The following is a 55,740-nucleotide window of genomic DNA, read 5'->3' as shown; positions in this document are numbered from 1 at the left end:
CGGCTTGAAACCAAATTGTGATGTGTCGAGAACGTAATATTCGCCGGCAGGTCTCAAGGGTATCGTCGTTGGAATATCCTTGAAGGCGGTAAAGGAGCGAAGGTCGATATAGAGCTTCTGTTCCTGTTTGATCTCATCTGCCGAGCAGGTGATCATCACCGAAACTTCATTGCAGAAACTCTTGCGAAAATCCTCTTTTGAGATCGAACTGCTGATCTGCCCGGTGCGCAGACGCCGCGCCATATTCTCCGTGGCATTGGCGACGACCTGTTCCGCCATCATGGCGAGGAAGGTCTCGATGATCGCAAAAACGACGAGGAAATAGGGAATCGCGAGGATCGCGAATTCGATGGCCGCTGTCCCGTCTCGCGAGACGCCGAATTTTTCCAGCAATGGCTTCAGTCTGGCCAGTCGCATGTGGTGGTTTCGACCTCTAGAATATGCGCCAGGCGCAACCGTTGAATTTGTTGCGGACCATAACCAGCCGGTATTTACATTCAGTTACCTCGATATTTTATACTTTAGTGATTCACAAAAGTGGCACAGTCTATAAATGCAAAAGGCCAGACATATTGCCGGGCCTTCATTGAACAGGGATAAATGACCGCTTATTCAGCGTCCGCTTTCGACAGAACCTCAAGGGTGGGTGTCGAGGTGATGTTGTAGCCGCAATCCACATAATGGCATTCGCCCGTAACGCCGCGTGACATGCCCGACAGCAGGTAAAGCGCCGATCCGCCGATATCGTCGATATCTGCCGTCCGCCGTAGCGGCGCATTTTTCTGGTTCCAGGCGTAGATCGCACGCGCATCCGAGATGCCTGCACCTGCCAGTGTGCGGACCGGGCCGGCCGAGATGGCGTTGACGCGGATGTCGCGCGGACCGTAGTCAGCGGCGAGATAGCGAACGGACGCCTCAAGTGCAGCCTTGGCGACACCCATGACGTTGTAGTTCGGAATGACCCGCTGCGAACCATTATAGGTCAGCGTCAGCATGGATCCGCCATTTGTCATCAGTTCAGCGGCGCGCTTAGCGATTTCCGTGAACGAGAAACAGGAGATGACCATGGTGCGGCTGAAATTCTCGCGGGTGGTATCGGCGTAGAAACCTTTCAACTCGTTCTTGTCGGAAAAGCCGATGGCGTGAACAACGAAATCGAGCGAGCCCCACTTTTCCCGGATCGTCGCAAACAGCGCGTCGACCGACGCGATATCCTCGACATCGCAAGGCACGATGAAGTCGGACCCGAGTTCCGCGGCGAGCGGTTTCACGCGCTTGCCAAGTGCCTCTCCCTGATAGGTGAAGGCGAGTTCCGCGCCCTGTGCTGCGAGCGCCTTGGAGATACCCCAGGCGATCGAGTGATTGTTTGCGACGCCCATGATGAGGCCGCGTTTACCCTGCATGATGCCGTTCATGGGCAATTATCCGTTATGACGCTGGAAGACGAGCGTGGCGTTGGTGCCGCCGAAGCCGAAGGAATTGGAAAGGATGGTGTCGATCTTGGCGTTGTCGATGCGGTTGCGAACGATCGGAACGCCTGCAAATTCCGGGTCAAGCTCGGAAATATGCGCGCTTTCGCCGATGAAGCGTTCCTGCATCATCAGCAGGCCGTAGATCGATTCCTGAACGCCGGCAGCACCGAGCGAATGGCCGGTGAGCGATTTGGTCGACTGGATATGCGGGATCTTGTCGCCGAAGACTTCCCGGATCGCGCCGATTTCCTTGCTGTCGCCAACCGGCGTCGAGGTGCCGTGGGTATTGATGTAGTCGATATCGCCCTTGACGGTGGAAAGGGCCTGACGCATGCAGCGGATCGCGCCCTCGCCGGAAGGGGCCACCATGTCGTAACCGTCTGAGGTTGCGCCATAACCGACGATCTCGGCGTAGATTTTCGCGCCGCGCGCCTTTGCATGTTCCAGTTCCTCGAGAACCAGAACGCCCGCACCGCCGGCGATCACGAAACCGTCGCGGTTGACGTCATAGGCGCGCGAGGCAACGCCGGGTGTTTCGTTGTATTTGGACGACATCGCGCCCATGGCGTCGAAGAGGTTGGACATAGACCAGTCCAGATCCTCATGGCCGCCTGCGAACATCACGTCCTGCTTGCCCCACTGAATCATTTCGGCGGCGTTGCCGATGCAATGCGCCGAGGTCGAGCAGGCCGACGAGATGGAATAGTTGACGCCGTGGATCTTGAACCAGGTCGCAAGCGTGGCCGAGGCGGTCGAGGACATGGCCTTTGGTACGGCGAAGGGTCCGATGCGCTTCGGGCTGTTGTTCTTCAGCGTGATATCGGCGGCTTCAACGATGGTGCGGGTGGAGGGACCACCGGAGCCCATGATGATGCCGGTGCGCTCATTGCCGCTGATGTCGCTTTCTTCCAGACCGGAATCGGCGATCGCCTGCTTCATCGCGACATGGTTCCAGGCGCCGCCCTGCGAGAGGAAGCGCATGGCGCGGCGGTCGACCAGTTCCGTCGGGTCGAGAGACGGTTTGCCCCAGACCTGGCATTTGAAACCGTGTTCGGCGAAATCCGGCGAAAATGAAATGCCGGATTTGGCATCGCGCAGCGATGCGGTGACTTCAGCGGCATCACCGCCGATGGAAGAAACAATACCGAGGCCGGTGACAACAACTCGTCTCATGAAAGGGACCTTTTCTTAAGATTTCGGCTGGACGACCGAAGCCGCCCGGCTTTTGCCAGGACTTATTCCGTCTGCTTCAGGCGGCCTTTTCCTTCGATAGCCCGACACGAAGGTCAGTCGCCTGATAAATGGTTTCTCCATCCGCCTTCAGCCATCCGTCGGCGGTTCCAAGCACGAGACGACCGCGCATCACGCGCTTGAAGTCAATGCCGTACTGGAGGAGCTTGGTATTCGGGCGGACCATGCCCTTGAATTTGACTTCGCCGGTCGACAGCGCCATGCCGCGGCCTTCTTCACCCAGCCAGCCGAGGAAGAAGCCGGTCAGCTGCCACATGCCGTCAAGGCCGAGGCAGCCCGGCATGATCGGGTTGCCCTGGAAGTGGCAGGGAAAATACCAGTCGTCGGGGCTCACATCATATTCGGCGCGGATGAAACCCTTGTCGAACGCGCCGCCGGTTTCGGAAATTTCGGTGATGCGGTGAACCATGAGCATTGGGGGCAATGGAAGCTGGGCATTTCCCGGGCCGAACAATTCGCCGCGACCGCAGGAAAGGATCTCCTCATAATTGTAACTTGATTGCCTCGTTGCCATACCGCTTTCACTTCCCCAATTACTGGTGTTGATTGACTTCACTAGAGCAAGTTAGGTTCAAAATGAAGCGCTGCAAGGGCAGAGGCCGCTCAGCCCCCATATCTTTGTCTTCGAACCTTCTTTGCAGAAGTCATTACCTCAATATGCCGTCCGCATACAGGAACCATCCGGCAGGAACCAGAGGAAATTTGCAGGAATGGCCGGTTTGCGGCCATTTGCAGCACTGGACAGCGCTGAAACTATTGAAAGCATTCGCTGCAAAAGATATATGCTAATGCAATTGGCAAGTTTCACCCCTGTACTTGGAATGGGATTGCATGGCATTTGACGCCACACTGGATATCGGAACGAGGCTGCGGCGCTCGGGGCTGCGCCCCACGCGCCAGCGCGTGGCGCTGGGCGATCTCCTCTTCGCAAAGGGCGATCGCCACCTGACGGTTGAAGAGCTGCATGATGAGGCGGTTACCGCTGGCGTGCCGGTTTCTCTGGCAACGGTTTACAATACGCTGCATCAGTTCACCGAGGCCGGTCTCATCCGCGTTCTCGCCGTGGAGGGTGCCCGCACCTATTTCGACACCAATGTGTCCGATCACCATCACTTCTTCGTTGAGGGAGAGAACGAGGTTCTCGATATTCCCGTCAACAATCTCCAGATCGGCAATTTGCCCGAGGCGCCCGAGGGCATGGAAATCGCCCATGTGGACGTTGTCATCCGCCTTCGCCGCAAACGCGGCTGACGCTTTCGTCTGATACTGGATATGAAAATGGCGCCTGTAGGCGCCATTTCTGTTTTCAGGCGCCCTTGCGCTCATCTATCGACACATCACTTCAATATATCTTCCGGCCGTCTGCCGGGCTTGGCCTTGTAGGGTGGAAAAGTCCATCCGAAGATCAGTGCGCCCGAGCGGACGCCAAAAGCTGTCAGCACGCCAATACCTGATGCGACATAAAGCGGCGCACCGAGGAAATAGGTTCCGATGAAGATGGAAGAGCCCAAAAGGGCGCAGGTGATATAGACTTCAGGGCGCAGCAGCACGGATGGTTCGCCGGCGAGAATATCGCGCAGTACACCGCCGAACGTCGCCGTGAGAACGCCGGTGACGATGGCGACGGTTGCGGAGCCGCTGGCGGCGAGGCCCTTTGCCGCTCCCATGACGCAATAGGCGGAAAGGCCAATGGCATCGAGCCAGATCAGAACCCGATAGCGGGATTCGAAAAGATGTGCGGTGAAGAAGAGCAGAACCGCGACCGATACGCAGACGAGAATATAAGTGGGGTTCACCACCCAGAACACCGGCGCTCTGCCCAGCACAAGATCGCGCACCGTGCCGCCACCGATGCCGGTCGCTGCCGCGAAAAAAAGGAAGCCGATCAAATCAAGCTGCTTGCGTGAAGCTGCCAGTGCGCCGGTCGCGGCAAAGACGGCGACGCCGGCATAGTCGAGAAAACCCAGCAGTGTCATGAAAAGGTTCCCCCCGGAAAACTGAATGCAGGCGCGTCAGTGTCGCGCAAGCACTAAACTCTAGGCTGGCCGCCCGGATGATCGCAACATCCATAACCGAAACGGATGCAAAGGAAAATGCCGTGCGAATCGCTCTCGTTGTCGCTCTTCAGGCGCTGGTCCTCTTGATGTTTCCGGCGGCGCTGTCAGCACAGCAGCAGCTGGTGAACGATCCCGAGATCTATGAAAAGGATCATTTCCGCAACGAGTGCAAGGTAGCGGCCTTCGGCGATGATTTCGTCACCAGGCTGGATATCAACAATGACGGCCTGATGGATGCTGTCGTCAATCATGGTGTTCTGGATTGCGACGGCGAAAAGGGCCGCAGCTGCGATGAGGAAGGCTGCCCTTATAATTTTTACGTCCAGGTGAAAGAGGGCGGATATCTGATGATCGCGACGGCCCGGATATATGGCTACGATTTCATCAAGCGTTTCGGCAACATGGTCTTCGTACTGAAGATGCACCCGCGTTATTGCGAGCGCACCGACAAGGAACCCTGCCTGATGACGGTCAGGGTGCGCGGCACGAAGTTCGTCACCATTTCGCGCAAGTAACGGCGCAGCCTGTGACGGCAAGGGCGGTCACGGCACGATACGTCTTATTTTGACTCTTTGATTGTAGCGATGGCGTAGCGAACGCGGAATGACGAGGGTGGCAATGGCGACGGCGAAAACCGTTGCCGCGACCACCCAAAGGGCATCCGATTGAAGTGTTGCACCCAGCACCGCGCCGCAGATCGCCCCGCATATCATGCCGAGCCACGGCACGATCTGAATACCCCAATCGAGGCTCCGCTCGCCCAGGAGAAAACGGCCGATGCCGCGGCCGAAGCGGGAAAGAGCACCGGTCACATAGGTAAGGCCGATCGGTAGCCCCTCAATATGCTCGACCGCGGCATTGACCATGCCCATGGCGAAAACGACGAGATAAAACTGCGCGAGGGCGGCCTCATTGCGCAACAGCGCTGCAATTGCCATCAGCGCCCCCACGCCCGTGAGAACGGCAAAGATGCGCCGGTCGAATTTGTGTGCGACCACAATGCCCCCGGCATTGCCCGCCACGAAGGCAACGATTGCGAAAAGCAGTTTTACCGCATGGGAATAGATGCCCGCTTCCATCGAGACGGCGGCGCGCGTGGTGTTGCCGGTCATGAAGGATACGAAATCTCCGGAAATATAAAGACCCACCGCATCCGTCATCCCGGCAATGAAGGAAATGGCGGCGACGAGCGCAATGCCGGTTCCGGTGCGCCTTGCCCTGATGATGTTTCGACGTCTTTGTCTGGTCATGAAAAGCTCGATATGAAAAACAGCGGCCGATGCGCCGGGCCGTGCTATCCTATGTCTAGAATGCCGGAAGGCCCGTTTGCAATCTTTCCCGATGCGTTACCAGCCATTCCATTTTGTCTAGACAAATAGAAAATCCCTGCCTACGATGCCTCAAATAAAGCGATAAAAAATGTCGCACAAAAATAAATCAAAAGGGGTTCCGATCATGAAAAAAACGTGGGTTCTCGCCACAATCGCAGCGCTTGTTTCATCCGCTTCCGCCTATGCAGAAACATCTGTAACCATCGGCATGTCCGGCTGGACCGGCTTTGCGCCGCTGACACTTGCCAAGCAGGCGGGCATTTTCGAAAAAAATGGCCTGAAGGTCGATATCAAGAAAATTCCGCAGGCAAGCCGGCATCTGGCGCTTGCTTCCGGTGATATCCAGTGTGCCGCCACCACGGTCGAAACCTGGATCGCGTGGAATGCCAATGGTGTGAAATCCACCCAGATTTTCCAGATGGACAAGTCGCACGGTGCCGATGGCATTGCGGTGCGCAGTGACGTTTCGAAGGTCGCGGACCTCAAGGGCAAGACGGTTGCCGCTTCCGCACCGGGCACGTCCCCCTATTTCTTCCTTGCCTGGATACTCAAGGAAAACGGCCTCACCCTGAAGGATGTCAAGGTCGTCAACCTTGAGCCGGGACCGGCCGCGCAGGCATTTGTGGCTGGCCAGAACGATGCGGCCATGACCTATGAGCCCTATCTGTCCACCGTGCGCGCCGCGCCAGACAAGGGAAAAATCCTCGCCACGACGCTGGATTATCCCGCCGTCATGGATACGTTCGGCTGCACACCGGATTTCCTGAAGGACAATCCGCAGGCGGCGAAAGCCTTGGCGGACAGCTATTTCCAGGCTCTCGACCTCATCAAGTCCGACCCCGAAAAGTCCTATGAGACGATGGGAGCGGACGTGAAGCAGGCAGGAGAGGCATTCGCAGCCTCGGCAAAATTCCTGGAATGGCAGGACAAGGCCGCCAACCAGAAATTCTTCGAGGGCGAATTCAAGACATTCTCCGAAAAATCGGCTGATCTGCTTCTGGAAATCGGCGTGATAAAGGCGAAGCCCGATCTTTCGACACTCGCGGACACCTCCTTCATCAAGTAGCAGAAGCAGGCGGCTGCATTTTCCTTCGGGGACATTGCGGCTGTTCAGAAGCGTTACAGCGTCTTGTGCGTCATGGACGACGCACGGCGCTTTGATGGCGCGGCGTCAGAAGTGCCGCGCCGGTTCTCCAGACAGGCGACAGGATGCAACCTCTTCAACCCATAAAGAACAGCACGAGGATTTTTCTCGGCATTCTGTTCTTCGTGCTTTTTTTCTCCGCCTGGGGTTTTGCCACGCTGGGCGGTTTCGTATCGCCAACCTTTCTGGCCGACCCCATCACCATGCTCAAGGACGGCATCTATCTGCTGACCGATCAGGGATTTGCCGGCGATATAGGCATGACGATCTGGCGCGTGGTGGGCGGCTTCGTGCTGGCATCGCTCGTTGCCGTGCCGGTCGGCATCGCCATGGGGGCTTACAAGCCTGTCGAGGCGCTGCTTGAGCCCTTCGTATCTTTTGCGCGCTATCTTCCGGCTTCCGCCTTCGTGCCGCTGCTCATTCTCTGGGCCGGCATTGGCGAGATGCAGAAATTGCTGGTGATCTTCATTGGCGCGGTTTTCCAGATCATTCTGATGGTGGCCGTGGCGGTTGCTGGGACAAGACGCGATCTGGTGGAGGCGGCCTATACGCTGGGCGCGAAGGACCGGGGCGTGGTGCGCCGCGTTCTCATTCCCGCCAATGCGCCCGATATTGCTGAAATCCTCCGTCTCGTCCTCGGCTGGGCCTGGACCTACGTCATCGTTGCGGAGCTGATCGGCGCTTCCTCAGGCATTGGCTATATGATCATCAACAGCCAGGCGCTGATGGCGACCGGGCAGATCATCTTCGGCATCATCGTCATCGGTGTTATCGGACTTATTTCTGACTTCGCGTTCAAATCGCTGAACCGGAAGCTTTTCGCCTGGAGGCTTGCCTGATGAGCGAACTCGTTATCAAGGGCGTCAGCCGCACCTTTCCGGGTGTACAGGGCGGGCAGCCGACACTGGCCTTGCAGCCGACTGATCTGGATATCCCCCGCAATGATTTCGTGACCATTCTCGGCCCTTCGGGATGTGGAAAATCGACCCTGCTGCGCATTATCGCCGGTCTTGACCGCCCGACGACAGGTGAAGTCCTGCTATCCGGCAGGGCGGTTACGGGACCGGGTGCGGATCGTGGCATGGTGTTCCAATCCTACACGCTGTTTCCCTGGCTGACGATCCGCGAAAACGTCGCCTTCGGCCTGCGTGAACGCGGCGTGGCCGAGAAGGAGAAGTGGGAGATCGTCGATAGCTATATCGACAAGGTCGGCCTGCGCGGCTTCGAGAACCATTGGCCGAAACAACTGTCAGGCGGCATGCAGCAGAGAACGGCGATTGCCCGCGCCCTGGCGAACGGCCCGAAAATCCTGCTGCTCGACGAGCCTTTCGGCGCTCTCGACAACCAGACGCGCGGGCTGATGCAGGAATTGCTGCTGGGAATATGGGAGCGGGAGCAGAAGACGGTCATTTTCGTCACCCATGACATCGAGGAGGCGGTGTTCATGGCGTCGCGTGTGGTGACCATGTCCGCAAGGCCGGGGCGTATCAAGTCGATCACACCGGTCGACCTGCCGCATCCGCGCCACTACACGGTCAAGGCCAGCCCGGAATTTTCTGAGCTGCGCGCCAAGCTGACGGAGGAAATCCGCAGCGAGGCGATAGCCGCCGCTGCCCATGGATAGTTGATCCAGCGAAACGGGAGGATGGAAGCATCGGGATGAGGAGCACAGGCGCCGATCTTCAGGAAAAATCGTTGCACGAACGCATCCGCAATGATGTCGAGCGCCACATCATGTCGGGTGAGTGGCCGCCGGGGTATCGTATTCCCTTCGAACACGAGATGACCCGGCAATATGCCTGCTCGCGCATGACGGTGAACAAGGCTCTCAGCGAATTGGTGCAGCGTGGCCTGATTGAACGACGCCGCCGTCTCGGCACCTTCGTTCGCCAGCCCCATGCGCAATCGGCCGTGCTGGAAATCCACGACATCGAACGGGAAGTGCAGGCGCTCGGCCTGGTTTACAGCTACCGTCTCGACAAGCGACGCCTGCGCCCTGCGGGTGAAAAAGACGGCGCGGCCATGGCGCTTGCCGCCGGTGCCCGGGTTCTGGAACTTACCTGCACGCATTTTGCCGGCGGTGTTCCTTTTTGCCTTGAGGAACGCATCATTAATGTCACCGCCGTTCGCGATGCGGAATTTGCGGATTTTTCGCAGATCGGGCCGGGAACTTGGCTGCTGAAAATGGTGCCCTGGAGTGCCGCCGAACATCGCATCAGCGCCGTTTCCGCCGACCGCAAAAATGCGGCGGCGCTGGGGATAACTTCAGGTGCGGCGTGTCTGGTCATTGACCGCCGCACCTGGCATGGAACGGACTATGTCACCCGTGTCCGCGTGACCTATCCCGGCGACCGCCACGCCCTCGTGGCGCAATTTTCGCCTTCGCAGACCAGTTGAAGGCCTTAGGCCGGTCAATTTTTTGTAAAGAAGAGTTTACGGGTCGTCTTTTGACAATATAATAGTTGTCAAAAGAACTCAGGTTTATTATCGGAACGTCAAGCTTTCACGACGGTATCCGTTAGGGCCCCGGTTTTCGTAAAACCGGTCAATCAGCGGATGAGTTCATCGACGGAAATCCGGGATAAAAATTATGTCAGCTGTGACCTCAACTTCTTCCGCGTCCTTCACCAAGGCAAACAAAACACGGCATATCTCACTTGCCATGACGGCCGCCTTGCTGGCCGGCTTGAGTGCCGGAGCGGTTTTTGCTCAGTCGGCATCTGACACCCAGTCAGCCCCCGCAACGGAAACGGTTCAGCCCGCGCAGCAGCCGGCGGAAGCCCCGGCGACGCCGAGCGCCCCGGCGATCCAGCCGGCACCACCTTCCGCTGCCGCACCGGAACAACCGGCCGCCGCGCAGCCCGCACCGGCACAGTCTGCGCCTGCCGCAGGTAACCCCGCGCCGGCGGCTGAAGGTGTTGTGCCGCAGCCGACACAGGCTGAACAGCCCGCACCAACGAACGCTACGGCCGCGCCGAACGAAGTCTCCACCCCGATTGAACCGGTAAGCACCGAGCCTGCTAGTGCCGAACATCGTGCGGACATTCCGCACAACCTGTCCCCCTGGGGCATGTTCATGGCGGCAGACTGGGTCGTGAAGGGTGTGATGATCGGTCTCGCCTTCGCATCACTCGTCACCTGGACAGTGTGGGTTGCGAAATCGATCGAACTTGCCGGTGCGCGCGTGCGCGCCGGTGCGACGCTCAAGGTCATCCGCCGGGCAAAAACCCTGAACGAGGCGACCGAGGCTGTCGAGAAAAAGGGCGGACCGGCAGCCTTGATGCTGCGTATGGCAACCCACGAAATGCAGCTTTCCGATGCGGTGATCGAACACACGGACGGCGGCGGCATCAAGGAGCGTGTGTCTTCGGCCCTGTCGCGCATCGAGACCCATGCCGGTCGCCGCATGTCGCGCGGAACGGGTGTTCTGGCGACCATCGGTTCCACCGCTCCCTTCGTCGGCCTGTTTGGTACCGTCTGGGGCATCATGAACTCCTTTATCAGCATTTCGGAATCGCAGACCACCAACCTCGCCGTCGTGGCTCCCGGCATTGCCGAAGCGCTGCTTGCCACCGCCATCGGTCTCGTTGCCGCTATTCCGGCGGTGGTGATCTACAACGTCTTTGCCCGCTCCATTACCGGCTACCGCCATCTGCTGGCGGACGCAGCCGCAGGCGTGGAACGCCTCGTCAGCCGCGATCTCGATTTCCGCCGCATTCCGCCGGGCAGCACCAGCAAGCCCGCAGTGTCACTCGTCGGACGGTGATCGGTCATGGCTGGCGGTATTCGCGAAAATAGCGGAGACGATCTCTCCGAAAACCACGAGATCAACGTCACACCTTTTATCGACGTGATGCTGGTTCTGCTCATCATCTTCATGGTCGCCGCGCCATTGGCGACGGTGGATGTGAATGTCGATCTTCCCGCATCCACGGCCAAGCCGGCGGAGCGCCCGGAAGAGCCGCTTTATCTGACGGTGAAGGACGATCTGTCTCTCAATCTCGGCAATGATACGGTTTCCCGGGAGGCGCTTGCAGCCTCGATCGACAGGCAGACGGGCGGCAAGAAGGATACGCGTATCTTCCTGCGCGCCGACAAGGCCGTCGACTATGGCCACTTCATGGAAATCATGAACCTGCTCAGGGACGCCGGATATCTGAAGATCGCCCTGGTGGGTCTGGAAAATGCGGCTGCGACATCGCAGCCTGCCGGTTCGGTGCAGCCCCTTGGCCAACCCGTAAGCCAGCCTGCAGCGCCGGGAACGGCGCCATGACTGAAAACGGCTACCCGCAGTCCCGACATTCCCGTCTGGGGGAAGTGACGCTGTGGTCCGCCGCGGCGCTGCTCATGCTGGGCGTTCATGCCGGGTTTGCCTATTACCTGATGCAGGAACCCGAGGAGCTGGATGCCGGCGGGCCGCCGCCTGCCGCGATCATGATCGAAATGGCGGCGATACCGGAAGCGGTGAACACCGAGGAAACCACGCCGGCGCAGGATGTTGAAGACGCCGAAGAGGTAAAGAGCGACAACAGCCAGCCGGTGGAGGAAGTCACCCCGGAGGAGCCGCCGCCACCTGAGCCGGTTGTGGAAACGCCGCCGCCGGAACCCGTGCAGCCGCCGGAACCTCCGGTCGAGGAGGTCGTCGAACCGCAGGAAATTCCTGAACCGGTGGAGCCGATCGATCCCGTGCAGGAGCAGATGATGGCGGAACTCGAAAATGTCGAGGTTCCCTTGCCCGTCATCCGGCCACCGCCGCCGCCGGTCGAAAAGAAGGTGGAAAAGAAAGAACCGGAAGACAAGAAGAAGGTCGAGCGCCAGCGCCCCAAACCGCAACAGGCATCGGAACTGCGCGAAACGGCCAAGGCCGAGACACAGCAATCCGACCGAACCGCGGCATCGCGCAACAATGCCGGTTTCTTCTCGTCGTCTTCCGCCTCGCCTGCAAAGTGGGGATCGAAGGTCCGCTCGCATATCCAGCGGCGTAAACCCCGTTCGCTTCGCAGCGACGCGATGACAGCGACCGTCAGGTTCCGGGTTAACGATGCAGGCGCCATAAGCGGGGTCAGTGTGGTGCAGTCCACGGGTGATTCCTCGATCGACCAGCAGATCGCGGCCTGGATCCAGAGCGCATCACCGGTGCCCGCGCCGCCGCCGGACGCAAACAAGACAATCACCTTGCCGATCAGCATCCGCTAGATCGATTCCAGCAAAACCAAGTCGCGGTTTTGCTGGAATCAGCTCCGGCCTTAAATGCCGCATTCCTGACGAGAGTGTGCATGCTTGGCCGATCTTCTCGAGAAGATGGGTCTGAATTGCATTTCGCGAATGTTTTCGATGGTGTAGGTCTTGTCGACTTAACACGCAGAGGCATTCCGGAATGAAATTCTCAATCGCAGAGGCGGAGGATCTCGTATCCTCTATCTTTGAGCGCAACGGCGTTCTGCCGCAAAATGCCCGCTCCGTGGCAAAAGCGCTCGTCGCATCCGAGGCCGCAGGCCAGAGCGGCCACGGTTTTCGCCGCATCCCCGTTTATGTCCGCCAGGCGCGGGTCGGAAAGGTCAATGGCAATGCCCGGCCGGTCGTGACGCGCGTCAAGCCGGGTGTCCTGTCGATCGATGCCAATCACGGCTACGCCTATCCGGCGATCGACTGCGCCCTGCAGGAACTGCCTGATATGGTTCGGCAGCAGGGCATCGCGCTCGCTGCGATCCATCGCTCCCATCATGCCGGCGTCATGGCGCTCACCGTCGAACGTCTTGCGGACATGGGTCTTGTGGCGCTGATGTTCGCCAATGCGCCGGCATCCATGGCGCCTTGGGGCGGCAGCAAACCGCTCTATGGCACCAATCCGATTGCATTCGCCACCCCGGTTGGCGGCGCCGATCCGCTGGTGATCGATCTGGCTCTGTCCAAGGTGGCGCGTGGAAAGATCATGGCAGCACGCCAGAAGGGTGAAACCATTCCGGGTGACTGGGCGCTCGATAGAAACGGCCGGCCGACGACCGATCCCGAAGAAGCCATTGAGGGAACGATGGTACCTGCGGGCGAAGCCAAGGGTGCTGCGCTGGCGCTGATGGTGGAGATCATGGCAGCCGCGCTGACCGGCGGAAACTTCGCATTTGAAGCCTCCTCCCTTCTGGATGACAAGGGTGCTCCGCCCTCGCTGGGCCACACGATCATCGCCATAGATCCGGTGTCGTCGGGCGGCGCCGGCTTTGTCGAGCGGCTGGCGCTCATCGCCGGCGAGATAGAGAAGCAGGAAAATGTGCGTTTGCCCGGCCGACGCAGCCAGGGTGTCCGCCGGCAGGCGCTGGAAAGCGGCATTGTCGTCGAGAGCGATATTCTCGCCGAAATTCAGTCACTTTGACGAATTGAAAAATAAAAACCCGGCGGATCGGATGATCCGCCGGGCAAACCGTTCATGGCTGCTTTAAACCTGCGTCGATACGGATCGAAAATCATTTCCGATCCGCTTTTGGTCCGCCATCCTTCCATCGAAAGGGAAGGATTCTGACGCAGAAAGCCGCTCATTCGGTTTTGGCTTACGGGAAGGGGGACGATTTCGCGTAAGCTTCTGGAGCAGCGTCAGCAAAAGCCTTTCTTGGTTTCGCATTCGAAGCTGCCCGGGGGGAACGAATTGTTACGGGTTTCGATCAGACATCCTGTTCAATAAGGCCGCGCAACAGGGCGATGCTGACGGCATTCAGCAGATTGGCCGCGCCCAGCCTGTGGCGCACCCGCTCCAGCGTATCCTTCACGTCGGCTTCATCCGCGCCGGTCATCAAGGCGACATGCGAGGGGTGTTTGCCCCGCGCCACAAGCCCCAGATAGTGCCGTTCACGATCCGAAAGGACGATTTCACGGGTTTGGTGATGTTCATGCGGCATTTTTGAAGACATGTTCTTTTAGCCTCAAAAGAGATCGACCTTCCCGGAGCGCGATCAGGGTCCATTATAAATTTTGATCCCTTAAACCGGCTCGCAAACCGCTGCGTTTGCTTGTGAGCAGGAACGCCAATCTCGGCCAAGAGGTTTCGTCAGGCATCAGGAATTCTGCAATAAACGGCCGCTTTCGCAGCCAGCCGGTCCCGACATGGACGTCATCCTCGGCAATGGAAGAATTGCTGCATCATCATCTGCAGGAACCGGAATTGGTTTCTGTAGAGAACGATGCGAAAATTCAAAGCTTTGGAATGTTTGTCGTCATACCCGAAGGGACACGCGGCGCTCTATTAGGCGATATCCCGTATCAGGAGAATAACATCTCGCGCCAAGTTCTGCGTCTTTATTGTTATGTTTTGACACAGAAATGCATTAGCGCTGATATATTTTACAAATTTATTTTGTAATTGCGAAATATTGATGCCGGAAATGCGCCTTATCCGGCGGAATGATGCGCATGTTTCCTGCGAATATCGGTGGGCGTTGCCCCGAACCAGCGGGAAACGGAGCGCGAAAACGCGCCCGGTGTCGAATAGCCGAGCCTGTAACTGATGTCGGAGACGGGGAGATCGCTCTCCACCAGTAGCTTGAAGCCTGCATTCTTGCGAATGGCGTCCTTTATCTCGTTGAGATTTGTTCCAAGCTCGGCGAGCCGTCGTTGAAAACTGCGTTCCGAGAGGTTGAAATAGGGGGCGATTTCACTGAGCGAAAGTTCCGCATCCGAGAGCCGTACCTGCATGTAGCGTTTCACCTGATCGATGAAATGTGTCGCATCCGCCGATGTTTCCGGTCGCAGCATCCGGCACTGCAAATTCATCAATTCAAACAGCCGCTCATCCGCATTCGGATTGACCACATCGAGAAGCGATGCCGGCAGACGCATCGTATGGATGGGCTGGGAAAAACTGACGCGCTTGCTCATTCTTTCCTTAAATAGCTGAATATTATAAGGTTTCTGCCGCTCCAGACCAATCTCTATCTGGTTGATCCGTTCCCCGAGAATATCGCGAAGGCGCTGAATCAGAACCGCGAGCGATAGATCCACATATTGATCACGTTTGGCGATCACCGGTGCAAAGGACCATGAAAGCGTCACCTGCGCGTCATCAGCCACCATGGTGAAATTGCTGTTATTGGTCGCGTAATAAACGTGGTCCTGAAGAAACCGCAGGAAAGCCCGCACCGTCGGCGCGCTCATCAGGCCGTATCCGAATGCGCCGGAAGCGCCGGCTGGAAAGGTGGAAGCGCATTGCAGGCCGAAGGTGTCGTCCCCGGAAATCAGCGCGCAGGTTTCGAGCAGGCGGCATAATCTGTCGAGGCTGATACGCTCCGTCAGGCTGTCAAATGTGGCGGGATCGATGTCGAGAGCCTTGCAGATGGGGGCGATATCGATGCCCCGCGACCTCGCATAATTGCCGACGCCGGCGGCCAGACCGGCTACCACAGTTATCTCGTCGCTGAGCCTCTTGTCGGGCATCCCTCGCCTTGGCGTACCATGTTTGGAAATTGTCGCCTGATGGTAAGCCTTGCAAGACCTTTTGTCGAGCGGTCCGGCTGGGGGATTTTAGACGCGGCCGAGGCAGGCGCTCTGTTCCAGCACCTGCATGATGGTTTGGCCCGCATCCTCGATGGCGCCGCTATTATCCACCGTCGTCACGTCGAAATCTCCGGTCACCGCAAGCGAGCTACGCTCCAGCCGCCGGAGGATATCCTCCCGGCTTTCCCGCCCACGCTGCTCCAGCCGCCGCGCCAGCACCTCCGGCCGCGCGACGATATTCACGACCTTGAGGCGCGAAAAGGCGGTGCCGAAATGGGGCAGGGCCGAGCGGGAACCGTTGGCGATGACCACGTCTCCCGCATCGAGATGGCGGTGGACTGCGGCAGGGATACCATATTTCAGCCCGTGCGCCTGCCAGGAGACAGCGAAAGCGCCCTCATCCTGCAGCCGGTTGAACTCGGCCATGGAGACGGCATCATGATTTTCGCCGCCAGCATCACCGCTGCGGGTAATGACCCGGCGGGTAAAGTAGAAGCCCGGTCGTCCGGACAATTGCGTTGCCGCGTACTCCATGAGCGTATCCTTGCCGGCCCCGCTCGGGCCGACAATCACGATCATGGTTCCGGGTGATACGCTCTCACCCGAATTATCCCGCCCGCCATTTGTCATGCGACACGTTTGCCCTGACGCCAGACGGCACGCGCAACGGGCACGCCATCTTCGCGGTGAACCCTGACGAGGTCGGCCCGTAGTCCCGCTGCGATGCGACCGCGATCAAGAAGACCCACCGTTCGTGCCGGCGTGGCGCTGACCATGCGCAGTGCTTCCGGCAGGGTGATGGCCTCCACCTGGTCGGCGAGCAGGAACGGCGCGTAAAGCAGGCTGAACGGCACGTAGTCGGAAGAAAGAACGTCCAGCACACCCAGCTCGGCAAGATCGCGGGCGGCGATATTGCCGGAGTGGGACTTGCCGCGGACGATGTTCGGCGCGCCCATCAACACGCTCATGCCGGCGCTGTGCGAGGCTTTTGCGGCTTCGACGCTGGTCGGAAACTCCGCCAGCTTCACACCATGTCCGATCGCTTCGCCCACATGCGCTTCGGTCGCGTCGTCATGGCTTGCAACGGTGATGCCACGCTCGGCGCAGCGAGCGGCAAGATAATCCCGGTGCTTGGCGGAAAATTCTGCCGATGCGGTTTGCCGCCGTCTGACGAACTCCGCGAAGGCCTCGTCGCTCAGTCCGCGCTTCTTCTGATAATAGAAGATATACTGCTCCATCGACTGGAACTGGCGCTGCCCCGGGGAGTGATCCATCATCGAAATCAGCCGCACGCGGGGATCGGTTTCGAAGTCTTCGAAATGCTCCAGAACATCTGATGACGCCACTTCACAGCGCAGATGCAGCATGTGGTCTGCCCGCAGACGGTTCTGATCGGCCGCAGCTTCGATGGCATCTGCCATTTCCCGCATTTCGCCCTTCTTGAAGCCGCCATCTTCGTCGGAGCCGAGACGCAGGCAGTCGAAGACAGTGGTAATGCCTGAGGATGCGACCTGCGCGTCATGGGCCTGGATGGCCGCGATCTTGTCCCAGAGTACGCCCGGGCGCGGCGAATAATGCTGCTCCAGATGGTCGGTATGCAGCTCTACGAGACCGGGAATGAGAAAATCGCCTTCGAGATCCTCTCCGGTCTTTGAAGCGCCTTCGCTGATATCGGCGATCTTGCCGTCACGGATCAGAACGGATCCCAGAATAATATCGTCTTCTAAAACGATGCGGGCATTGGAAAGGGCGTGCTCGGTCATGGGTCGGCATCTTTCTTTGGCTGCTGGCCAAGCGGGTGCCAGCGATGAACGGTAAAGGGTGCGCCGCGCGTTTCTTCAATGAACAAAGCGAGGCCGGAAATGGTGAGAGGCTTGTCGACGAACTCGGAAAACCGCGCCGAAAGCACGTCCTGCATGGCGGGCGCGTCACTTTCGTCGATGCGGCCCGTCAGCGTCATATGAAAGCGGAAATCATCCATGACATGCGGATAACCCCAAAGCGACAGATTTTGCCGCTGGCTTTCCGTCAGGTTTTGCGGCCGGCGCCGGGCAATATCGGTCTCCGACAGGGGCGCGCGGAACCGGTCGAAATGGTCAACGATCTCGGCGGCAAAATCCTGCAGCGGCTGATAGGTGCGATCCGGCACGAGCGCGAAAAACGGACCAAGCGCGCCGACGACGATAGGCGGAATCTCGAAGGCGGACTGGCTGGCGGCAAAGTCTTCGACGGCTGCGACAAGCTCTGCTTCGCTGTATTTTTCGGCAAGCTCGAAGGGTGCCTTCAGGGTCGCATGAAAACCGTAACGGCGAGGTTCCGCGGTCATTTCAGCATAGGCGTCGTGGTCATCATGCTGCGTGCCGGAAAATGCATTGCGCCCGAGCCAGCGCGACGCCGCTTCGGTTAGCGGATGATCTTTAGCCGGAGAAAAATAGATGGCGTAGCGCACGGCAAGCACTCTTCAGTGTCAAGGGAAACCAGGGATGAAACGCTATTTGGCGTGACTCGCCCGCTTCCCGCAAGGTCAGGAGTGCGAGGTAATGGCTTTCCGTGACAGAATGATGATGCCCGTGGAAAAAAGCGCGGTGAAATGCTGCGCTCGTCTGGAATGTGCCGAAAACGGATGCTGGCACATTGGATGGCGGCGGCAGGCTTTGCAGTAAATCCGGTTTTACGCTGCGCCCCGAGCAGGACAGCGAACCGGGAGCGGCTTTGGGGTCAAAGCCACCCCCGGTTTTTTGACTTAATGTTGAGTTTTTCCGATCAGGCGCGAGCGCAGCGAGTTCGAGATGTGGTCGAACAGGAAGACGACGAACAGGATGAGCAGGACCATATAGGCAACCTTGTCCCAGTCGGCATTGGTGCCCATCGCTTCCAGGAGTTTCAGGCCGATACCGCCGGCGCCGACCGCACCGATGATCGTGGCGGAGCGGGTGTTGCTTTCCCAGAAATAAAGCGACTGGGAAATGAAGACCGGCAGGACCTGCGGCAACACGCCGAAACGATTGACCGCAATCGGAGACGCGCCGACCGACTTGACGCCCTCGCGCTGCTTGTCGTCCACATTCTCCAGAGCCTCGGCATAGACCTTGCCGAGCGCGCCGGTATCGGTGAAAAAGATCGCGGCAATGCCGGGGATCGGTCCGGGGCCGAAGCTGCGGGTGAAGAACAGTGCCCAGATCAGCATGTCGATCGAGCGCAGGAAGTCGAACAGTCGCTTCATGCCCCAGTTGGCTGCCTTGTTGGCGGTGATATTGCGTGCAGCGATGAAGGCGAGCGGCAGGGCAACGAGCGTACCGAACAGCGTGCCCACAAAGGCCATGACCAGCGTCTGCATCAGCTTGGAGAAAATATCGGCATGCTGCCAGACGCTGTTGTCGAGGAAATCACCGGCCATATTGCTGATATTGGAGCGCTCCGGATCGAGCCTCTCCCCCCACAATGCCAGAGCGGCCAGTTCGCCGTAACCCTTGCCCCAGAATTCCGACTTGGTATCAAACAGGAAGTTGGCCCATCCGAGGAATCGCCGCTGGACATAGACCTGGCTGGTGCGGATTTCCGCCTGACCGGCGAAACCGTAATGCACGAGAACCTTGTTGCCGTCCTGCCGGATTTCTTCCGGAAGAACCTCAGGCGCAAGAGCGGCGTCGCCATTGATGATGACGGGATAGTTCTTGCCTTCGACATAGACGTCCACCCGGGTCGGGGTCACATCGAGGCGATTTTCCGTACCCGCATAAATGACGCTGTAGCCGCCATCTGGCAGGGGCTGCAACCAGTCGATCTTTGCATCGGTGGGGTACTGTCCACGGCTCGACCATTGCGGATCGACCTTGCCGTCTTCAAAACGCAGACGGGGCTGCGCGCGCCAGGAATACCAGTCCTGAATATAGCTCGACGCGCGATCCCACCGGCCCTGCATGAAGGTCGGCCCGACATTGAAGAAGAAGAAGCAGGCAGTAAGATAGACGAGGACGGCGGCAATGCCCGTCAACAGGCCGTATCGCTGCATGAAACCGCGATTGAAAATGGCGGGATGCGCGGCCGTCAGCCTCTCGCGGTCGGCGGTGTTGAGAATGAAGCTGGACGACATCAGGCCGCTCCCCGTCCGAATTCAAAGGATTGATGGCCGATCAGCCTGCGGCGCAGCCAGCTGGAAAACTGGTCGACGGCAATGATGGTGATCAGCAGCAGAATGATGATGGCATAGGTCTTGGAGGCATGGTCGTTACCGATCGAGAGCCGGAAGACCTCGCCGATGCCGCCGCCGCCGACGGCGCCGATGATGGTCGAGGCGCGCACGTTGATTTCGGCGCGCAGCAGCGCGTAGGAAACGAAATTGGGCAGAACCTGCGGCACGATGGCGAAGCGCACCCGCTCCAGCCAGTTTGCGCCGGATGCGCGAAGGCCTTCATCCGGCTTCATGTCGGCATTCTCCACCACTTCGAAGAACAGTTTGCCGAGAGCCCCGATCGTATGAATGGAAATCGCGATGATCGCCGCAATCGGCCCAATCGAGAGAATGGCCGTGAGCAAGCCGGCGACGACGATTTCGGGAAAAGCACGCAGCACTTCCATCACGCGACGCACGATCCAGCGCACAACGCCTGAACCGACAAGATTGGTGGAGGCGAAGAAGCAGAGCACGAAGGCAAAGCTCGTGCCGATGATCGTCGAAACCAGTGCGATATTGAGGGTGATGATCAGCTGGTAGATGAAATGCGGTATGTAGAAGCTGTCGGTGACGTAAACGCGATCCGCGACATAGTTGTATTTCATCGACCCGTTGTCATAGGGAGACGGCAGGTCGAACATCGCCCGGAAGATTTCCAGCGGACTATCCGGCACGAATGTCTTCAGGAAGTCGAAGAAATACGGCAGCCGCTCGAAGAACTTGCCCGAATTCGCCTCGTTGGCGAAATTCAGCGACGCTGCGAGAATGATCAGAAAGACCACGAGCGAGATGACGGTATAGATCCGCCGTGTCGCAAGCTGCTGTTGATAGTGACGCATGACCGTTCGGGACGATGCGCTCAATCCCTCGGGCGTGAGGGTACCAGGTTGCAGTGTGGTCGCCATGCCGCTCTTCCTTTATTGGCAAAAGCGGCGATGCCGCAAGGCACCGCCGCTTCCGGAACATGATGTCAGGATCAGCCGCCGATAACGGACTTACGGGCGTCGACGATCGTCTGGTAGAAGGACGGGTCAACCTTGATATAGGCAGTGTTCTTGCCCTGGGTGTAACCCTGGAAGCAGGCGAGGTCCTTCTTGGGCAGTTCCATGAAGAAGTTCTCGACTTTCTGCTTCATGCTGTCGCCGAGCTTGTTGGCGACCATGAGCGGGCCGTTCGGGATCAGCGGCGACTTCCAGACTTCGACGATATCGTCCATGTCGAGGTTGCCCTTCTTCACCATCTGGTGAAGGTTGCCGCCGGAATAGCCCTCTTCCCACTTGCCAACGCCCGAACCGAAGGTGGTGCCAACGTCGAACTTCTTGTCGAGAACGGCGAGAACGAGGTTCTCATGGCCGCCGCCGAAGCCGGTTTCAGCGAAAAATTCCTTGATCGGCGTACCGGTTTCCTTCGGAATGGCGACGTTCGGAACGAGGAAGCCGGAGGTGGAGTCAGGGTCGGCGAAACCGATCTTCTTGCCCTTGGCGTCTGCCAGCTTCTTGATGCCGCTGTCCTTGCGGGCAACCATGATGGTGTAATAACCGCTGGAACCGTCAGAACCCGTATAGGTCAGGATCGGATCGACGGCCTTGGGGTCTGCGAGCGCGATCTTGGCGTAGGAGGAAGCGCCCATGGAGGCGATGTCGATGGTGCCGCCGAGCAGGCCCTGGATGACGCCGTTATAGTCCGGCGACGGGAAAACCTGAACTTCGGAAACGCCGGTCGCGGCCTTCAGGCCATCGGCAACGCATTTCGTGCTGCGGATCATGTCGGCTTCGTTCTCGGAACCGTCGAGACCGATGCGCAGGACCTTGACGTCCTGAGCCATGGCGGAACCGGCCAGAACGCCAAGGGCGACTGCCGAAAGAAGGACTTTCTTCAACATGGACTTTCTCCTGTTTCCCGGCGAGCCGGAGTTTGTTGTGAAGTATCGGCCCTTGACGCGGGCACAAACGATACTGGGCGGTCCTTCAGAGCCCGGCGAGAGCCAGCGGTTCGGAACCGGCAGATTGCTGAACCGGCCGCGAAGCAAGCTGCGCGCCGGGAATATTGATGCTGGTTGAGGTCATCGTCTCGTCGATGCCGGCGCCGTGCGAATCCGTGCCGTAGATTTCCGTGACCGCCGCCGCCGTCAGTTCAGCGGGCGTTCCGTCGAAGACGACGCGGCCCTGCGACATGCCGATGATGCGTTCGCAATAATTGCGTGCCGTATCCAGCGTGTGCAGGTTTGTCATGACGGTGATGCCTTCACGTTCGTTGATGTCGCGCAGCGCGTCCATCACGATCTTGGCGTTCAGCGGGTCGAGCGAGGCGATCGGCTCGTCGGCCAGAACCATCTTGGGAGACTGCATCAGCGCCCGGGCGATGGCGACGCGCTGCTGCTGGCCGCCGGAAAGCGTACCCGCCGCCTGCATGGCCACATGTTCGATGCCGAGCCGCTCGAGAGCGGCGATCGCCATCAGACGCTCTTCATCCGTGAAGATGTTAAAGAGGCTGAGCACCGTCGAACGGTGATTGAGGCGGCCGAGCATGACGTTGGTGAGCACGTCGAGGCGCGGCACCAGATTGAATTGCTGGAAGATCATGGCGCAGTCACGCTGCCAGTTGCGCAGCGCCGCACCCTTCAGCGCCGAGACTTCCGTATCGTTGAAATGGATGGAACCCGAGGAAGGGTCGACGAGGCGGTTGATCATGCGCAGCAGCGTCGATTTTCCAGCGCCCGAACGCCCGATCACGCCAACCATCTGGCCCTGCGGTATCTCGACATTCACGGAATCAACCGCAGTGTGGTTGCCGAAACGGCGCGTGACTTGCTTCAGGTGAAAGCTCATTTCCCCGTCCAATCTTCTTGTTACGGGGTTCGACCTAGCAGCGGTCCGTGAAGTGTGGATGTCAGTTTGATGAATAAAATATTACAGAATTCGCAGATAGCGCGTCCGCGTATTCGCCGACAAACCTTCTGTCTGGCATTACAAGGGGTTGAAACCCCGGCCCGACAGCTTTTTTCCTTACCATTCCAGTAGCGCGGATCCCGGGATATGATGCCGGGTTCCGCAATTCAGGTGGAGTTTAGCCGGCGTATTTTGTCACGAAATCTTCTGCGGCGAGGTTCCGGAAATCGTCCAATGCGATGCGTAGCGTTGCGTGATCCCAGTCCCACCATTTCAGAGCGTCCATGCGGCTTCCGAGTTCCTCCGGGAAACGTTCCCGGATCAGCCGGGCAGGTACGCCGCCGACGATGGTATAGGGCGCCACATCTTTCGAGACGACCGCACCGGCCCCGATCACCGCACCGTTTCCGACGGTGACGCCGGGCAGGATGGTTGCGCCATGGCCGATCCACACATCGTTTCCGATCACCACGCGCTTGGCGCGCCGGGCGGCGAAAAAGTCCGTTTCATCCTCCGCATCGTCCCAGTAGCTGCGGGCGCGATAGGTGAAATGATGCAGCGTTGCCCGCGACATCGGATGATTGGTGGCGTTGATACGGACGGAGGCAGCAATGTTGACGAATTTGCCGATGCTTGCGCACCAGATCGCGCCGTCCTGCATGACGTAGGAATAGTCGCCCATCTCGACTTCCTCGATGCGGCAGCGTTCCGAAATTTCGGTGTAGCGGCCGATCGATGAATTGGTGACGCGGGCGCTTTCATGAATGACGGGTTCGAGACCGACCTTGACGCTCATGCCGCCACCTTGCGCGGTGAAAATTGCGCGACGTCCAGAATGCGGTCGGCCACGGCTTCGCGCACTTCCTCATCATGGAAAATGCCGAGCAGCGCCGTGCCCTTCGCCTTTTTCTCGAGGATCATGTCAACGACCACGCGGCGGTTGACAGCGTCCAGCGAGGCGGTCGGTTCGTCGAGGAGCAGGATCGCATGATCGGTGATGAAGCCGCGCGCGATGTTGACACGCTGCTGCTCCCCGCCCGAAAACGTTGCCGGCGGAAGCGACCACAATTCCCGCGGCAGGTTGAGTTTCGAAAGCAGCATGGCTGCCTGCTCGCGAGCCTCTTCCGCGGCAACCTTGCGGGCGAAAAGCGGCTCGGCGACGACATCGATGGCGGGAACACGCGGCACGGTGCGCAGGAACTGACTGACATAGCCAATGGTGCGGTGCCGGATTTCAAGGATCGTGCGCGGCGAGGCGTTGCCGATGTCGATGACCTGGTCCTCGTGGCGGATGAGAATCTGTCCACTGTCGATGGCATAGTTGCCATAGAGCATTTTCAGGATCGAGCTTTTGCCGATGCCGGACGGGCCGCCAAGCACGACACATTCGCCACCGGAAACGGAAAAACTGACATCGCGGACAACAGGCAGTTCGATGCCGTCGCGAAGATGCATGGTGAAGCTTTTGAAGACTTCCGAAACGATAAGAGGCGTCGGCATGGCGTCAAACCTGCAAGATGGAGGAAACAAGCAATTGCGTATAGGGTTCGCGCGGATCGTCCAGCACGCGGTCCGTCAGACCGTGTTCGATGACGTCGCCGCCCTTCATCACCATCATGCGATGGGAAAGCAGCCGTGCTACCGCGAGATCATGGGTAACGACGATGACGGCAAGGCCGAGATCGTTGACGAGGCCGCGCACGAGATCGAGCAGACGTGCCTGCACGGAGACATCAAGGCCGCCGGTCGGTTCGTCCATGAATACGAGACGCGGTGAGGTCACCAGGTTACGGGCGATCTGCAGACGCTGGCGCATGCCGCCTGAAAAGGCGCGCGGCTGGTCATCGATACGGTCGGTGCCGATTTCCACCCGCTCCAGCCATTCGCTGGCGGATTGCCGGATGTTGCCGTAATGCCGGTTACCAACGGCCATAAGCCGCTCGCCGACATTGGCGCCGGCCGAAACCGCCATGCGCAGGCCATCCGCCGGGTTCTGGTGCACGAAACCCCAGTCGGTCCGCATCAGGAAACGCCGTTCGGCCTCGCCCATATGGTAGAGGTCGCGCACCGAGCCGTCGCGCATGCGATATTCCACGCTGCCGGCCGTCGGCACGAGCCGGGTGGAAATGCAGTTGAGAAGCGTGGTCTTGCCGGAGCCGGATTCACCGACGATTGCCAGAACCTCGCCGGGAAAGAGTTCGAAGGAGACGTTACGGCAACCGGCGCGGTCACCGTAATATTTGGAAACGTCCCTGACTTTCAAAAGCGGTGCGTCGCTCATTCTGCGGCCTCCTTCACATCCGCAAGCAGATGGCCCTTGTGGCCATGGGCGCGGCGGTCCTCGCAATGGTCGGTATCGGAGCAGACGAACATCCGCCCGCCCTTGTCGTCCAGTACCACCTCGTCCAGATAGACATTCTCGCCGCCACACAGCGCGCAGGGCTTGTCAAAGCGCTGGATCTCGAACGGATGGTCCTCGAAATCGAGGCTGACGACATCCGTATAGGGCGGCACGGCATAGATGCGCTTTTCACGCCCGGCCCCGAACAATTGCAGGGCGTCCGACAGGTGCATTTTCGGGTTGTCGAATTTCGGTGTCGGAGAGGGGTCCATCACGTAACGACCGGCAACCTTCACCGGATAGGCATAGGTGGTGGAAATCCGGCCGTTGCGGGCGATGTCCTCATAAAGCTTGACGTGCATCAGGCCATATTCCTCCAGCGCATGCATGACACGGGTCTCGGTCTCGCGCGGCTCGAGGAAACGCAAAGGCTCGGGGATCGGAACCTGATAGACGAGAACCTGGCCCGAATGCAGCTCCTCTTCGGGAATGCGGTGCCGCGTCTGGATGATGGTGGCATCCTTGGTGCGGGTGGTCACGGCCACATTCGCCACCTTCTGGAAGAAGGCGCGGATGGATACGGCGTTGGTGGTGTCGTCGGCACCCTGGTCGATAACCTTCAGCACATCGTCGGGACCGAGGATGGATGCCGTCACCTGCACGCCGCCGGTGCCCCAGCCATAGGGCATGGGCATTTCGCGGGACGCGAAGGGAACCTGATAACCGGGAATGGCGATGGCCTTCAGGATCGCCCGGCGGATCATCCGCTTGGTCTGTTCGTCCAGATAGGCGAAGTTGTAGGCAGCCAGCCCGTCGTCGAATGAAACTTCTTTAAGCATTGCGCGTTAACCTTGCGAAAAAAGGAGTACAAGCTCATGGAGATTGGAATTCTTGCAGCCGTGTTCTTTGCTGTATTCGCAGCATCGACCGTCTTTTGCGCCTATTGGTTTGGCGAGCACAGCCGCTGAGCTATTCGGCCGCATCGCCCATCCATTCCGCGCCGTTGGAATTGATCGCGTCGAAATCGGTGCGCATTTTTCTGACCAGACCGAGTTCGGCCTGAAAATCCACGTAGTGCGGTAATTTCAGATGTTCGACGAAGCCAGTCGCTTGCACGTTGTCGGCGTGTGAGATAACGAATTCCTCGTCCTGAGCAGGGGCAACCACATCCTCGCCGAACTCGCCCGCACGCAGTGCGCGGTCCACCAGAGACATGGCCATTGCCTTGCGCTCGCTCTGGCCGAATACCAGACCGTAGCCGCGGGTGAATTGCGGTGGTGCCTTTGCCGAGCCCTTGAACTGGTTGACCATCTGGCATTCGGTCACCTGAATATCGCCAAGCGAGACAGCAAAACCAAGTTCGGGAACGTCAAGTTCGACTTCCACCTCGCCGATGCGGATTTCGCCGACAAAGGGATGCGTGCGGCCGTAACCGCGCTGCGTCGAATAGGCGAGCGCCAGAAGGAAGCCCTCGTCACCGCGCGCCAGCGATTGCAGGCGCAGATCACGCGGCATCGGAAATTCCATCGGTTCCCGTGTCAGATCGCCGGCAATGTGATCATCCGGCATGTCGCCGTCGCTTTCGATGAGCCCCTCTTCGGCCAGAATGTCGGAGACGCGCATGACATATTCCGGCTCTCCTTCACGTCGGGCAGCGGTCTCGACAGTCTCGTCTTCCAGAAGCGAGGGATCGAGCAGGCGGTGGGTGTAATCGAAGGTTGGCCCCAGCAATTGCCCGCCCGGCAAGTCCTTGTAGGTTGCGGAAACGCGGCGCTGCACCGTCATCTTTGCGGTATCCACCGGCAGCGAATAACCGAAACGGGGCAGGGTTGTGCGGTAGGCACGCAGCAGGAATATGGCTTCGATCATGTCGCCGCGGGACTGTTTGACGGCAAGGGCCGCAAGCGACTGATCGTAAAGCGAAGCCTCCGCCATCACCCGGTCGACGGCAAGCGAAAGCTGCGAGACGATCTGCGCCACCGACATGGCGGGCAGGTCGCGGTCTCCGCGCCGCTTGTCGGCCAGAAGCCGGTGGGCGTTGGCAATGGCGGTTTCCCCGCCTTTCACGGCAACATACATCTTACGCCTCCATCTGTTGAATGCGGGTGGTGCGTGGCAGGCACACGAATTTGTCACCAGCCGTCAGAATGACGTCGACGCCGCGCGGGAAAATGGCGTTGTTCTCTGCCCATAACATCGGGAATATATCCGGCAGGCCTGAGGGGCTGATGATGTTGACGTGACGGATGCCGGGACCGGAAAGCAGCAGCTCGCGCCCGCCGTCGAGATCCGGCAATTCGATGATAAGTGTCGTCGAACGGTCGGGATATTCCTGGCTTCCCTGCGCGAAAAGACCGAAGGTCGCAATTGCACTTCCCGCCTCGATGACGGCGAAATGCGCCTCGCCCTTCTCCTCTGTGGCAACCGCTCCGGTATGAAATCCGATCCAGCCCGGCACCGTCGTTTTCCGCAGCGCGCTGCTCAGCCAGACCGGCGTGTCGTGGTCGCAGAGCGCAAGAAGAACGGCGCCGGTTGCCGCGCAAAGCGGCAGGGGCGGGGCAACCGCCGTTTCGATGGCCTGCGGCGTGCCTGGCCGGGCCATGCCATCCATGAGTTTCTTGAAAACCCGTTGTGAATCGAAAACGGCGTCTGAAAAGCCGCCCGTCAATGCTTCAGCCTTGACACCCATCAATCTTCTCCTCGCACCATGGTGAAGAAATCGACCCTCGTTGCGGCGGTTTCTTTCGTTTTCCGGTCCGTCTCCTCGGTCAGCCTTTTTTCAACGGGTGAAAGAAGCTCGGTTTCGATGAAGCCGCGCGTCGGACTTTCCTGCCAGAGCGCGTCGAAAACCGCCGCATACCAGGCCTTTTTGCGGCCGGTGCCGAGCACATGCGCATGGCCGACTGTTCCGGAGGCAAGCTTGACGGTTGCCCTTGTCACGGTCGTTTCCCCGAGATTGAAGGGCGCACCGCCGCCGCCGATACGGCCCTTGACCATGACGAGGCCGGTTTCAGGCCCCCGCACGTTTTCCGTCTGCGGGCTGGCATCCTGCCGGTTCCAGACCGCCTCAAGTTCCTGAACGGTGGCGCGGGCAAGAAGTGCTGCCACCCGTTTCCTTTCCGTATGTAAATTCGCAGCTTCGTTATTCATCGCTTGACCTCTAATGTCTATTGATATAGACAACTATACAATATAAGCTACAATTAACGTCGATGAATGACAAGCGTGTGACATGAGCCCTTCGGCAGCAATGAAAAGAAAGAACGGCGTGGCGCTCTGGCGGCAGATCGCCGACCGGATCAGAGGCGAGATCGCAGCGGGCGATCACGACGAAACCGGCATGTTGCCGCCGGAAATGGCGCTGGCCGAAAAATTCGGCGTCAACCGTCATACCGTCAGAAGCGCCATAGCCGCCCTTGCAAGCGAAGGCATTCTTGAGCCGATGCAGGGGCGCGGCACAATGATTGCCCGCAAGGAACGCCTGAGCTTTCCGATTTCACGGCGCACGCGGTTCACGGCGGGCATCGGCGATCAGGTGAAGGAAATGGAGGCGCTGCTTCTTTCCCATATGATCGAGCCGGCAAATGCGGATCTCGCAGCGCGGCTCAAAGTGCAGCCCGGTGCGCCGCTCGTGCGTCTGGAAACCCTGCGCAAGGCCGACAACCGGCCGGTTTCCCGTTCCACCACATGGTTCCCGGCGGATCGTTTCGATGGGATCGGCGAGGCCTACCAAAAAAGCGGGTCGATCACCGCTGCCTTCGAAATGCTGGGCGTGGCGGATTATGTGCGCATCTCCACCGTCATTTCCGCAAGCCATGCGGATACGCAGGATCTGTCCGATCTCGAATTGTCGCCCGGCGCAATCCTGCTCGTCACCCAGGCGCTGAACGCTGATATGGATGGCATCCCGGTGCAATACGCCATCAGCCGGTTCTCGGCCGATACGGTTGAGTTCACGGTGGAGAATTAACGCGCAAGCGTAGCCGGAAACTTTATTCCGTCTGCGAAAGTCCGAGCACATCCAGCATCGAATAGAAGCCCGGCTTCTTGTCGAGCGCCCAGACAGCCGCCGCGATCGCGCCGCGTGCGAAGATGGAGCGGTCGCCGGCATAGTGGGAAAGCTCGACGCGCTCGCCCTCTCCGGCGAAGATCACCGAATGTTCACCGATCACCGAACCGCCGCGCAGCGTGGCAAAACCGATTGTGCCCGCCTCGCGCGCCCCCGTATGCCCGTCACGCACGCGAACGGAAGAGGTGGCGAGATCGACCTTGCGACCCGCTGCTGCCGCTTCGCCAAGCAAAAGCGCTGTTCCTGACGGTGCATCCACCTTGTGTTTGTGGTGCATTTCAAGGATTTCGATATCCCAGTTCTGCGCATCGAGAGCCTGGGCGGCCTGCTGCGTCAGGACGCTGAGCAGATTGATGCCGAGGCTCATATTGCCCGACTTGACGATGCGGGCATGGCGTGACGCCGCCTTGAATTTTTCCTCGTCGCCCAGTGAGCAACCCGTGGTGCCGATGACATGCACGATGCGGGCTTGCGCGGCCAACCCCGCGAAAGTGACGCTGGTTGCGGGGGAGGTGAAGTCGATCACCCCTTCCGCATGCAGGAAGGCCTGCAACGGATCGCTGGTGATTTCGACGCCGATCGGCCCGAGCCCTGCGATCTCGCCGGCATCGCGGCCGACGAAGGCTGAGCCTTCACGCGCGACGGCGGCATGCAGCGTGACACCCGGCGTCTGATGAATGAGGCGGATCAGCGCCTGTCCCATGCGCCCGGCCGCGCCGACCACCACCAGTTTCATGCCGCTGCTGCTCATGCTTTCACTCACTTTTTTATATCGGGCGGATCGAAACCCGCCGGTATCGGACGACTAACCTTTGCAGCGGCGACGTTAAAGCCCGCCTGCCTGCTGCGCAAGCATCACATGGAACATGTCGATCGCAGGAGAACGATCACGCCCTCCAGCGCCGTCCGTCAAGCGAGAGACCGAAATCGGAAGGCGTTCTCGAATAAGTTGCGAGCCCGGAAAGGGCCGCCTGCGGATGGGTGACGACGAAGGTGGGGATGGTCCGCATCAGCGCGCTGTGCGGCGCCTTGTCCTCGAACGCGGCCCGGAATTCAGGGCTTTTCAGCGCCGGAACGATTTTCTGCGAAATGCCGCCGGCCAGATAGACGCCGCCCTTGGCCATGAAGATCAGGGCAAGATCACCGGCCAGACGGCCGAGATAGGTGCTGAAAAGCGAAAGCGTTTCTTTCGCCTGTGCATTCTGGCCGGAAAGCCCCTGCGAGGTGATGTCCGCCGGATCGGAAAAGATCGGCTCTATACCATCGGCAGCACAGATAGCCCGATAAAGATTGACCAGTCCGCGCCCGCACAGGATCTGCTCGCCGGCGACGCGGCCCTCAATGGTTTCGATATGCGGAAAGACCGCATAGTCGCGCGCGCTTCTGGGGCCGATATCGACATGGCCGCCTTCACCCGGAACGGGGAACCACATATGGCGGGCGTAAACCAGACCGGCGACGCCAAGGCCGGTGCCTGGTCCGAGAACCACGCGCGATGCCAGCATGTCTTTTTTGCCGGCGCCTATAGGCTCGCGATTGTCGTCGTCAAGCGCGGCGATTGCCAAGGCCTGCGCCTCGAAGTCGTTGATGACGATGACATCCTTCAGGCCGAGTTTGGCCAGCATATCCTTCGGTTTGACGACCCAATGGCAGTTGGTCAGCGGAATTTCGTCGCCTTCGATGGGGCCGGCGATCGCAAGGATGGTCGAGACCGGCTGAAGCGAGGTCTTGTCCAGAACCGCCTGCTGGATGGCGTCGTCAATTGTCGGATATTCCGCTGTTTTCACGGTGGTGAGGTGCACCGGTTCCGCAAAGGAATCGATCAGAATGGAAAAGCGGGCATTGGTGCCGCCGATGTCGCCAAGAAGGATCGGAAAGGAAAGATATTCGGTATCGGACGTCTTCGGCATTACCTGTTCCATGTTGGCGCGTCATTCGGCGAGGTTGAAGTCGATCAGGTTTTCTGCGGTGGCGCGGTTGAGCGCCATGGGAATATCGTAAACCGTGGCAAGCCGGGTCAGGGCCTTCACATCCACATCATGCGGCATTGCCGTCAGCGGGTCGGTGAAGAAGATCAGCATATCCACTTCGCCGGTCGCGATCATCGCGCCGATCTGCTGGTCACCGCCAAGCGGGCCGCTCTTGAGGCGAATGACATCAAGCCCCGGACAGGCTTCCTGAACACGTCCGCCGGTCGTGCCGGTGGCGACGATCTTGAATCCGGATAGCGCCTTTTGATGGTGACGCGCGAAATCCGCCATATCGTCTTTTTTCTCGTCGTGAGCGATGAGCGCGATACAGCGTTGTCCTGCCATGTCCCCAGCCTGTCCCGGTAAAGAATTAAATCGATTTGAAGCCTTCTATAACAGCTTGCCGCCATTTGAAAAGGGAAGCTGTTGAATGCCGCATTTCTGTATCAGTTCAATGTCGGACGCTGGGTCGGAAGCGGAATATCCGAAGGCGGCTGTAGGGTCGGAGCGTTCTGAATGACCTGTTCGACGCTTTGCTGGCGCACGGCCTGAACCGGCGCGGGAGAATAGGCCTGCGCAGCAATACCCTCAGGGTTGGCGGAAGGGGCAGCAGCCACGGCGGCGCAGGCGGATGGCAGGTCGGAAACCATGACGGGGCGGGGTTTCACCGGTTTGGCATTGGGGTCCTTTTTCGGCGGCGCCCATGGTTCTTTCGTAAACCACCAGGCGAGCGACTTGTCGCAGCCATCGCCCTTGCCCACGGCCGCCTGCGGTTTGCAGTTCGGCGCGCCGGGCGGGCATTCGAGGCGAATGTGGAAATGTTCGTCATGCCCATAGATCGGCCTGATCTTGCCCATGAAGGTGCGGTCGCCGGTCCATGTCTGGCAAAGCTTCTGCTTGATGGCTGGGTTGACGAAGACGCGTTCCACCTGCGGATAGCTCGCCGCCATCATCACCAGCCGGGCATTGAGCGGCGACCATTTGCGATCATCGACCGTCAAAAATTTGCTCTTGTCCAGCATGGAGATGAACGGCACCGTTTCGCGTTGCTCCACGCTCAGCCGGGGGTTAGGCATTGGCCGCCACCAGACATCCACATCGAGACCGATCTGGTGCGAGGCATGGCCGGTCAGCATCGGCCCGCCGCGCGGCTGGGAAATATCGCCGAGCAGCAATCCTGGCCAGCCGATTTTCTGGGCGTCCTGCGAAAATTGTTCCAGGAAGGAGATCAGCTGCGGCTGGCCCCAGCGCCGGTTGCGCGAAAGCCGCATGGCCTGCCAGCCGGGACCGTCGGTCGGCATGGCGATCGCGCCGGACTGGCAGCCCTTGGCATAGGAGCCGATCGGCTGCGAGGTTGCGGCGGAAGGCAGAGCCATGTGGCCAAACACTTCTTTCGCGGGCCTGTCTTCGGCCGAGGCGGTTTCCGCCTGCAATTGCACCGCAGAAACGACTGAAATCGCCAGCATGGCCGCCTTGAAAACTCTGGATGATCCCGCCGTCATATCGTCGTGCCCGTCCGATCAGATGATTCTCTTCCCCTTAAGATAAACTGGAACGGGATTTTGTTGAAACCATGTTTCACCTACTGACGCCAAAGCATGCGGATAAGGACGCCGATAAAGAGCTTGTGAGGCGGAACATCTGTTTTTTGACAATCTTTGTTTTATGCTCTCTCCAACAAACACGAAAACAGGGAACTTCCCGAATGATATTGGCACCATTGAAATCCCGCCTCCTCATCGCTCTTGCGGCATCTGCCGTGCTGATACCGGTGGTGGCATCCGCCCAGTCTGCAGATGTCTGGCGAAAGGGGATTTCGACGGTCGGGGAATTGAAGCATCCCGATGGCTTTGATCATTTCGACTATGTGAACACCAGGGCGCCGAAGGGCGGAACGCTGCGCCTGTCGACGACTGGAACCTTCGATACGCTCAATCCGCTTCTCGCCAAGGGTGAGGCTGCCACGGGTCTTTCCTTGGTTTTCGATACTCTGATGAAATCCACCGAAGAGGAACTCTCTGCCTCCTACGGTCTTCTCGCCGAGGGCGTAAGCTATCCGGATGACATTTCCAAAGCGACGTTCCGGCTGCGGGCGGAGGCAAAATGGGCAGACGGAAAGCCGGTGACGCCGGAGGATGTCGTCTTCAGCTTCGAAAAGGCCAAGGATCTCAGCCCGCAGCTTGCGACCTATTACACCCATGTCACCAAGGCGGAGGTGACGGGTGAAAGGGACATCACCTTCACTTTCGATGAAAAGAACAATCGCGAATTGCCGCAGATTGTCGGGCAATTGCTGATCGTTCCCAAGCACTGGTGGGAAGCCGCCGGTCCGGATGGCAAGCCGCGCGACATTTCACGCGGCACGCTGGAGCCGGTGATGGGTTCAGGCCCTTATAAAATCGCATCCCTGTCTGCCGGCTCGACGATGACCTATGAGCGCCGCGACGATTATTGGGGCAAGGACGTCAATGTGAATGTCGGGCTCAATAACTTCAAAACCATCGCCTACACCTTCTTCTCCGATCAGGATGTTGAATTCCAGGCCTTCAAGTCCGGCACCGTCGATTTCCGGCAGGAAGCCTCTTCCAGCCGCTGGGTAACGGGTTACGATTTCCCGGCCGTCAAGGAAGGCCGTGTCAAGAAAGAGGAATTGCCGAACATCTATCGCTCCGTCGGCATCATGCAGGCCTTCGTGCCGAACATGCGGCGGGAAAAGTTTCAGAGCCCGAAACTGCGCAAGGCGCTCAACTACGCCTTCGATTTCGAGGAGTTGAACCGGACGCTGGCTTACGGCCAGTTTCAGCGCATCAACAGCTTTTTCATGGGTAGCGAGCTGGCCTCTTCCGGCCTGCCGACCGGTCGCGAGCTGGAACTGCTTCAGGAGCTGAAGGACCAGGTTCCGCCAGAGGTCTTCACCACCGAGTACCGCAACCCGGTCGCGGGTGAACCCGCCAAGCAGCGTGACAATCTGCGCGAGGCGGTCAAGCTCATGAAGGAGGCCGGTTACGAGCTGCGCGGCAACCGCATGGTCAATGCGGCGAGCGGGCAACCGCTTGATATGGAGTTTCTGATCGATTCCGCCGGCATGGAAAGAACCATCCTGCCCTATGTCCAGAACCTGAAGAAGATCGGCATCAACGCGACCATCCGCACGGTCGATGCCTCGCAATATACCAACCGCACCCGCAGCTTCGATTATGACGTAATCGTCAAGCTCTGGGCGACCTCGGCCAATCCCGGAAACGAGCAGGCGGATTTCTGGGGTTCGGCGGCAGCCGACCGGCAGGGGTCCAACAATCTCGCCGGCATCAAGAACCCCGCCGTCGATGCTCTGGTCAGAAAGGTCATATTTGCGCCCAACCGGGATGAGCAGGTGGCCGCCGCGCGGGCGCTCGACCGGGTGCTTCTGGCAAACAGCTATGTCATACCGCAATTTTACCGCGGCGAGATGTTCATCGCTTACTGGAACACGCTCATCCGTCCGGAAAACCTGCCGCAATATGGTGTCGGTTTTCCGGAAGCATGGTGGTCCAGCCAGGCGGCGAACTGACGCCACCCTTGCTTTCGCGCCGAAGGCTTGATTCACATAGGGCGAGACGAATCGCTCAAAGCGCGCAGGCAAGCGCTTTCAGGAAAGGACCGGGTTTGACAGAAACGAAGACCGCTGACGTATCGGCCGGGAGCAAGGGCTGATGGGCGCCTATATCCTCAGACGTCTGGCGCTGATGATCCCGACCATTATCGGCATCATGGGCATTTCGTTTCTCGTCATCCAGTTCGCGCCGGGCGGGCCGGTGGAACAGGTCGTGGCCCAGCTGACAGGGCAAGGCGACAGTGCGTCCGACCGGCTCTCTGGCGGCGGCGATCTTATGGGACAGTCGGGTGGTTTCGATGAAAGCGGCTCGAAATATCGTGGCGCTCAGGGTCTCGATCCTGAGCTGATCGCCAAGCTTGAGAAACAGTTTGGTTTCGACAAGCCGCCTTTGACCCGCTTTCTCGAAATGATGTGGAATTATATCCGCTTTGATTTCGGCGACAGCTTCTTCCGCAATTCCTCGGTGATCGATCTCATCATCGACAAGCTGCCGGTTTCGGCGTCGCTCGGTTTCTGGATTTTGATCATTTCCTACATCATCTCCATTCCGCTCGGCATCAAGAAAGCCGTTTCCGACGGCTCGACCTTTGATATCTGGACATCCGGCATCATCATCATCGGTTATGCCGTGCCGAGCTTCCTGTTCGGCATTCTTCTCATCGTTCTCTTCGCTGGCGGATCGTTCTTCGACTGGTTCCCGCTGCGCGGTCTTGTGTCCGACAATTTTGCCGATCTGAACTGGTGGCAGAAGATCATCGACTATTTCTGGCACCTGACCCTGCCGCTCATCGCGCTCTCGCTTTCGGCTTTCGCAACGACGACGCTTTTGACGAAGAATTCCTTCATCGACGAGATCAAGAAGCAATATGTCATCACTGCCCGCGCCAAGGGTCTTACTGAGCGCAAGGTGCTGTATGGCCATGTCTTCCGCAACGCGATGCTTATCGTGATCGCCGGTTTCCCGGGCGCCTTCATCTCGGCCTTCTTCACCGGGTCGCTGCTGATCGAGAATATCTTCTCGCTGGATGGACTGGGCCGCCTCGGTTACCTCTCGGTTGTCAATCGTGACTATCCGATCGTATTCGGCACGCTCTTCATCTTCTCGCTGATGGGCCTCGTGGTCAGCCTCCTATCCGACCTCATCTACACATGGATCGATCCGCGCATCGATTTCGAGCGGAGGGACGTGTGATGACGCTCGCCCATACCGCCGTAACGGAAACAATGGTAAAGCCGAAGCGCCCATGGTTTTCGCCGACCACCAAGCGCCGCTGGCAGAATTTCAAGGCAAACCGGCGCGGTTACTGGTCGTTCTGGCTGTTCCTGATCCTGTTTTTCCTGAGCCTGATTGCGGAATTCATCGCCAATGACAAACCCATTTTCGCTTCCTACAAGGGCGAATTTCTGGTGCCGGTCATGGTCGATTATCCAGAGGAAAAATTCGGCGGCTTTCTTGCCCAGACCGACTACAAATCCTCCTTCATTCAGGACGAGATCAACGCCAATGGCTGGATGATCTGGCCGCCGATCCGTTATTCCTACCAGACGGTCAATTCCAATATTCCGCATTCCGCGCCGACTGCGCCTTTCTGGCTGATGGATGAAAAAGACCGCTGCTCCGCCTACCCGCAGGGCAATGCCGATCCCGGCTGCACGCTCGGCAATCTCAACTGGCTCGGAACCGACAATCAGGCGCGCGATGTCACGGCGCGGATGATCTATGGTTTCCGTATCTCCGTTCTGTTCGGCCTGACGCTGACGATCGCGTCGGCTCTCGTCGGGGTGACTGCGGGCGCAATCCAGGGCTATTTCGGCGGCTGGACAGACCTTCTGTTGCAGCGTTTTATCGAAATCTGGTCGTCCATGCCGGTGCTTTACATCCTGCTCATCATCGCAGCTATTCTGCCACCGGGCTTCTTCGTTCTGCTCGGCATCATGCTGCTGTTCTCATGGGTCGGCTTCGTCGGCATCGTGCGGGCGGAATTCCTGCGCGCCAGAAACTTCGAGTATGTCCGCGCCGCCCGTGCCTTGGGCGTCGGCAACTGGACGATCATGTTCCGGCATCTTCTGCCCAACGCCATGGTGGCAACGCTGACTTTCCTTCCGTTCATCCTTTCCGGTTCGATCACCACCTTGACCTCGCTCGATTTCCTCGGCTTCGGCATGCCACCGGGATCGCCGTCGCTGGGCGAGATGATCGCGCAGGGCAAAAACAACCTTCAGGCGCCCTGGCTTGGCCTCACGGCCTTCTTCACCATGTCCATCATGCTGTCTTTGCTGATCTTCGTCGGCGAGGCGGTGCGAGACGCCTTCGACCCACGCAAGACGTTCCGGTGATCGCCATGATGGAAACCAAGACCCAGCCGCTTCTCTCCGTCCGGGATCTCTCCGTCGCCTTCCATCAGGGCGGCGCGACCAGCGTCGCCGTCGATCAGGTCTCCTTCGATCTGATGCCGGGCGAGGTCGTCGCCCTTGTCGGGGAATCCGGCTCCGGCAAATCGGTGACGGCGAACTCCATCCTCAAATTGCTGCCCTATCCGGCGGCGAGCCATCCTTCGGGCAAAATCCTGTTCGACGGCAAGGACATGTTGACGCTTCCGGAACGCGCTCTGCGCGCCGTGCGCGGTAACGACATCACCATGATTTTCCAGGAGCCGATGACGTCGCTCAACCCGCTCCACACCATTGAGCGGCAGATCGGCGAAATCCTCGAACTGCATCAGGCGATCACCGGCGCGGAGGCGCGGGCGCGCACTTTGGAGCTGTTGCTGCAGGTGGGTATCCGCGAGCCGGAAAAGCGCCTGAAGGCCTATCCGCATGAATTGTCCGGCGGCCAGCGGCAGCGCGTGATGATCGCCATGGCGCTCGCCAACCGGCCAAAACTGCTGATCGCCGACGAACCGACGACCGCGCTGGATGTGACCGTTCAGGCGCAGATCCTCGAGCTGTTGAGTGATCTCAAGACCCGTCACGGCATGTCCATGCTGTTCATCACCCACGACCTCGGCATCGTGCGCAAGTTTGCCGATCGTGTCTGCGTCATGACCAAGGGCAAGATCGTCGAAACAGGCACAGTGGAACAGGTGTTTACCGATCCGCAACACGCCTATACGCGCCATCTTCTGGCAGCCGAACCCAAGGGCGAGCCGCCGCTTTCCGACACCAGCAAACCCGTGGTCATGCAGGGCGACGACATAAAGGTCTGGTTCCCGATCAAGGCGGGGCTGATGCGCAGGGTGGTGGACCATGTGAAGGCGGTCGACGGTATCGATATCACACTGCGCGCCGGACAGACGGTTGGCGTGGTGGGCGAATCCGGCTCCGGCAAGACGACGCTCGGTCTCGCCCTCTCGCGGCTGATCGCCTCTGAGGGACGTATCAGCTTCATCGGCCAGTCAATCGACAGCTATTCCTATGAGATGATGAAGCCGCTCAGAAACCGGCTTCAGGTGGTGTTTCAGGATCCTTACGGCTCGCTCAGCCCGCGCATGTCGGTGGGCGAAATCGTCGCCGAGGGCCTGAAGGTGCATGAACGATCGCTTTCCGCCGATGAGCGGGATACCCGTGTCGCCCAGGCATTGGACGAGGTTGGCCTCGACCCGGCAACGCGCTGGCGGTATCCGCATGAATTTTCCGGCGGCCAGCGCCAGCGTATCGCCATTGCCCGTGCGATGGTATTGAAACCCCGTTTCGTCATGCTGGACGAGCCGACATCGGCGCTCGACATGAGCGTGCAGGCGCAGGTGGTCGATCTGTTGCGCGATCTTCAGGCCAAGCATGAGCTCGCCTATCTCTTCATCAGCCACGACCTGAAGGTGGTGAAGGCGCTTGCAAACGACGTGATTGTCATGCGCAACGGCAAGGTGGTGGAGAGCGGCCCGGCGGCGGAGATATTCGCTGATCCGCAACAGGAATATACCAGGGCTCTCCTGGCGGCAGCCTTCAATATAGAGGCCGTTGAGACAAAAGCGGTGAGCCAGTAGGCGTATCGCTGTTTCTATTAAGGCGATGATTTTTCTGTTGCTTTGCGCAAAATGCCGACCCATGTTGCGGGGACGAGATACGCAAACGGATTGAATGCCATGGCAGCGGATGTGATCGTTTTGGGGGCGGGGATCATCGGGGTCTCCGTCGCTTTGCAACTGGCCCGCAGGGGTAAATCGGTCGTACTGGTGGACCGGCGGGGCCCGGGTGAGGAAACCTCCTTCGGCAATGCCGGGCTGATCCAGAGGGAGGGTGTCGTCCCTTACGCCTTTCCGCAGGAGGTCAGCCGGCTGCTGCGCTATTCCCTGAACAACAGCATCGATGCCCGTTACCACCTTTTTGCTTTGCCGAAGATCGCGCCTTTCCTCGGCCGCTACTGGTATAATTCCGCAGCCACGCGCCATGCCACGATTGCCCGTGCTTATGCGCCGCTGATCGAACATTCGGTCTCCGAACACAGCATCCTCATCGATGAGGCGAAGGCCGGCGATCTGATCGTGAAAAACGGCTGGATGGAGGCCTATAGGACCGCCGAAAGGCGGGATGCAGACTTTGCTTTCGCCGAACGTCTGGCGCGCGACCACGACATCTCCCACACTAAACTCGATGAGGCGGAACTCGCCGCGGCGGAACCGCATCTCAGCCGGGATTTCGTCGGCGGCCTGAAATGGAACGATCCGTGGTCGGTGCGCGACCCGCACGCGCTAACGCTCGCCTATGTCAAACTCTTCGAAAGTCTTGGCGGAACCTTTGTGCGGGGCGATGCATCCACGCTCAGTCAGACGACAAGTGGTTGGACGGTACGTACCGAAACCGGCGCGGTGGAGGCTGAACATGCCGTTGTCGCACTGGGCCCCTGGGCGGATACGGTGACGGAAAGGCTCGGTTATCGCTTTCCGCTCGGCGTCAAACGCGGCTATCACATGCATTATGCGCCGCAGGAGGGAACGAAGCTTAACAACTGGCTGATCGATGCCGAGCGCGGTTACTTCCTCGCGCCAATGCGCAAAGGCATCCGCCTGACGACCGGCGCGGAATTCGCCGAACGCGATGCGCCGAAATCCCCGGTGCAGATCGAGTGGGCGGAACGGGTCGCCCGCACGGTCTTTCCCCTTGGCGGCAGGCTGGATGCGGAACCCTGGATGGGCGCGCGCCCCTGCACGCCGGATATGATGCCGATCATCGGCAAGGCGCCAAGGCACAGGACATTGTGGCTCGCCTTCGGGCATGCCCATCACGGCCTCACACTCGGGCCCATCACCGGCCGTGTGCTGGCGGAAACCATGCTGGGAGAAACGCCTGTTATCGCCATCGACGCCTATCGCCCGGAAAGGTTCAATCCCTGATAGCCGAATCCGCTGGCCTTCCTGCGGCGGGCCACGTAACATGGGCTTATCCAAGGGGAAAAGGGGCAAGCGTCATCATGACGGCGAGGTTTCTCATCTATCAGCAGCAGGACGATTTTCGTTAGCGAAGCGCTTCCGCGCGCGAAACAGAAGAGAAACGGCCTGCTGGTGCATGATGGATGATATTGAAAAAGCAAAGAAATTTTTCGACGATAACCCCGATATCGAAATTCTCGAAGCCTTTGTCATAGATGCGAACGGCGTGCCGCGCGGCAAATGGATTCCGCGCGAAAGGGCGATCGACGTTCTTGAAAAGGGAATGGCGATCCCGCGCTCGGTCTATGCACTTGATATCTGGGGCCGCGATGTACACGCTGCGGGCCTTGCCGAAGGTACGGGCGATCCGGACGGGTTCTGCTTTCCTGTTCCCGGCACCCTGTCGCGGGTGACGTGGCTTGGCCGGCCGACCGCGCAAGTCCTGCTCGCGATGAAAAATCCGGACGGAACAGGGTTTTACGGCGATCCGCGCAATGTCTTGGCACGGGTGCTGGAAGCCTACAAAAAGGCTGGCCTCACGCCGGTTGTGGCGACCGAACTCGAATTTTACCTGATCGACCCGGTTCGCTCGGCGCTTGATCCCGTCCGTCCTCCGCACAGCCGCGAGGGGCGATGGCACACGGGCCAGACACAGGTTCTGTCGATTTCAGAATTGCAGGATTTCGAGGATGTCTTCCATGATATCGCCACGGCCTGCCGGGCGCAGGGCGTTCTTGCCGATACGACGCTGCGGGAAAACGGACCGGGACAATATGAGATCAACCTCAATCACGTGCCGGACGCCTTGCAGGCCGCGGATTTCGCCGTCTTTCTAAAACGTATCGTCAAGGGCGTGGCGCGGCGGCATGAACTCGACGCCACCTTCATGGCCAAGCCCTACGGATTGCAGGCTGGCAACGGCATGCATGTGCATTTCTCGGTTCTCGACAGGGACGGCACCAACATCTACGCCGGGGAAAACGGTCCATCGGATGCGTTGATGCATTCGGTCGGCGGCCTTCTGGAAAACATGGGGGAAAGCATGGCGATCTTCGCGCCCCATGCCAATTCCTACCGTCGCCTGACGCCCAGCGAACATGCGCCCACCTACGCCTCCTGGGGCATCGACAACCGCTCGGCGGCAGTGCGCGTCATCACCGCCAGCAAGGCCGCAACGCGTATCGAACATCGCGTCGCCGGTGCCGACACTAATCCTTATCTCGTCGTGGCGATGATCCTGAGTGCCGCACTCGCCGGCATGAAGGAAAAACGCCAGCCCGGCGGCGCGATTTCCGGTGACAGCCACGCCATCAATCACGAACCCCTGCCCACCAACTGGGATTATGCTTTGCAGCGCTTCACGCGTTCCAGCTTCGCTTATGCGACGCTCGGCCAGCGCTATCGCACGCTGTTTTCCGCCTGCAAACAGCAGGAGCTTTCCGAATTTTCCCTGCGTGTAACCGACGTCGAATATGACGCCTATATCAGGACGGTGTGAGATGGCTGAGGTGACGACTATTCCCAATCCCGGCCACACATCCTCCTGGTACGCGGCCTCCGCCAATGTCAAATCCGTGCGGCCATCGCTTGAAGGTGCACTGGAAGCCGATGTCTGCATCATCGGCGGCGGGTTTACCGGCATCTCCGCCGCGCTCGAACTGTCTGAGCGCGGTTATTCCGTCATTGTGCTGGAGGGCGTGCGGGTCGGCTTCGGCGCTTCGGGGCGCAATGGCGGCCAGATCGTCAATGGCTACAGCCGCGATCTTGAAACGATCGCCAGTCGTTATGGCCACGACAAGGCGGTGAAACTCGGCGAAATGTCGCTGGAAGGCGGCGCGATCATCCGCAGCCGCATCGCCAAATATGCCATCGATTGCGATCTCGTCGACGGCGGCTTCTTCGCCGCCTTCACGCCGAAACAGATCCGCGAAATGGAGGCCCACAAGGCCCATTGGGAAAAACACGGCCATGGCGGACTTGAAATGGTCGCCAAGGCCGATGTCGGAGCGTATGTGAAGACCGATCGCTATGCCGGCGGTATGATCGACCGCTTCGGTGGCCACATCCACCCGCTTAATCTGGTGCAGGGGGAAGCGGCGGCCGCCGAAAGCCTTGGTGCGCGCATATTCGAAAATTCGCGGGTCATTTCGCTGGAGCAGGGCGTAAACCCTGTCGTGCGCACGGCGACTGGCAGCGTGAGGGCGAAATATGTACTCGTTTGCGGCAACGCCTATCTCGGCAAGCTGCTGCCGGAAATCGGTGACCGCATGATGCCGGTCTCAAGCCAGGTCATGGCGACGGAGCCGCTTGATTCAGGCCTGATCGAGGAACTCCTGCCCGCCAATTATTGCGTCGAAGATGCCAATTACATTCTCGATTATTATCGCCGCACCTCCGACAACCGCTTGCTTTATGGCGGTGGCATCGGTTATGGCGGCAGCGATCCGGCGGATCTGACCGGCGTTATCCGTCCGAATATGCTGAAGACCTTCCCGCAACTGGAAAAGACGAGGATCGACTTTGCCTGGAGCGGCAATTTCGCGCTGACGCTGACGCGCATTCCGCATATGGGAAAACTGTCGGACAATGTCTATTTTTCGCATGGCGACAGCGGCCACGGCGTCACCACAACCCATCTGTTGGGCAAGATATTGGGCGAGGCCGTTGCAGGCCACGCCGAGCGTTTCGATGTCTGGAGTTCCCTGCCGAACTATCCGTTCCCGGGCGGCAAGACGTTCCGCGTGCCGCTGACCGTGCTTGGCGCATGGTGGTACGGCATGCGCGACAGGCTCGGATTTTAAAACGTCACCGCTTTCAGACCGGCAAGTGCGTTTTTCGCAATATCTTCCGGCGTGGCATCGATGCTGACGGTTACGACACCGGGTTCGCCGGTCGGCACTTCCAGCGTGGCAAGCTGGGTCTGGAGCAGCGAGAGCGGCATGAAATGGCCTTTTCGTTCGCCCATGCGCCGGCTGAGAAGCTCCAGGCTGCCGTCCAGATAGACGAAGGCGAGCGAGCCACCGGCGGCTTTGCGAAGTCGGTCACGATAGATTTTCTTGAGCGCCGAGCAGGAAACGACGACACCGTTATTTTCACGGCCCTTGTGCAATTCCGCGCCGATGAGATCGAGCCACGGCCAGCGGTCCTCGTCGGTCAGTGGAATGCCTTCCGACATTTTGTCGACATTGGATTTAGGGTGAAGCTTGTCGCCTTCAATGAAGGCAATACCCAGTTTTTCCGCCAGTTCCTCTGCGACCGTGGACTTGCCAGAGCCGCTCACTCCCATCACGACGATTGCCTGTGTCACCCGAACCTCGAATGTTTCTGTTTCGACGGTCAGCCCCTAACATGTGCGGCGAATGTCGGGAACATAAAAATGATGAGCCTGCATATGTCAGTGCCCGGTTTTGCGAGCTGCCGCCTTTTCCAGAGCGGAAAAGCCAGCGTGGATCAGGATCGCGAGCACGGCGACGATCAACCCGCCTTGAAGGATGAAGGCGAGATTGTTGGATTGCAGGCCGGCAATGATGACTTCCCCCAGCGTTCGCGCGGCGACCGTGGAACCGATGGTCGCCGTCGACAGGCTGATGACGGACGATAGCCGGATGCCCGCGAGGATCGCCGGAAGGGCAAGGGGTAGCTCCACTTTGACAAGCCTTTGCCAGCCCGTCATGCCGCTGCCTCTGGCGGCATCCATCACGGTTGCGGGCAGGGTGGTAAGTCCGGTCAGCGTATTTTCAAAGACCGGCAAAAGCGCATAGAGAAACAGCGCGATGAGCGTGGGTTTCTCGCCAAAACCGATCATCGGCACCGCAAGCGCCAGAACCGCCACCGGCGGAAAGGTCTGGCCAATATTGGCGATGCTGCGCGATAACGGCAGAAAATCGGCGCCGAAGGGGCGGGTGACGAGAACCGCAAGCGCCCCCGCCACCAGCGTCGCCAGCCCCGTCGCGATCCCGACAATGGCGAGATGCGACAGTGTCAGCGAAAGCAGGTTGGCCTGGGTGTAGATCGCTGGCGCATTGGCCTGCACGAGAGGGCGAAACACCGGCGCGAAGACCTGCGGCGCCGCGAGGAAGACGATCAGCGCCAGCACCAGAAGGCCGGGAACGAAAAACGAGGCGGCATTTTTCATGGGGTTCCGGCAGCACGCTGGAGGAGAACATCGCGCCGCACCCGGCCCGCGGGCTGGCCATCGTCTTTCAGCACCGGCAATGCATCGCGGCCCGCCCATAACATCGCAGACAGGGCGTCGCGCTGGCTGGTGTGCTCGTTCAGCGGTTCGCCATCAGCGTTTCCCGGCTCCACGGCGTCTGCAACGGACAGGACGGACAGCAGTTTCAGGGCGCGCTCATTTTCGCCGATCATGGTTCGCACGAAATCCGTCGCCGGCTTCAGCACCAGTTCGGCCGGCGGGCAGTCCTGCACAATGCGGCCTTTGTCCATGACGGCAATACGGTCCGCCAGATGGAAGGCTTCGTCCATATCATGGGTGACGAGAACGATCGTGACACCGAGCTTCTTCTGAATATCCAGAAGATCGTTCTGGGCCTTGGCGCGGATCACCGGGTCCAGAGCGCCGAAAGGTTCGTCCATCAGGAGAATGTTCGGCTCGGCCGCAAGCGCGCGCGCCACGCCGACGCGCTGTTGCTGACCGCCGGAAAGCTCATGCGGAAAGCGGTCGGCATAAAGCGCCGGGTCGAGCTGGAAGAGATGCATCAGCGCGTCGATTTTCGCATCAATGCGCTTGCGGTCCCAGCCTATGAGCTGCGGAACCGTCGCGATATTCTCCGCCACGGTGCGATGCGGAAACAGCCCATGGCCCTGAATGGCATAGCCAATCTGACGGCGCAGCTTGTAGCCCGGCATGGTGCTCACATCGTCTCCGTCGATGCGGATCGTGCCGGAGGTCGGCTCCACCAGCCGGTTGATCATGCGCAGAAGGGTGGTTTTTCCCGACCCGGAAGTGCCGACGATGACGGTGACGGTGCGCGGCGCCACGGTCAGGGAGACCTGGTCGACCACGGCTGCATCGCCATATCGTTTCGTGATGGTGTCGATCTCGATCATGCCTTTTGCCTTCCGCCTGCGCTGAAGAGATTGCTGTCGATAAGGGCGTCGAGCGTAATCGCGGCGGCGAAGCCGAGTAGAACGGTCGGCACGGTGCCGAGCAGCACGAGGTCCATCGCGGTCTGTCCGATGCCCTGAAACACGAAAACGCCAAATCCACCGCCGCCGATCAGTGCTGCGATGGTCGCAAGACCGATATTCTGCACCAGGACAATGCGAATGCCGGTGAGAATGACCGGCATGGCCAGCGGAAATTCAACCCGCAACAGCCTTTGCAGCGGCGTCATGCCAAGCCCGCGCGCGGCTTCCCGCACGGCCTGCGAGACGCCGGAAAGACCGACAACCGTATTGGAAACGACAGGCAGCAGCGAATAGAGAAACAGCGCCACGAAGGCGGGGGCCATGCCGATGCCCGCGATGCCGATCTTCGCCGCGCCCGGCACATTGGCTGCCATCCATCCGAGCGGTGCAATCAGAAGACCGAAAAGCGCGATGGAGGGAATGGTCTGGACGATGTTGAGAGCGTTGAGCACCCCGGAGCGCAAGCGCTCGACCTTGTAACAGAGAATGCCGAGCGGGATACCGGCCACGGTCGCCGCAACCAGAGAGCCGATGGCAAGCTCCACATGCCGCAGGGCTTCGGTCCAGAAAATATCAGCCCGGCCGGTATATTCCTTGATGATGGAGAGGTCATTCCAGAGGCCACTTGCCAGAACCACTGCAAGCGTCGCGATTGCCGCCAGCAACAGCAAAATCCGCACGGCCGGTTTCGGCTGGAGACGTGCAATGCAATCGGTTGCGAGCAGGGCAAGTGCCGCAAACATCAACCAGAAACCGCTGGCGGGCGAAACACGGGCAAAACTGTTGCCTTCAGGCGTCAACGCGGAGGCCGCCTGCCCGACAAAGATCGCCAACGACGCAAGGCCAACCAACGCGGCTGCGAGTTTCAGGCGCGCTGGAAAGCGGAAAAAGGCGATGAAAGCGGCGACAAGAATGATGGCGGCGAGAAGGATTGCAGAAGAAACCGGAAGGGCTTCGAAGATCGTCCGCGTTTCGCCCTGAATGATCCGGTTGGCGCGGAATGTCATGAAGGGAGACGCAAAAAGCGCGTAGAGAAGCAGGCACGAAATCAACACGCCCACCTTGTCAGGCCATTTCGTCAAATTCCGCTCCCCCGGATCATAGGTTCGAGCGGGATGGCAAAAACCGCATATGGTTTCCGCTATCCCGCCCCAGCGTTTCACAGGTGATTATTTGAGGAAACCGTTCTTCGTCAGGAAGTCGGTAGCAACTGCCTTGGCCTGCTCACCACCCACCTGCACACGGGCGTTCAGCTCCTGCAGGGTCGCCAGATCCAGCTTTTCGAAAACGGGTTTCAGCAATGCCTCGATATTGGGGTTCTTTTTCAGAACCTCTTCGCGGATGATCGGCGCGGGCTGGTAGACGGGCTGCACATGCTTGTCATCCTCAAGCACCACCAGCCCGGAGGGGGCAATGCCGCCATCGGTGCCATAGACCATGGCCGCATTGGCATTGTTCGTCTGGTTGGCGGCAGCCGCGATGGTGGCGGCGGTATCGCCGCCCGAAAGCGTGATCAGCTGGTCCGGTTTCATGGTGAAGCCGTAGGTGGTCTGAAACGCAGGCAGGGCGGCAGCGGAGTTGACGAATTCCGAGGATGCGGCGAGAACCACCTCACCGCCACCGGCAATGTATTTGCCGAAATCTGAAAGCGTCTTCAGATTGTTCTTGTCGGCGACATCCTTGCGCAGCGCAATCGCCCAGGTGTTGTTTGCGGGCGATGGTGTCAGCCAGACGATCTTGTTGGCATCATAATCGAGTGTCTTGGCTTCCTGATAAGCCTTGGCGGCATCCTTCCAGAGCGGATCGTCCGCCTTGGAGAAAAAGAAGGCGGCGTTGCCGGTATATTCCGGATAGATGTCGATCTCGCCCGCAGTGATCGCCTTTCTGACAACCGGTGTGGCTCCGAGCTGGATGCGGTCCGTTGTCTCGATATTGTTCTTGTTCAGGACGGCGAGGATGATGTTGCCGAGAACGCCACCCTCCGTGTCGATCTTCGACGACACCACCACCTGCGCCTGAGCGATGGAACCATAAAGTGCAAGCGCCAGTCCGGCGCCCGTCAACATCATCAAGCGTTTCATGAAAATTCCTCCGGTGGGTCAGCCTGTCGAACACGCGAAAAATCGTCGCCGCAATTGCGGAGAAACAAGAACGGCCGGGAGAACAAATGGTTGCAACGCCATTGGCGTTTTTTGCGTGAATGCGAGGGCGCTGGTCCCGCTTAGGGTTTGTCGTCCCGCTTGCGAGCATCCTTGCCCATGACGAGCGGCATGAGAACCGACAGGAACAGAAGTCTGAGAACGTGATGCGAGCCGACATAGGCGGTATCGGCGTGCATCATCACGGCCATGGCCGCCATGGTTTCAAGGCCCCCCGGCGAATAGGCGATCATGACGGCATTGAGCGGAACGCCGGTGATGCCGGAAATCATCCAGGCGATACTTCCGGCGATCACCATCACGGCAATCGTGACGACGAAACCCGCCAGAAAGCCTTTCCGTACGTCCATCAAGGACACGTTTGAAAAGCGCGTGCCGATGAGACAGCCGATCAGCACATAGACCGGCAGGCTGAGCCAGGTCGGAACGCCACCCTCGGTAAGGCCGGTAATATGGGTGCCGATGGAAACGGCTACGCCGCCAAGCAGCAGGGCTGCGGGAAATTTCCATCGCAGGAAGAGCCACCCCATCGCAAGAGACGCGCCGATGGTCAGACCAAGTGTGAACAGGCCCATCGGCGGGTTGACGATGAGCGGCTCGGTGCTGACGAGGTCGAAATATTCGACGATCAGCGGCACGGAAAGGGTTAGCGCCAGCACCCGGACGCTTTGCACGATGCTGACGGTCGCAAGGTCGCTTTTCGTCTCGGCGCCAAGACTGATGATGTAGCTGAGATGTCCGGGCGAAGCGCCGAGCATCGCCGTCGTGCGGTCGTATCCGAAGCCGTAATGCAGGATCCAGTAGGCGACATAAAGCATGATGACAACGGCGAGGAGCACGACGACGAAGCTCAGCGGCCATGTTCTTGCGGCGTCGATGACCGAAGGCGTCACGCTCGTTCCCATCGAAATGCCGACGACGACGAAACAGGCATTGCGGATGAAGGCGGGAATGCTGAGCCTCACGCCGGCCAGTCCCGTGATCGTCACGGCAAGTGCCGGGCCGGAAAGAAAGGGAGCTGGGATATTGAGGAGGCTGGCGATGAGCGCACCCATGCTGCCGACAAGCGCGGTAAGCGCAAATGTATGGAATTCAGGCTTGATGATCATTGCGACGCTGATGGCTTGCTTCAGAAAAGCTCGCGACCAAATGCGCCGCTTCGTCTTGCGACGTCAACATGCAGGATCAAAAATATTATATTTGATGCGTGTTTTATAAAAGAAAAGCCCGTGGCCTTTGGACACGGGCTATGGCGATTGCCGATTGGGAAATGGGACGATCAGGCGGCCGGAAGAGCGGCAACCTTCGGCATTTCCGTATCGATCCCGAGCAGGAAGTTGATCTGCGGCCGGGCCTTGACGAGATCGTCAATGGAATATTCAGTCAGAACATCGAAGAACGCATTGAGCGCCCTGCGAAGCGCGGAGTTCAGCCCGCAGCTGTCCACAAGCGGACATTCGACAGCGCCGTCCTCGAAGCATTCCGCCATGGCGAAGCTGTCTTCGGTAACCTTCACCACGTCGAACAGGCTGATCTTCTCGGCAGGCTTGCCAAGCCGCACACCGCCGTTGCGGCCACGCACCGTTTCCACGAGGCCAGCCTTGTTGAGCGGCTGCAGGATTTTGAAAAGGAACAGCTCGGACACGCCATAAGCCCTGGCAATCTCCGGAATGCGGCTCAGCTTGCCTTCATTCGCGGCGCAATACATCAACATGCGAACGGCATAGTTGGTCTGTTTGGTCAAACGCATGCTGGTCTCCTAACTCTCAATGTGGAGTTATATAGTCTCTTTTTCAGTTTAGAACAATTCCAGAAACTGAAAAAACTCGAACCCATCGGATATTTCTCGAACGACCTTGTTGACCGCTCCGATGATTCATGAACAAACAAGTCAAGAATCTGAATGTAATGGAGGCATTCGTAATGGCAAGCTTGAAATCGTGTTTTTCCGCTGCCGTTGTTTCGGGACTGACGATGTTTTTGGCCGCGCCTGCCGCTTTTGCGGATGGCGAGGTGAACGTCTATTCGTACCGGCAGCCTGAGTTGATTCAGCCGCTGCTCGATGCCTTCACGAAAGAAACGGGCATAGAGGCAAACGTTCTTTTCCTCGACAAAGGTCTGGTGGAACGTATTCAGGCCGAGGGTGTCAATTCGCCGGCCGATATCCTGCTGACCGTCGATATCGCCCGTCTCGTCGAGGCGAAAGAAGGCGGCGTCACGCAGCCGGTGCTGAACGATCCCGTCATTGAAAAAGATATTCCGGCCAACCTTCGCGATCCCCAAGGAGAGTGGTTCGGCCTGACGACGCGCGGCCGGGTGGTCTATGCCTCGAAGGAGCGGGTGACCCAGAAGGACATCACCTATGAGGAGCTTGCCGAACCGAAATGGAAGGGCAAGATCTGCATTCGCGACGGCCAGCATTCCTACAATATCGCGCTGATCGCCTCGATGATCGCCCATCATGGCGTCGATCATACCCGGACATGGCTGACCGGTCTGAAGAACAATCTGGCCCGCAAGCCCGATGGAACAGACCGTAGCCAGGCGAAATCGATCTTTTCCGGCGAATGCGATATCGCGCTCGGCAATACCTACTATGTGGGCCTGATGCTGACCAACGATCGCGAGCCGGAAGAAAAGGAATGGGCGGGATCGGTGCGGGTGATCTTTCCCAATGCGGGTGACCGTGGCACACATGTGAATATTTCCGGCATGGCGCTTACGAAATACGCACCCAACAGGGACAATGCGCTGAAGCTGATGGAATTCCTCGCATCGCGCGAAGCACAGGAAATCTACGCCAAGCAGGTCTTCGAATATCCGGTCCTGCCCGGCGCGGAGCCTTCCGATGTGGTGAAGGGCTTCGGCCCCATTAATCCGGACAAGCTGCCGCTGACGGATATCGCCGCCCATCGCAAACAGGCATCCGAACTGGTGGATGAAGTCGGTTTCAACGACGGCCCAACCAATTGATGTCGCTGCCAATGCCCGCGATCGGTTGAGCGTTGGGCTACCGGCGGATCAATTACCCGCCGGCTTTTCGTCCAGAGACGCATTGTAGTCGAGGATAGCCTTGCGCCTCTCCGGCGTTCCGGGATGGGTGGACACGATGCTGGTGCCGCCCTTGTCGCCCAGCTTGTCCTCAAGCAGTGCAAAGAAACGTTCGATTGCGGTGGGATCCAGCCCGGCCTTGCGCATCAGTTCCACGGAGCGCTGGTCGGCCTGACGTTCGGCATCGCGCGAATGCGACAACGCCAGAAGACCGCCGCCCTGGGTGAGAATGTCTTCCATGGCCGAACCGACATCGCCGGCAATCAGCATGACGAGACCGGCGACCCCGGCAGCGCGGTAGAGTTGCCGCAGGCTGTGTTCATGTTCGACATGGCCGATTTCATGCGCGAGAACGCCAATGATCATCTGCCTGTCGTCGCCGGCCAGCTCCACCAACTCGTCGGTCAGCACGAGCGTCCCGTCCGGAAGCGCGAAAGCGTTGGGGCCGATATAACCGCCATTGCGAAAATTCAGCTTGTAATCTTCGGGCGAGCCCTTCGCATGGGCGACTATTCTGGAGAAGTCCGAACGGATCGCGTCCTGTTCCGCCTGTGGCAGGGTGCTCGCAGAAAACACCGTTTTGTCGAAGGCCTGCAGCGTGCTGGCCGACATGACCTGCGGCACGATCGGCGGGGTCACGGCAACCGCCACTTCCACCAGCGCCGGAAGCGCCAGTTTGTAGGTGCCGTAGGCCAGAAGAACGGCTGCTGCCGTGATGCCGACCAGCCGCGGGCGAAACTGTTCCATCCAATGCACAAAGCCGGCACGTTTCGTGATGTGCTGGCCAAGCAGCCGGTCCACACCGTCATTGTCGCGTGTTTCGAACAGCGAGCCGTCAGGAAAATGCAGTTCGCGGGGAATGGTCCCGACCCGATGGCTGATCTCGACGGTTTTTATCTCGGCCTGGGTTCTGACGTGGTTGTCCTTCGCATCGAGCACGAGAAGGACCGTGCCGCCAAGTTTTAACCTGGCGGCGCTCGAAAGGTTGGAGCGAGCGGCATGCCACTCGCCCGAAACGGTTTCTCCGATATCAGAAACCAAATTCGAAACCTTCCATATCCATATATTCGGCGCTGACGGCAGCGCCCGTCGCCTCCATCGAGGAGAGAACCTCGCCCACATCGCCGTTGAAACGGATTGCCGTGCGCTCGACGGTGTAACGCGCTTCGCGTACCGCCGCCCATGGCCGCATCAGGCCAAAGGTGAAAACGGTGACGATCAGGTTGGAGATGACGATCCAGAGGTAGCGGCCGCGATGAAGGTCGCTGCGCAATTCGTGCTTTCCGTCAAGCAGCATGGACGAGATGACGACGTTGCGCACGCCGGTGCGATAGACCACGCCTGCAAGGCCATAGACCAGAAACGCGCCGAAAAGGCCGATATAGAGGGAGGCAAGCGCGGTCACCATGGCAGCCGTCTCATCTTCGAGCATCGCGCTGTTGGCGGCAAAGGCGGCAATGCCGAAAAAGCCGACCACGACGCTGCCGATCACGACCATGATGGCGGGAATGATCCAGACCCGGTAAAGCGCGCCAATCTTGGGATCGGCAGTGAACGGACGATCGCCATAACGCAGGTTGCTGAAAATGTAGCGGTTCGCCCAGCGGCTGGCCAGAGGCGCCAGAATGCCGAAGGAAAAGAGCGCAACGAGGCCGCCGAGCAGAATGGAGACGAAAGCGCCACCGGCTGTGCCGACAAAATCAAAACGCACGTTACGATAGCTCGTCACACGCGCATTGAATCGGATGCTGCGTGTAATGAGCCAGGGAAAGAAGATCATAAGCAGGATCGCCGGCACGAAGACCAGGAACGGGTGGATGAGGCCGACAAGCTGCGAGATGACGATGAAGGCAAAGGCGATAAGCCGGCCCTTGAAGATTTGTCCGCCGGTGGCGTGATAACCGAAGGCGCGGCCGGCGAGCACGGTATTTCCGTTGAAGTAACGCTTGCGGCGCACCTTTGCCCAGGCGGAATAGATGCCGATGGTGATGATCGTCAGAAGAATATTGACGATCCAGATGCCGAAATACTCTTTGGCATTTCCGCTGAAAGAGCCGCGTTCGATCGCGCGCTGATCCGCGCTGACAGAGATGTCACTCATAAATAGTCCCTCATGGCATGCCCCTCTCCGGGCAGATTGAGTTTGCAAGCTTCCCCGTTATTCATCGGTTTGGCAGCGTCCCCACGCCGCATCGGGACTCTTACGCGATAACAGCTTTAAGTGGAATTATTTTGACAGAAGAAAACTTGATTTTTCTGGTTATCTTTTAACCAAAAAGGCCCCGCCGTAAAATCGGCGGGGCCTTCTGCAAGATCGCGGGTTGTTCCGGCTTATTTCATCGTCGGCATGACGAATTCAGCACCCGATTTGATACCGGACGGCCAGCGCGAGGTGATCGTCTTGGTCTTCGTCCAGAACTTGATCGAATCCGTGCCGTGCTGGTTGAGGTCGCCGAAGCTCGAGGCCTTCCAGCCGCCGAAGGAATGGTAGGCGAGCGGAACCGGGATCGGAACGTTGATGCCGATCATGCCGATATTGATGCGGCTTGCAAAATCGCGGGCGGCGTCGCCGTCACGGGTGTAGATCGCAACGCCGTTGCCATATTCATGCTTCATCGGCAGTTCGAGCGCGTCTTCGTAATTCTTGGCGCGAACGACGGAGAGAACCGGTCCGAAGATTTCCGTCTTGTAGATGTCCATATCAGGCGTCACGTGGTCGAACAGGCAGCCGCCGACGAAATAGCCGTCTTCATAACCCTGCAGCTTGAAGTCGCGGCCGTCGACCAGCAGCTTTGCACCCTGTTCGACGCCGCTGTCGATCAGGCCCCTGACGCGCGTCTGCGCTTCCTTGGTAACCAGCGGGCCCATATCGGCCTTGTCGTCGGTATAGGGACCGATTCTCAGGCTTTCGATCTGCGGGATAAGCTTTTCAACGAGACGGTTCGCCGTCTCTTCGCCAACCGGAACCGCAACGGAAACGGCCATGCAGCGCTCGCCGGCCGAACCGTAACCCGCGCCCATCAATGCGTTCACAGCCTGGTCGAGATCGGCGTCCGGCATGATGATCATGTGGTTCTTCGCGCCGCCGAAGCACTGCGCGCGCTTGCCGTTCATGGCGGCGGTGCCGTAGACGTAGCGGGCGATCGGCGTCGAGCCGACGAAGGACACCGCGCCGATATCCGGATCGGTCAGGATGGCGTCGACAGCGCCCTTGTCGCCGTTGACGACGTTGAGGATACCGGCCGGAAGACCGGCTTCGATCATCAGTTCGGCAAGACGGATCGGCAGCGACGGGTCGCGCTCGGAAGGCTTGAGGATGAAGGCGTTGCCGCAGGCAATTGCCGGCGCAAACATCCACATCGGGATCATGCCGGGGAAGTTGAACGGCGTAATGCCTGCGCCAATGCCGACCGGCTGGCGGATCGAATACATGTCGATGGCCGGGCCGGCACCTTCGGTGAACTCACCCTTCTGCAGATGCGGAATGCCGCAGACGAATTCGCAGACTTCGAGGCCGCGCACGATATCGCCCTTGGAATCCTCGACGGTCTTGCCGTGCTCGCTGGAGAGCAGCACCGCCAGCTCGTTCATGTCGCGGTTCAGAAGTTCGACGAACTTGAAGAAAACGCGGGCGCGGCGCTGCGGGTTGGTGGCGGCCCATTTCGGCTGTGCCGCTTTGGCGCTTTCCACGGCGGCGCGCAGCTCGGCTTCGCTGGCAAGCGCAACGGTCGCCTGCACTTCGCCGGTCGCCGGGTTGTAGACATTCGATGTGCGGCCGCTGGTGCCGGGCACATGCTTGCCGTTAATGAAATGACCGATTTCCTTCATGGGTTTTCCTCCAGAATGTGATGGCGCAGCATTACCTTTCGATTTGCACAAATCAATCGCCTGAAATAAGCATCCATTGTGCAAAAATAGACATAAGGAGGGTGCCGTGAACTGGGATGATGTGCGTTTGTTTCTAAGCGTCGCGCGAAGCGGCCAGTTTCTTTCGGCAGCGAGAAAGCTCGGCGTCAACCATGCCACCCTCAGCCGGCGCATTTCCGCACTGGAAGCGGCCATCGGCACGCAGCTGTTTTTGCGAAGCACCAATGGCTGCGAGCTGACGGAAGAAGGCCAGCGCCTTCTTGCCGGGGCCGAACGCATGGAAACCGAAATGCTGAACGCCCAGGCAAATCTTGGCCGCGTCGATACGGCGGTGGCGGGAACGGTGCGTATCGGCGCGCCGGATGGTCTCGGCGTGTCCTTTCTCGCGCCTCGGCTTGGCAGGCTCACGGCACGGTATCCCGAGCTGAAGATCCAGCTTGTGCCGGTGCCGCGCTCATTCTCCCTGTCGCAGCGCGAGGCCGATATCGCTATCACCATCGAAAGGCCGGAGCAGGGGAGGTTGATGTTTTCGAAGCTCACCGACTATTCGCTGGGGCTTTATGCATCGGAGGCCTATCTCGCTGAATACGGAACGCCGGCGGATGTCGAGGCACTGAAGCGCCATCGCCGCATCGGTTACGTGGAGGACCTGATCTTCTCGCCGTCCCTGAATTACACCGGCGAAATCATGCGCGATTGGGATGCAGCCTTTGAAATCTCCAGCGCCACAGGCCAGACGGAGGCAGTGCGCTCCGGCGCCGGTATCGGCATCCTGCATAATTATATCGCCGGGCAATATCCCGAGCTTCTGCGGATCATGCCGCATCTCGGCATCAGCCGGTCCTACTGGACGGCCTATCACGAGTCCGCCCGCCAATTGGTTCGCGTCCGCACGGTGGTCGATTTTCTGCAGGAACTGGTGGCCGAAGAGCGGCGAATCTTCATCTGAAAGACATCGTAAAGTTAATGGCCGAGAAGCAATAGGATGACGCCGGCCGGGTTGTACCGCTTATACCCGAGCGATTTGCGCCCACGGCATCGTAAACTTAACGGAATGTGGAGTCCGCTGTGCGATGAGGGGGCATGACAGATCGAGATCCTCTTTACCGTCGGCATCGCTATCCCGGTGAGGTCATCGCCCATGCGGTTTGGCTCTATTTCCGTTTCCCTCTGAGCCTGCGAATGGTTGAGGACTTGCTGGCTGCCCGTGGGATCACTGTCTCGCACCAAACCGTCAGGCAGTGGGCGGAGAAATTCGGTCGCGCCTTCGCCAACGAGATCCGAGCCGATCATCCGGTCGGCTCGGAGATAAATGGCACCTCGATGAGGCCGTTGTTTCAATTTGCGGCAAGAGGCGTTGGCTGTGGCGTGCCGTC

Annotated in this window: 57 protein-coding genes and 1 pseudogene (1 of these 58 only partly in view); 21 read left to right on the top strand and 37 right to left on the bottom strand. The window is 59.2% G+C overall.

Translation table 11 applies throughout. The annotated features are described in order from the left end of the window. The 4 genes from OK142_RS19595 to fabA all read right to left on the bottom strand — a co-directional run. Positions 1–417, bottom strand: partial view of a TadE/TadG family type IV pilus assembly protein gene (locus tag OK142_RS19595; RefSeq protein ID WP_082183429.1) — the 5' portion only. It extends 180 nt beyond the left edge of the window; only the first 417 of its 597 coding nucleotides appear in the window; it begins with the start codon at positions 415–417; its stop codon lies off the left edge, out of view. Between the two features lie 191 nt (positions 418–608). Continuing rightward, complete coding sequence (fabI, locus tag OK142_RS19590; protein ID WP_003493126.1) at positions 609–1,415, bottom strand: enoyl-ACP reductase FabI; 807 nt, start codon at positions 1,413–1,415, stop codon at positions 609–611. Positions 1,416–1,421: 6 nt separating this feature from the next. Further along, entirely contained in the window at positions 1,422–2,645 is a 1,224-nt protein-coding gene (gene fabB / locus OK142_RS19585) for a beta-ketoacyl-ACP synthase I (RefSeq protein WP_216330492.1), read from the bottom strand. A 76-nt stretch (positions 2,646–2,721) separates the two neighbouring features. Next, positions 2,722–3,237 (bottom strand): 3-hydroxyacyl-[acyl-carrier-protein] dehydratase FabA, encoded by a 516-nt coding sequence (fabA, locus tag OK142_RS19580; protein WP_035241402.1) that lies wholly within the window; start codon positions 3,235–3,237, stop codon positions 2,722–2,724. Positions 3,238–3,554: 317 nt separating this feature from the next. Between fabA and irrA the strand changes: the two genes are divergently transcribed. Next, positions 3,555–3,974: an iron response transcriptional regulator IrrA gene (gene irrA, locus OK142_RS19575; RefSeq protein ID WP_003493135.1), complete on the top strand. Its 420-nt coding sequence runs from the start codon at positions 3,555–3,557 to the stop codon at positions 3,972–3,974. 86 nt (positions 3,975–4,060) lie between these two features. Here the strand turns inward: irrA and OK142_RS19570 are convergent, their stop codons facing one another. After that, positions 4,061–4,699, bottom strand: coding sequence for a trimeric intracellular cation channel family protein (locus OK142_RS19570; protein ID WP_003493136.1), 639 nt, complete (start codon positions 4,697–4,699; stop codon positions 4,061–4,063). A gap of 77 nt (positions 4,700–4,776) precedes the next feature. Here OK142_RS19570 and OK142_RS19565 point away from each other — a divergent pair, with 77 nt between their 5' ends. Continuing rightward, positions 4,777–5,295 carry a hypothetical protein gene (locus tag OK142_RS19565; RefSeq protein WP_498684684.1) on the top strand — a complete coding sequence of 173 codons (519 nt, stop codon included), beginning with the start codon at positions 4,777–4,779 and terminating at the stop codon, positions 5,293–5,295. A gap of 27 nt (positions 5,296–5,322) precedes the next feature. Here OK142_RS19565 and OK142_RS19560 read toward each other — a convergent pair whose 3' ends face one another. Continuing rightward, the gene (locus OK142_RS19560; protein WP_137038476.1) at positions 5,323–6,030 is read right to left on the bottom strand and encodes a YoaK family protein; all 708 of its coding nucleotides are present in this window, start codon (positions 6,028–6,030) and stop codon (positions 5,323–5,325) included. Between the two features lie 205 nt (positions 6,031–6,235). Between OK142_RS19560 and OK142_RS19555 the strand changes: the two genes are divergently transcribed. The 8 genes from OK142_RS19555 to OK142_RS19520 all read left to right on the top strand — a co-directional run bounded on the left by OK142_RS19555 (position 6,236) and on the right by OK142_RS19520 (position 13,622). Next, positions 6,236–7,177 carry an ABC transporter substrate-binding protein gene (locus OK142_RS19555; RefSeq protein ID WP_137038477.1) on the top strand — a complete coding sequence of 314 codons (942 nt, stop codon included), beginning with the start codon at positions 6,236–6,238 and terminating at the stop codon, positions 7,175–7,177. Between the two features lie 143 nt (positions 7,178–7,320). Next, entirely contained in the window at positions 7,321–8,094 is a 774-nt protein-coding gene (locus OK142_RS19550) for an ABC transporter permease (RefSeq protein WP_003493144.1), read from the top strand. Next, positions 8,094–8,879 (top strand): ABC transporter ATP-binding protein, encoded by a 786-nt coding sequence (locus OK142_RS19545; RefSeq protein ID WP_003493146.1) that lies wholly within the window; start codon positions 8,094–8,096, stop codon positions 8,877–8,879. The genes OK142_RS19550 and OK142_RS19545 overlap by 1 nt, the downstream gene beginning before the upstream one ends. Positions 8,880–8,914: 35 nt before the next feature. Then, positions 8,915–9,652, top strand: coding sequence for a histidine utilization transcriptional repressor HutC (hutC, locus tag OK142_RS19540; RefSeq protein ID WP_498684680.1), 738 nt, complete (start codon positions 8,915–8,917; stop codon positions 9,650–9,652). Positions 9,653–9,845: 193 nt separating this feature from the next. Further along, entirely contained in the window at positions 9,846–11,021 is a 1,176-nt protein-coding gene (gene exbB, locus OK142_RS19535; protein WP_498684679.1) for a tonB-system energizer ExbB, read from the top strand. Positions 11,022–11,027: 6 nt separating this feature from the next. Further along, the gene (exbD, locus tag OK142_RS19530; RefSeq protein WP_003493153.1) at positions 11,028–11,528 is read left to right on the top strand and encodes a TonB system transport protein ExbD; all 501 of its coding nucleotides are present in this window, start codon (positions 11,028–11,030) and stop codon (positions 11,526–11,528) included. Further along, complete coding sequence (locus OK142_RS19525; protein ID WP_313607496.1) at positions 11,525–12,451, top strand: TonB family protein; 927 nt, start codon at positions 11,525–11,527, stop codon at positions 12,449–12,451. Before exbD ends, OK142_RS19525 begins: the two co-directional genes overlap by 4 nt. Positions 12,452–12,632: 181 nt before the next feature. Then, complete coding sequence (locus tag OK142_RS19520) at positions 12,633–13,622, top strand: Ldh family oxidoreductase (protein ID WP_498684678.1); 990 nt, start codon at positions 12,633–12,635, stop codon at positions 13,620–13,622. On the opposite strand, the gene OK142_RS19515 is transcribed toward OK142_RS19520, so the two are convergent. The 17 genes from OK142_RS19515 to phnG all read right to left on the bottom strand — a co-directional run bounded on the left by OK142_RS19515 (position 13,610) and on the right by phnG (position 28,286). Further along, positions 13,610–13,786, bottom strand: coding sequence for a hypothetical protein (locus tag OK142_RS19515; RefSeq protein ID WP_158001519.1), 177 nt, complete (start codon positions 13,784–13,786; stop codon positions 13,610–13,612). The two genes, OK142_RS19520 and OK142_RS19515, sit on opposite strands and share 13 nt — an antisense overlap. 122 nt (positions 13,787–13,908) lie before the next feature. After that, on the bottom strand, positions 13,909–14,154 hold the full coding sequence (locus OK142_RS19510; protein ID WP_498684676.1) for a transcriptional regulator: 246 nt from the start codon (positions 14,152–14,154) through the stop codon (positions 13,909–13,911). A gap of 478 nt (positions 14,155–14,632) precedes the next feature. Then, positions 14,633–15,673: an AraC family transcriptional regulator gene (locus OK142_RS19505; protein WP_498684674.1), complete on the bottom strand. Its 1,041-nt coding sequence runs from the start codon at positions 15,671–15,673 to the stop codon at positions 14,633–14,635. An 87-nt stretch (positions 15,674–15,760) separates the two neighbouring features. Continuing rightward, positions 15,761–16,363 (bottom strand): phosphonate metabolism protein/1,5-bisphosphokinase (PRPP-forming) PhnN, encoded by a 603-nt coding sequence (phnN, locus tag OK142_RS19500; protein ID WP_498684671.1) that lies wholly within the window; start codon positions 16,361–16,363, stop codon positions 15,761–15,763. Next, on the bottom strand, positions 16,360–17,496 hold the full coding sequence (locus OK142_RS19495) for an alpha-D-ribose 1-methylphosphonate 5-triphosphate diphosphatase (RefSeq protein ID WP_216330504.1): 1,137 nt from the start codon (positions 17,494–17,496) through the stop codon (positions 16,360–16,362). Before OK142_RS19495 ends, phnN begins: the two co-directional genes overlap by 4 nt. Then, the gene (locus OK142_RS19490; protein ID WP_498684669.1) at positions 17,493–18,191 is read right to left on the bottom strand and encodes a DUF1045 domain-containing protein; all 699 of its coding nucleotides are present in this window, start codon (positions 18,189–18,191) and stop codon (positions 17,493–17,495) included. Before OK142_RS19490 ends, OK142_RS19495 begins: the two co-directional genes overlap by 4 nt. Before the next feature lie 285 nt (positions 18,192–18,476). Then, positions 18,477–19,826, bottom strand: a complete 1,350-nt coding sequence (gene phnE, locus OK142_RS19485; RefSeq protein ID WP_498684667.1) for a phosphonate ABC transporter, permease protein PhnE — start codon at positions 19,824–19,826, stop codon at positions 18,477–18,479. Then, the gene (phnE, locus tag OK142_RS19480; protein WP_035241417.1) at positions 19,826–20,812 is read right to left on the bottom strand and encodes a phosphonate ABC transporter, permease protein PhnE; all 987 of its coding nucleotides are present in this window, start codon (positions 20,810–20,812) and stop codon (positions 19,826–19,828) included. Before phnE (OK142_RS19480) ends, phnE (OK142_RS19485) begins: the two co-directional genes overlap by 1 nt. Positions 20,813–20,883: 71 nt before the next feature. Further along, a complete protein-coding gene (phnD, locus tag OK142_RS19475; protein WP_216330507.1) occupies positions 20,884–21,789 on the bottom strand; it encodes a phosphonate ABC transporter substrate-binding protein in 906 nt (301 codons plus the stop codon). A gap of 85 nt (positions 21,790–21,874) precedes the next feature. After that, positions 21,875–22,735, bottom strand: coding sequence for a phosphonate ABC transporter ATP-binding protein (phnC, locus tag OK142_RS19470; protein WP_498684666.1), 861 nt, complete (start codon positions 22,733–22,735; stop codon positions 21,875–21,877). 238 nt (positions 22,736–22,973) lie between these two features. Then, entirely contained in the window at positions 22,974–23,591 is a 618-nt protein-coding gene (locus OK142_RS19465) for a transferase hexapeptide repeat family protein (RefSeq protein ID WP_313607500.1), read from the bottom strand. After that, positions 23,588–24,295, bottom strand: a complete 708-nt coding sequence (phnL, locus tag OK142_RS19460; RefSeq protein WP_498684665.1) for a phosphonate C-P lyase system protein PhnL — start codon at positions 24,293–24,295, stop codon at positions 23,588–23,590. Before phnL ends, OK142_RS19465 begins: the two co-directional genes overlap by 4 nt. 4 nt (positions 24,296–24,299) lie before the next feature. Then, entirely contained in the window at positions 24,300–25,076 is a 777-nt protein-coding gene (gene phnK, locus OK142_RS19455) for a phosphonate C-P lyase system protein PhnK (protein WP_003493188.1), read from the bottom strand. Continuing rightward, positions 25,073–25,975 (bottom strand): alpha-D-ribose 1-methylphosphonate 5-phosphate C-P-lyase PhnJ, encoded by a 903-nt coding sequence (locus OK142_RS19450; protein ID WP_003493189.1) that lies wholly within the window; start codon positions 25,973–25,975, stop codon positions 25,073–25,075. Before OK142_RS19450 ends, phnK begins: the two co-directional genes overlap by 4 nt. Before the next feature lie 130 nt (positions 25,976–26,105). Continuing rightward, entirely contained in the window at positions 26,106–27,215 is a 1,110-nt protein-coding gene (locus tag OK142_RS19445; RefSeq protein WP_498684662.1) for a carbon-phosphorus lyase complex subunit, read from the bottom strand. A gap of 1 nt (position 27,216) precedes the next feature. Then, positions 27,217–27,825: a phosphonate C-P lyase system protein PhnH gene (phnH, locus tag OK142_RS19440; RefSeq protein ID WP_498684661.1), complete on the bottom strand. Its 609-nt coding sequence runs from the start codon at positions 27,823–27,825 to the stop codon at positions 27,217–27,219. Beyond that, positions 27,825–28,286: a phosphonate C-P lyase system protein PhnG gene (gene phnG / locus OK142_RS19435; RefSeq protein ID WP_035241421.1), complete on the bottom strand. Its 462-nt coding sequence runs from the start codon at positions 28,284–28,286 to the stop codon at positions 27,825–27,827. Before phnG ends, phnH begins: the two co-directional genes overlap by 1 nt. 82 nt (positions 28,287–28,368) lie before the next feature. Between phnG and phnF the strand changes: the two genes are divergently transcribed. Next, on the top strand, positions 28,369–29,106 hold the full coding sequence (phnF, locus tag OK142_RS19430) for a phosphonate metabolism transcriptional regulator PhnF (protein ID WP_498684659.1): 738 nt from the start codon (positions 28,369–28,371) through the stop codon (positions 29,104–29,106). 22 nt (positions 29,107–29,128) lie between these two features. On the opposite strand, the gene dapB is transcribed toward phnF, so the two are convergent. From dapB to mepA, 4 genes are all read right to left on the bottom strand, one after another. Then, positions 29,129–29,956 carry a 4-hydroxy-tetrahydrodipicolinate reductase gene (dapB, locus tag OK142_RS19425; protein WP_498684658.1) on the bottom strand — a complete coding sequence of 276 codons (828 nt, stop codon included), beginning with the start codon at positions 29,954–29,956 and terminating at the stop codon, positions 29,129–29,131. Between the two features lie 136 nt (positions 29,957–30,092). Beyond that, positions 30,093–31,115: a glucokinase gene (locus OK142_RS19420; RefSeq protein WP_498684655.1), complete on the bottom strand. Its 1,023-nt coding sequence runs from the start codon at positions 31,113–31,115 to the stop codon at positions 30,093–30,095. 21 nt (positions 31,116–31,136) lie between these two features. After that, entirely contained in the window at positions 31,137–31,520 is a 384-nt protein-coding gene (locus OK142_RS19415) for a methylglyoxal synthase (protein WP_003493198.1), read from the bottom strand. Positions 31,521–31,621: 101 nt separating this feature from the next. Further along, entirely contained in the window at positions 31,622–32,677 is a 1,056-nt protein-coding gene (gene mepA, locus OK142_RS19410; protein ID WP_082183451.1) for a penicillin-insensitive murein endopeptidase, read from the bottom strand. A gap of 203 nt (positions 32,678–32,880) precedes the next feature. Between mepA and OK142_RS19405 the strand changes: the two genes are divergently transcribed. The 7 genes from OK142_RS19405 to OK142_RS19375 all read left to right on the top strand — a co-directional run bounded on the left by OK142_RS19405 (position 32,881) and on the right by OK142_RS19375 (position 42,937). Beyond that, positions 32,881–34,725 (top strand): extracellular solute-binding protein, encoded by a 1,845-nt coding sequence (locus OK142_RS19405; protein ID WP_216330512.1) that lies wholly within the window; start codon positions 32,881–32,883, stop codon positions 34,723–34,725. Positions 34,726–34,867: 142 nt separating this feature from the next. Next, on the top strand, positions 34,868–35,962 hold the full coding sequence (locus OK142_RS19400; protein WP_003493203.1) for a microcin C ABC transporter permease YejB: 1,095 nt from the start codon (positions 34,868–34,870) through the stop codon (positions 35,960–35,962). Between the two features lie 32 nt (positions 35,963–35,994). Beyond that, a complete protein-coding gene (locus tag OK142_RS19395) occupies positions 35,995–37,107 on the top strand; it encodes an ABC transporter permease (protein WP_409528122.1) in 1,113 nt (370 codons plus the stop codon). A 5-nt stretch (positions 37,108–37,112) separates the two neighbouring features. Beyond that, positions 37,113–38,753, top strand: a complete 1,641-nt coding sequence (locus tag OK142_RS19390; RefSeq protein WP_498684653.1) for an ABC transporter ATP-binding protein — start codon at positions 37,113–37,115, stop codon at positions 38,751–38,753. Positions 38,754–38,852: 99 nt separating this feature from the next. Next, positions 38,853–40,100: an NAD(P)/FAD-dependent oxidoreductase gene (locus tag OK142_RS19385; protein WP_498684651.1), complete on the top strand. Its 1,248-nt coding sequence runs from the start codon at positions 38,853–38,855 to the stop codon at positions 40,098–40,100. 172 nt (positions 40,101–40,272) lie between these two features. After that, the gene (locus OK142_RS19380) at positions 40,273–41,634 is read left to right on the top strand and encodes a glutamine synthetase family protein (RefSeq protein WP_164056365.1); all 1,362 of its coding nucleotides are present in this window, start codon (positions 40,273–40,275) and stop codon (positions 41,632–41,634) included. Position 41,635: 1 nt separating this feature from the next. Further along, positions 41,636–42,937 carry an NAD(P)/FAD-dependent oxidoreductase gene (locus OK142_RS19375; protein WP_498684649.1) on the top strand — a complete coding sequence of 434 codons (1,302 nt, stop codon included), beginning with the start codon at positions 41,636–41,638 and terminating at the stop codon, positions 42,935–42,937. On the opposite strand, the gene OK142_RS19370 is transcribed toward OK142_RS19375, so the two are convergent. The 7 genes from OK142_RS19370 to rirA all read right to left on the bottom strand — a co-directional run bounded on the left by OK142_RS19370 (position 42,934) and on the right by rirA (position 49,196). Next, positions 42,934–43,422, bottom strand: coding sequence for a gluconokinase (locus OK142_RS19370; protein WP_164056659.1), 489 nt, complete (start codon positions 43,420–43,422; stop codon positions 42,934–42,936). The two genes, OK142_RS19375 and OK142_RS19370, sit on opposite strands and share 4 nt — an antisense overlap. Positions 43,423–43,530: 108 nt before the next feature. Continuing rightward, positions 43,531–44,271, bottom strand: coding sequence for an ABC transporter permease (locus OK142_RS19365; RefSeq protein ID WP_498684648.1), 741 nt, complete (start codon positions 44,269–44,271; stop codon positions 43,531–43,533). After that, complete coding sequence (locus OK142_RS19360) at positions 44,268–45,206, bottom strand: ABC transporter ATP-binding protein (protein WP_498684647.1); 939 nt, start codon at positions 45,204–45,206, stop codon at positions 44,268–44,270. Before OK142_RS19360 ends, OK142_RS19365 begins: the two co-directional genes overlap by 4 nt. After that, the gene (locus tag OK142_RS19355; protein WP_498684645.1) at positions 45,203–46,369 is read right to left on the bottom strand and encodes an ABC transporter permease; all 1,167 of its coding nucleotides are present in this window, start codon (positions 46,367–46,369) and stop codon (positions 45,203–45,205) included. The genes OK142_RS19360 and OK142_RS19355 overlap by 4 nt, the downstream gene beginning before the upstream one ends. Before the next feature lie 87 nt (positions 46,370–46,456). Then, on the bottom strand, positions 46,457–47,368 hold the full coding sequence (gene osmF, locus OK142_RS19350) for a glycine betaine ABC transporter substrate-binding protein OsmF (protein ID WP_003493222.1): 912 nt from the start codon (positions 47,366–47,368) through the stop codon (positions 46,457–46,459). A gap of 140 nt (positions 47,369–47,508) precedes the next feature. After that, positions 47,509–48,555: an AbrB family transcriptional regulator gene (locus OK142_RS19345; RefSeq protein ID WP_498684643.1), complete on the bottom strand. Its 1,047-nt coding sequence runs from the start codon at positions 48,553–48,555 to the stop codon at positions 47,509–47,511. Between the two features lie 170 nt (positions 48,556–48,725). Then, the gene (rirA, locus tag OK142_RS19340; protein ID WP_498684641.1) at positions 48,726–49,196 is read right to left on the bottom strand and encodes an iron-responsive transcriptional regulator RirA; all 471 of its coding nucleotides are present in this window, start codon (positions 49,194–49,196) and stop codon (positions 48,726–48,728) included. Positions 49,197–49,369: 173 nt separating this feature from the next. Between rirA and OK142_RS19335 the strand changes: the two genes are divergently transcribed. Continuing rightward, entirely contained in the window at positions 49,370–50,419 is a 1,050-nt protein-coding gene (locus tag OK142_RS19335; RefSeq protein WP_498684640.1) for a Fe(3+) ABC transporter substrate-binding protein, read from the top strand. A gap of 48 nt (positions 50,420–50,467) precedes the next feature. Here the strand turns inward: OK142_RS19335 and OK142_RS19330 are convergent, their stop codons facing one another. The 3 genes from OK142_RS19330 to OK142_RS19320 all read right to left on the bottom strand — a co-directional run bounded on the left by OK142_RS19330 (position 50,468) and on the right by OK142_RS19320 (position 54,325). Next, positions 50,468–51,538 carry a M48 family metallopeptidase gene (locus OK142_RS19330; protein WP_498684639.1) on the bottom strand — a complete coding sequence of 357 codons (1,071 nt, stop codon included), beginning with the start codon at positions 51,536–51,538 and terminating at the stop codon, positions 50,468–50,470. Beyond that, positions 51,528–52,598, bottom strand: coding sequence for a YjgN family protein (locus OK142_RS19325; RefSeq protein WP_003493236.1), 1,071 nt, complete (start codon positions 52,596–52,598; stop codon positions 51,528–51,530). Before OK142_RS19325 ends, OK142_RS19330 begins: the two co-directional genes overlap by 11 nt. 230 nt (positions 52,599–52,828) lie before the next feature. Further along, complete coding sequence (locus tag OK142_RS19320) at positions 52,829–54,325, bottom strand: CoA-acylating methylmalonate-semialdehyde dehydrogenase (RefSeq protein WP_082183471.1); 1,497 nt, start codon at positions 54,323–54,325, stop codon at positions 52,829–52,831. A 106-nt stretch (positions 54,326–54,431) separates the two neighbouring features. Here OK142_RS19320 and OK142_RS19315 point away from each other — a divergent pair, with 106 nt between their 5' ends. Both OK142_RS19315 and OK142_RS19310 read left to right on the top strand, forming a co-directional pair. Further along, positions 54,432–55,313, top strand: coding sequence for a LysR family transcriptional regulator (locus OK142_RS19315; protein WP_498684638.1), 882 nt, complete (start codon positions 54,432–54,434; stop codon positions 55,311–55,313). A 134-nt stretch (positions 55,314–55,447) separates the two neighbouring features. Then, positions 55,448–55,740, top strand: a pseudogene (locus OK142_RS19310) (transposase family protein); the annotation flags it as partial.

This window comes from Agrobacterium sp. BT-220-3 (assembly GCF_025910175.1).
Classification (GTDB): domain Bacteria; phylum Pseudomonadota; class Alphaproteobacteria; order Rhizobiales; family Rhizobiaceae; genus Agrobacterium; species Agrobacterium oryzihabitans.
Note: the sequence above shows the minus strand (reverse complement) of the source record. Positions and strands in the feature narration are given on the sequence as shown.

Bases quoted from the DNA above. Each gene is read 5' to 3' on its own strand.
- fabI (WP_003493126.1), bottom strand. From the start codon at position 1,415: ATGAACGGCATCATGCAGGGTAAACGCGGCCTCATCATGGGCGTCGCA.
- fabB (WP_216330492.1), bottom strand. From the start codon at position 2,645: ATGAGACGAGTTGTTGTCACCGGCCTCGGTATTGTTTCTTCCATCGGC.
- fabA (WP_035241402.1), bottom strand. From the start codon at position 3,237: ATGGCAACGAGGCAATCAAGTTACAATTATGAGGAGATCCTTTCCTGC.
- irrA (WP_003493135.1), top strand. From the start codon at position 3,555: ATGGCATTTGACGCCACACTGGATATCGGAACGAGGCTGCGGCGCTCG.
- OK142_RS19570 (WP_003493136.1), bottom strand. From the start codon at position 4,699: ATGACACTGCTGGGTTTTCTCGACTATGCCGGCGTCGCCGTCTTTGCC.
- OK142_RS19565 (WP_498684684.1), top strand. From the start codon at position 4,777: ATGATCGCAACATCCATAACCGAAACGGATGCAAAGGAAAATGCCGTG.
- OK142_RS19560 (WP_137038476.1), bottom strand. From the start codon at position 6,030: ATGACCAGACAAAGACGTCGAAACATCATCAGGGCAAGGCGCACCGGA.
- OK142_RS19555 (WP_137038477.1), top strand. From the start codon at position 6,236: ATGAAAAAAACGTGGGTTCTCGCCACAATCGCAGCGCTTGTTTCATCC.
- OK142_RS19550 (WP_003493144.1), top strand. From the start codon at position 7,321: ATGCAACCTCTTCAACCCATAAAGAACAGCACGAGGATTTTTCTCGGC.
- OK142_RS19545 (WP_003493146.1), top strand. From the start codon at position 8,094: ATGAGCGAACTCGTTATCAAGGGCGTCAGCCGCACCTTTCCGGGTGTA.
- hutC (WP_498684680.1), top strand. From the start codon at position 8,915: ATGAGGAGCACAGGCGCCGATCTTCAGGAAAAATCGTTGCACGAACGC.
- exbB (WP_498684679.1), top strand. From the start codon at position 9,846: ATGTCAGCTGTGACCTCAACTTCTTCCGCGTCCTTCACCAAGGCAAAC.
- exbD (WP_003493153.1), top strand. From the start codon at position 11,028: ATGGCTGGCGGTATTCGCGAAAATAGCGGAGACGATCTCTCCGAAAAC.
- OK142_RS19525 (WP_313607496.1), top strand. From the start codon at position 11,525: ATGACTGAAAACGGCTACCCGCAGTCCCGACATTCCCGTCTGGGGGAA.
- OK142_RS19520 (WP_498684678.1), top strand. From the start codon at position 12,633: ATGAAATTCTCAATCGCAGAGGCGGAGGATCTCGTATCCTCTATCTTT.
- OK142_RS19515 (WP_158001519.1), bottom strand. From the start codon at position 13,786: ATGAGCGGCTTTCTGCGTCAGAATCCTTCCCTTTCGATGGAAGGATGG.
- OK142_RS19510 (WP_498684676.1), bottom strand. From the start codon at position 14,154: ATGTCTTCAAAAATGCCGCATGAACATCACCAAACCCGTGAAATCGTC.
- OK142_RS19505 (WP_498684674.1), bottom strand. From the start codon at position 15,673: ATGCCCGACAAGAGGCTCAGCGACGAGATAACTGTGGTAGCCGGTCTG.
- phnN (WP_498684671.1), bottom strand. From the start codon at position 16,363: ATGACAAATGGCGGGCGGGATAATTCGGGTGAGAGCGTATCACCCGGA.
- OK142_RS19495 (WP_216330504.1), bottom strand. From the start codon at position 17,496: ATGACCGAGCACGCCCTTTCCAATGCCCGCATCGTTTTAGAAGACGAT.
- phnE (WP_498684667.1), bottom strand. From the start codon at position 19,826: ATGTCGTCCAGCTTCATTCTCAACACCGCCGACCGCGAGAGGCTGACG.
- phnE (WP_035241417.1), bottom strand. From the start codon at position 20,812: ATGGCGACCACACTGCAACCTGGTACCCTCACGCCCGAGGGATTGAGC.
- phnD (WP_216330507.1), bottom strand. From the start codon at position 21,789: ATGTTGAAGAAAGTCCTTCTTTCGGCAGTCGCCCTTGGCGTTCTGGCC.
- phnC (WP_498684666.1), bottom strand. From the start codon at position 22,735: ATGAGCTTTCACCTGAAGCAAGTCACGCGCCGTTTCGGCAACCACACT.
- OK142_RS19465 (WP_313607500.1), bottom strand. From the start codon at position 23,591: ATGAGCGTCAAGGTCGGTCTCGAACCCGTCATTCATGAAAGCGCCCGC.
- phnL (WP_498684665.1), bottom strand. From the start codon at position 24,295: ATGCCGACGCCTCTTATCGTTTCGGAAGTCTTCAAAAGCTTCACCATG.
- phnK (WP_003493188.1), bottom strand. From the start codon at position 25,076: ATGAGCGACGCACCGCTTTTGAAAGTCAGGGACGTTTCCAAATATTAC.
- OK142_RS19450 (WP_003493189.1), bottom strand. From the start codon at position 25,975: ATGCTTAAAGAAGTTTCATTCGACGACGGGCTGGCTGCCTACAACTTC.
- OK142_RS19445 (WP_498684662.1), bottom strand. From the start codon at position 27,215: ATGTATGTTGCCGTGAAAGGCGGGGAAACCGCCATTGCCAACGCCCAC.
- phnH (WP_498684661.1), bottom strand. From the start codon at position 27,825: ATGGGTGTCAAGGCTGAAGCATTGACGGGCGGCTTTTCAGACGCCGTT.
- phnG (WP_035241421.1), bottom strand. From the start codon at position 28,286: ATGAATAACGAAGCTGCGAATTTACATACGGAAAGGAAACGGGTGGCA.
- phnF (WP_498684659.1), top strand. From the start codon at position 28,369: ATGAGCCCTTCGGCAGCAATGAAAAGAAAGAACGGCGTGGCGCTCTGG.
- dapB (WP_498684658.1), bottom strand. From the start codon at position 29,956: ATGAGCAGCAGCGGCATGAAACTGGTGGTGGTCGGCGCGGCCGGGCGC.
- OK142_RS19420 (WP_498684655.1), bottom strand. From the start codon at position 31,115: ATGCCGAAGACGTCCGATACCGAATATCTTTCCTTTCCGATCCTTCTT.
- OK142_RS19415 (WP_003493198.1), bottom strand. From the start codon at position 31,520: ATGGCAGGACAACGCTGTATCGCGCTCATCGCTCACGACGAGAAAAAA.
- mepA (WP_082183451.1), bottom strand. From the start codon at position 32,677: ATGACGGCGGGATCATCCAGAGTTTTCAAGGCGGCCATGCTGGCGATT.
- OK142_RS19405 (WP_216330512.1), top strand. From the start codon at position 32,881: ATGATATTGGCACCATTGAAATCCCGCCTCCTCATCGCTCTTGCGGCA.
- OK142_RS19400 (WP_003493203.1), top strand. From the start codon at position 34,868: ATGGGCGCCTATATCCTCAGACGTCTGGCGCTGATGATCCCGACCATT.
- OK142_RS19395 (WP_409528122.1), top strand. From the start codon at position 35,995: ATGGTAAAGCCGAAGCGCCCATGGTTTTCGCCGACCACCAAGCGCCGC.
- OK142_RS19390 (WP_498684653.1), top strand. From the start codon at position 37,113: ATGATGGAAACCAAGACCCAGCCGCTTCTCTCCGTCCGGGATCTCTCC.
- OK142_RS19385 (WP_498684651.1), top strand. From the start codon at position 38,853: ATGGCAGCGGATGTGATCGTTTTGGGGGCGGGGATCATCGGGGTCTCC.
- OK142_RS19380 (WP_164056365.1), top strand. From the start codon at position 40,273: ATGATGGATGATATTGAAAAAGCAAAGAAATTTTTCGACGATAACCCC.
- OK142_RS19375 (WP_498684649.1), top strand. From the start codon at position 41,636: ATGGCTGAGGTGACGACTATTCCCAATCCCGGCCACACATCCTCCTGG.
- OK142_RS19370 (WP_164056659.1), bottom strand. From the start codon at position 43,422: ATGGGAGTGAGCGGCTCTGGCAAGTCCACGGTCGCAGAGGAACTGGCG.
- OK142_RS19365 (WP_498684648.1), bottom strand. From the start codon at position 44,271: ATGAAAAATGCCGCCTCGTTTTTCGTTCCCGGCCTTCTGGTGCTGGCG.
- OK142_RS19360 (WP_498684647.1), bottom strand. From the start codon at position 45,206: ATGATCGAGATCGACACCATCACGAAACGATATGGCGATGCAGCCGTG.
- osmF (WP_003493222.1), bottom strand. From the start codon at position 47,368: ATGAAACGCTTGATGATGTTGACGGGCGCCGGACTGGCGCTTGCACTT.
- OK142_RS19345 (WP_498684643.1), bottom strand. From the start codon at position 48,555: ATGATCATCAAGCCTGAATTCCATACATTTGCGCTTACCGCGCTTGTC.
- rirA (WP_498684641.1), bottom strand. From the start codon at position 49,196: ATGCGTTTGACCAAACAGACCAACTATGCCGTTCGCATGTTGATGTAT.
- OK142_RS19335 (WP_498684640.1), top strand. From the start codon at position 49,370: ATGGCAAGCTTGAAATCGTGTTTTTCCGCTGCCGTTGTTTCGGGACTG.
- OK142_RS19325 (WP_003493236.1), bottom strand. From the start codon at position 52,598: ATGAGTGACATCTCTGTCAGCGCGGATCAGCGCGCGATCGAACGCGGC.
- OK142_RS19320 (WP_082183471.1), bottom strand. From the start codon at position 54,325: ATGAAGGAAATCGGTCATTTCATTAACGGCAAGCATGTGCCCGGCACC.